41 protein-coding genes and 3 CRISPR repeat arrays (1 of these 44 only partly in view) are annotated in these 57,671 nt (G+C 42.7%); of the genes, 17 read left to right on the forward strand and 24 right to left on the reverse strand.

Annotation, left to right across the window (positions count from 1 at the left end; translation table 11 throughout):
* On the forward strand, positions 1 to 746 hold the 3' portion of the coding sequence (locus BGP78_RS07485) for a DUF4097 family beta strand repeat protein (protein WP_119860814.1). The gene continues 238 nt to the left of window position 1, outside the view; 746 of the gene's 984 nt are visible here — the last part of the coding sequence; its start codon lies off the left edge, out of view; its stop codon occupies positions 744 to 746.
* Between the two features lie 351 nt (positions 747 to 1,097).
* Positions 1,098 to 2,687: an ATP-binding cassette domain-containing protein gene (locus BGP78_RS07490; RefSeq protein WP_119860815.1), complete on the forward strand. Its 1,590-nt coding sequence runs from the start codon at positions 1,098 to 1,100 to the stop codon at positions 2,685 to 2,687.
* A gap of 34 nt (positions 2,688 to 2,721) precedes the next feature.
* Here BGP78_RS07490 and BGP78_RS07495 read toward each other — a convergent pair whose 3' ends face one another.
* Positions 2,722 to 3,618: a LysR family transcriptional regulator gene (locus BGP78_RS07495; RefSeq protein ID WP_119860816.1), complete on the reverse strand. Its 897-nt coding sequence runs from the start codon at positions 3,616 to 3,618 to the stop codon at positions 2,722 to 2,724.
* 97 nt (positions 3,619 to 3,715) lie between these two features.
* On the opposite strand from BGP78_RS07495, the gene BGP78_RS07500 reads away from it, so the two are divergent.
* Positions 3,716 to 5,140 carry an MBL fold metallo-hydrolase gene (locus BGP78_RS07500; protein ID WP_182912243.1) on the forward strand — a complete coding sequence of 475 codons (1,425 nt, stop codon included), beginning with the start codon at positions 3,716 to 3,718 and terminating at the stop codon, positions 5,138 to 5,140.
* A gap of 319 nt (positions 5,141 to 5,459) precedes the next feature.
* A complete protein-coding gene (locus BGP78_RS07505) occupies positions 5,460 to 7,238 on the forward strand; it encodes a sensor domain-containing diguanylate cyclase (RefSeq protein WP_119860818.1) in 1,779 nt (592 codons plus the stop codon).
* Positions 7,239 to 7,390: 152 nt separating this feature from the next.
* On the opposite strand, the gene BGP78_RS07510 is transcribed toward BGP78_RS07505, so the two are convergent.
* Positions 7,391 to 8,932: a carotenoid oxygenase family protein gene (locus BGP78_RS07510; protein ID WP_119860819.1), complete on the reverse strand. Its 1,542-nt coding sequence runs from the start codon at positions 8,930 to 8,932 to the stop codon at positions 7,391 to 7,393.
* Between the two features lie 32 nt (positions 8,933 to 8,964).
* Positions 8,965 to 9,387, reverse strand: a complete 423-nt coding sequence (locus BGP78_RS07515) for a DUF2141 domain-containing protein (RefSeq protein WP_119860820.1) — start codon at positions 9,385 to 9,387, stop codon at positions 8,965 to 8,967.
* 245 nt (positions 9,388 to 9,632) lie between these two features.
* Between BGP78_RS07515 and BGP78_RS07520 the strand changes: the two genes are divergently transcribed.
* From BGP78_RS07520 to BGP78_RS07525, 3 genes are all read left to right on the forward strand, one after another.
* The gene (locus BGP78_RS07520; RefSeq protein WP_119860821.1) at positions 9,633 to 13,472 is read left to right on the forward strand and encodes an ATP-binding protein; all 3,840 of its coding nucleotides are present in this window, start codon (positions 9,633 to 9,635) and stop codon (positions 13,470 to 13,472) included.
* A gap of 157 nt (positions 13,473 to 13,629) precedes the next feature.
* Positions 13,630 to 13,860, forward strand: coding sequence for a hypothetical protein (locus BGP78_RS22540; RefSeq protein ID WP_147386068.1), 231 nt, complete (start codon positions 13,630 to 13,632; stop codon positions 13,858 to 13,860).
* Positions 13,861 to 14,153: 293 nt separating this feature from the next.
* A complete protein-coding gene (locus BGP78_RS07525) occupies positions 14,154 to 14,711 on the forward strand; it encodes a DUF4879 domain-containing protein (RefSeq protein WP_182912244.1) in 558 nt (185 codons plus the stop codon).
* A 71-nt stretch (positions 14,712 to 14,782) separates the two neighbouring features.
* Here the strand turns inward: BGP78_RS07525 and BGP78_RS07530 are convergent, their stop codons facing one another.
* From BGP78_RS07530 to BGP78_RS07575, 10 genes are all read right to left on the reverse strand, one after another.
* Complete coding sequence (locus BGP78_RS07530) at positions 14,783 to 15,250, reverse strand: hypothetical protein (RefSeq protein WP_119860823.1); 468 nt, start codon at positions 15,248 to 15,250, stop codon at positions 14,783 to 14,785.
* A gap of 1,101 nt (positions 15,251 to 16,351) precedes the next feature.
* Positions 16,352 to 17,342: direct repeats of the CRISPR family, unit length 28 nt; unit sequence TTTCTAAGCTGCCTGTGCGGCAGTGAAC.
* Positions 17,343 to 17,729: 387 nt separating this feature from the next.
* A CRISPR array of direct repeats spans positions 17,730 to 18,897; the repeat unit is 28 nt; unit sequence TTTCTAAGCTGCCTGTGCGGCAGTGAAC.
* Between the two features lie 146 nt (positions 18,898 to 19,043).
* Positions 19,044 to 19,724 carry a type I-F CRISPR-associated endoribonuclease Cas6/Csy4 gene (gene cas6f / locus BGP78_RS07535; RefSeq protein WP_119860824.1) on the reverse strand — a complete coding sequence of 227 codons (681 nt, stop codon included), beginning with the start codon at positions 19,722 to 19,724 and terminating at the stop codon, positions 19,044 to 19,046.
* A 9-nt stretch (positions 19,725 to 19,733) separates the two neighbouring features.
* Complete coding sequence (gene csy3, locus BGP78_RS07540) at positions 19,734 to 20,759, reverse strand: type I-F CRISPR-associated protein Csy3 (RefSeq protein ID WP_119860825.1); 1,026 nt, start codon at positions 20,757 to 20,759, stop codon at positions 19,734 to 19,736.
* A 24-nt stretch (positions 20,760 to 20,783) separates the two neighbouring features.
* Positions 20,784 to 21,734 carry a type I-F CRISPR-associated protein Csy2 gene (gene csy2, locus BGP78_RS07545; RefSeq protein WP_119860826.1) on the reverse strand — a complete coding sequence of 317 codons (951 nt, stop codon included), beginning with the start codon at positions 21,732 to 21,734 and terminating at the stop codon, positions 20,784 to 20,786.
* Positions 21,731 to 23,023: a type I-F CRISPR-associated protein Csy1 gene (gene csy1, locus BGP78_RS07550; RefSeq protein WP_119860827.1), complete on the reverse strand. Its 1,293-nt coding sequence runs from the start codon at positions 23,021 to 23,023 to the stop codon at positions 21,731 to 21,733. The genes csy2 and csy1 overlap by 4 nt, the downstream gene beginning before the upstream one ends.
* Positions 23,016 to 23,240, reverse strand: coding sequence for a hypothetical protein (locus tag BGP78_RS07555; RefSeq protein WP_119860828.1), 225 nt, complete (start codon positions 23,238 to 23,240; stop codon positions 23,016 to 23,018). Before BGP78_RS07555 ends, csy1 begins: the two co-directional genes overlap by 8 nt.
* A 245-nt stretch (positions 23,241 to 23,485) precedes the next feature.
* Complete coding sequence (gene cas3f / locus BGP78_RS07560) at positions 23,486 to 26,893, reverse strand: type I-F CRISPR-associated helicase Cas3f (protein WP_119860829.1); 3,408 nt, start codon at positions 26,891 to 26,893, stop codon at positions 23,486 to 23,488.
* Positions 26,890 to 27,891, reverse strand: a complete 1,002-nt coding sequence (gene cas1f, locus BGP78_RS07565) for a type I-F CRISPR-associated endonuclease Cas1f (protein WP_119860830.1) — start codon at positions 27,889 to 27,891, stop codon at positions 26,890 to 26,892. The genes cas3f and cas1f overlap by 4 nt, the downstream gene beginning before the upstream one ends.
* A gap of 96 nt (positions 27,892 to 27,987) precedes the next feature.
* Positions 27,988 to 28,818: a YafY family protein gene (locus BGP78_RS07570; RefSeq protein ID WP_119860831.1), complete on the reverse strand. Its 831-nt coding sequence runs from the start codon at positions 28,816 to 28,818 to the stop codon at positions 27,988 to 27,990.
* 1,601 nt (positions 28,819 to 30,419) lie between these two features.
* A CRISPR array of direct repeats spans positions 30,420 to 30,747; the repeat unit is 28 nt; unit sequence TTTCTAAGCTGCCTGTGCGGCAGTGGAC.
* 206 nt (positions 30,748 to 30,953) lie between these two features.
* On the reverse strand, positions 30,954 to 31,499 hold the full coding sequence (locus BGP78_RS07575; protein WP_119860888.1) for a TetR/AcrR family transcriptional regulator: 546 nt from the start codon (positions 31,497 to 31,499) through the stop codon (positions 30,954 to 30,956).
* 89 nt (positions 31,500 to 31,588) lie between these two features.
* Between BGP78_RS07575 and BGP78_RS07580 the strand changes: the two genes are divergently transcribed.
* Entirely contained in the window at positions 31,589 to 32,227 is a 639-nt protein-coding gene (locus tag BGP78_RS07580; RefSeq protein ID WP_182912245.1) for a glutathione S-transferase family protein, read from the forward strand.
* Positions 32,228 to 32,272: 45 nt separating this feature from the next.
* On the opposite strand, the gene BGP78_RS07585 is transcribed toward BGP78_RS07580, so the two are convergent.
* From BGP78_RS07585 to BGP78_RS07610, 6 genes are all read right to left on the reverse strand, one after another.
* On the reverse strand, positions 32,273 to 33,151 hold the full coding sequence (locus BGP78_RS07585) for a GyrI-like domain-containing protein (protein WP_119860833.1): 879 nt from the start codon (positions 33,149 to 33,151) through the stop codon (positions 32,273 to 32,275).
* 243 nt (positions 33,152 to 33,394) lie between these two features.
* Positions 33,395 to 33,754 (reverse strand): hypothetical protein, encoded by a 360-nt coding sequence (locus tag BGP78_RS07590; RefSeq protein WP_119860834.1) that lies wholly within the window; start codon positions 33,752 to 33,754, stop codon positions 33,395 to 33,397.
* 57 nt (positions 33,755 to 33,811) lie between these two features.
* The gene (locus tag BGP78_RS07595) at positions 33,812 to 35,815 is read right to left on the reverse strand and encodes a methyl-accepting chemotaxis protein (RefSeq protein ID WP_119860835.1); all 2,004 of its coding nucleotides are present in this window, start codon (positions 35,813 to 35,815) and stop codon (positions 33,812 to 33,814) included.
* Positions 35,816 to 36,083: 268 nt separating this feature from the next.
* A complete protein-coding gene (locus BGP78_RS07600) occupies positions 36,084 to 36,683 on the reverse strand; it encodes a glutathione S-transferase family protein (protein WP_119860836.1) in 600 nt (199 codons plus the stop codon).
* 157 nt (positions 36,684 to 36,840) lie between these two features.
* Entirely contained in the window at positions 36,841 to 37,740 is a 900-nt protein-coding gene (locus BGP78_RS07605; RefSeq protein WP_119860837.1) for a hypothetical protein, read from the reverse strand.
* A gap of 172 nt (positions 37,741 to 37,912) precedes the next feature.
* On the reverse strand, positions 37,913 to 38,785 hold the full coding sequence (locus tag BGP78_RS07610; protein ID WP_119860838.1) for a LysR family transcriptional regulator: 873 nt from the start codon (positions 38,783 to 38,785) through the stop codon (positions 37,913 to 37,915).
* 101 nt (positions 38,786 to 38,886) lie between these two features.
* Here BGP78_RS07610 and BGP78_RS07615 point away from each other — a divergent pair, with 101 nt between their 5' ends.
* Positions 38,887 to 39,261 carry a nuclear transport factor 2 family protein gene (locus BGP78_RS07615; RefSeq protein ID WP_119860839.1) on the forward strand — a complete coding sequence of 125 codons (375 nt, stop codon included), beginning with the start codon at positions 38,887 to 38,889 and terminating at the stop codon, positions 39,259 to 39,261.
* Positions 39,262 to 40,401: 1,140 nt separating this feature from the next.
* Here BGP78_RS07615 and BGP78_RS07620 read toward each other — a convergent pair.
* Positions 40,402 to 41,517 carry an FAD-dependent monooxygenase gene (locus tag BGP78_RS07620; RefSeq protein WP_182912246.1) on the reverse strand — a complete coding sequence of 372 codons (1,116 nt, stop codon included), beginning with the start codon at positions 41,515 to 41,517 and terminating at the stop codon, positions 40,402 to 40,404.
* Positions 41,518 to 41,564: 47 nt separating this feature from the next.
* A complete protein-coding gene (locus BGP78_RS07625; protein ID WP_119860841.1) occupies positions 41,565 to 44,030 on the reverse strand; it encodes a LodA/GoxA family CTQ-dependent oxidase in 2,466 nt (821 codons plus the stop codon).
* 331 nt (positions 44,031 to 44,361) lie between these two features.
* Here BGP78_RS07625 and BGP78_RS07630 point away from each other — a divergent pair, with 331 nt between their 5' ends.
* The 8 genes from BGP78_RS07630 (at position 44,362) to BGP78_RS07665 (ending at position 55,191) form a co-directional block, all read left to right on the forward strand.
* Positions 44,362 to 45,612 (forward strand): efflux RND transporter periplasmic adaptor subunit, encoded by a 1,251-nt coding sequence (locus tag BGP78_RS07630; protein ID WP_119860842.1) that lies wholly within the window; start codon positions 44,362 to 44,364, stop codon positions 45,610 to 45,612.
* An 8-nt stretch (positions 45,613 to 45,620) separates the two neighbouring features.
* On the forward strand, positions 45,621 to 46,337 hold the full coding sequence (locus BGP78_RS07635) for an ABC transporter ATP-binding protein (RefSeq protein WP_119860843.1): 717 nt from the start codon (positions 45,621 to 45,623) through the stop codon (positions 46,335 to 46,337).
* 10 nt (positions 46,338 to 46,347) lie between these two features.
* The gene (locus BGP78_RS07640; RefSeq protein ID WP_119860844.1) at positions 46,348 to 48,780 is read left to right on the forward strand and encodes an ABC transporter permease; all 2,433 of its coding nucleotides are present in this window, start codon (positions 46,348 to 46,350) and stop codon (positions 48,778 to 48,780) included.
* A 150-nt stretch (positions 48,781 to 48,930) separates the two neighbouring features.
* Positions 48,931 to 50,307, forward strand: a complete 1,377-nt coding sequence (locus tag BGP78_RS07645) for a sigma-54 dependent transcriptional regulator (RefSeq protein ID WP_119860845.1) — start codon at positions 48,931 to 48,933, stop codon at positions 50,305 to 50,307.
* Positions 50,308 to 50,319: 12 nt separating this feature from the next.
* On the forward strand, positions 50,320 to 51,651 hold the full coding sequence (locus BGP78_RS07650) for a PAS domain-containing sensor histidine kinase (protein WP_119860846.1): 1,332 nt from the start codon (positions 50,320 to 50,322) through the stop codon (positions 51,649 to 51,651).
* 172 nt (positions 51,652 to 51,823) lie between these two features.
* Positions 51,824 to 53,611, forward strand: coding sequence for a glycoside hydrolase family 3 protein (locus tag BGP78_RS07655; protein WP_119860889.1), 1,788 nt, complete (start codon positions 51,824 to 51,826; stop codon positions 53,609 to 53,611).
* Between the two features lie 20 nt (positions 53,612 to 53,631).
* Positions 53,632 to 54,429 carry a D-glutamate cyclase family protein gene (locus tag BGP78_RS07660; RefSeq protein ID WP_119860847.1) on the forward strand — a complete coding sequence of 266 codons (798 nt, stop codon included), beginning with the start codon at positions 53,632 to 53,634 and terminating at the stop codon, positions 54,427 to 54,429.
* 9 nt (positions 54,430 to 54,438) lie between these two features.
* Complete coding sequence (locus tag BGP78_RS07665) at positions 54,439 to 55,191, forward strand: 5-oxoprolinase subunit PxpA (protein ID WP_119860848.1); 753 nt, start codon at positions 54,439 to 54,441, stop codon at positions 55,189 to 55,191.
* Between the two features lie 157 nt (positions 55,192 to 55,348).
* On the opposite strand, the gene BGP78_RS07670 is transcribed toward BGP78_RS07665, so the two are convergent.
* The 3 genes from BGP78_RS07670 to BGP78_RS07680 all read right to left on the reverse strand — a co-directional run bounded on the left by BGP78_RS07670 (position 55,349) and on the right by BGP78_RS07680 (position 57,646).
* Entirely contained in the window at positions 55,349 to 56,074 is a 726-nt protein-coding gene (locus tag BGP78_RS07670; RefSeq protein WP_119860849.1) for a YebC/PmpR family DNA-binding transcriptional regulator, read from the reverse strand.
* Positions 56,075 to 56,166: 92 nt separating this feature from the next.
* Complete coding sequence (locus tag BGP78_RS07675; protein WP_404936038.1) at positions 56,167 to 56,799, reverse strand: HAD family hydrolase; 633 nt, start codon at positions 56,797 to 56,799, stop codon at positions 56,167 to 56,169.
* Between the two features lie 211 nt (positions 56,800 to 57,010).
* Entirely contained in the window at positions 57,011 to 57,646 is a 636-nt protein-coding gene (locus tag BGP78_RS07680; protein ID WP_259386233.1) for a DUF6702 family protein, read from the reverse strand.
* Positions 57,647 to 57,671 lie beyond the last annotated feature (25 nt).

Genomic DNA, 57,671 nt, shown 5'->3' on the forward strand with positions numbered 1-57,671 from the left:
ATACTTTGACCTTAGACAGCTCAGGTGACACCGCTAAATTAGTTGCAAAAACAGCTTCACGCAGCGGTAATGTATGGGTGGTGGGTGGCCAAAGCCCCCGTATTAATCTGGCAATCACAGTGCCTGAAAGTTTAATTTTAGATATTGAAGATGAGTCTGGCGATATCAACATACAGCGTATGAAAAACCAAATTAAGATTGAGGATGGTTCGGGTGATATTACCGTTAATGGTGCTCAACACATTAGCATTAGCGACGGCTCTGGCGACATTGACATCAATGAAGGTGGAAACATCAATATAGATGATGGTTCTGGAGACATTGAAATTTATGGTGTACAGACGGTTAATATCAGCGACGGTTCAGGCGGCTTATTCATCAAAAATGCGCAAGGAGATATCAATATTGTCGATGACTCTGGCGACTTAACCGTGCGCGATACCCGTGGTGAAGTAACCATCGAAGATGGGTCTGGTAGCCTTGAAATTAAAAATGCACTTGGCAACATTAAAATTGATGACGATAGCGGTGATTTATACATTGCGCACACCAGTAAAAATGTTGATATTGAAGATCACAGTGGCAGTATTTCCATTGAGCAAGTGTCAGGTAAAGTAACCATAGACGATGGTGCTGGTGATATTTATATCAATGGCGCTGGCAGCCTGCATATTGCGGACGCAGGCCCAGGTGATGTCAGTATCGACAATATCAAAGGCAGTGTGTCTGGCGACTTAAGCCGTTAATCAAAAACACGCAATTAAGTTACAGATCCAAGCTGTGGGTAAATTATCACTGTGTTTACCCACGCAACCTGCTGATATTTTTGGCTAGCGTATATAGACCATAAGCAAACCATTCTCTCATCACCCCCTTGAAATGACCTTGAAAAACCCTTTACACTATTACCCACTTTTTATTTTGGAGTATGCGCCGTCATGAACAACTAAGTCCTGTTATCCGAATTTTCATTCTTTTTTTGGATCTACAGGGTTAGTGGGCGTAGCTCTATACCTTTCATATTTTTGTGTGGCATGTACGCTGCACTTCGCATTTTGGCTACCTCACTGCGCCTGTTTTATTTCAGGAGGCAATAGATGCCAGTATTTCAAATTCACACTATCAGCTTTAATTTAGCTCAAGGTGAGCAGCTTTTTCATAACCTATCTTGGAGTTTAAACGCTCATCGTTCGGCGCTTATCGGGCGTAATGGCGTCGGTAAGTCAGTGCTTGTCAACCTCATTCGAGGCAAACTTTCACCCACGCAAGGCAGTATCACCTGCCATAAAAATATAGGGTACTTTGATCAACAACATGATGAAGTTGCCCCAAACTCAACACTCTGCATCGCAGCTTATTTGGGATTATCAACGCCCTTGTTAGCCCTAGAAGCCATTGCCAATGGCAGCTGCGATCCCGATGATTTTGCTACCGTAGGAGACAACTGGCTTTTAGCGCAGCACTTAAGTACGCAGCTTTCAGCACTCAACATCCCCTCTGACTACTGGCAACACTGCAATACACTCAGCGGCGGTCAACTTGCCCGTTTAAAGCTCTGGCAGCTGTTCAATGCAAATTACTCAGCGCTTATTTTAGATGAACCCTCAAACCATTTAGACTTACAAGCTAAACAATGGCTTAATGAACAAATAGATGCCTTTGATGGACCAATATTGATTGTTAGCCATGATCCACAACTACTAAAACACATCCCCTATATTTACGAGCTTACACCCCATGGCCTCACCACGTTTTCCGGTAATTATGACGACTTTATAGCCGCTAACAAACGTGCCACACAGGTGTTAGCACAACAAATTAGTCACGTAAAAAAACAACAACGGAAACTTCAATTAGAAACTCAAAAAAACCATGAAAAAGCACAACAACGTGCTGCAAAAGGTAAGGCTCTACGTAAGCGAGGTAGCCAAGCCAAAGTCTTATTAGATGCCAAAAAAGACCAAGCTACCGCCAACAGTAAACGCCAAAAAACCAGTGTTCAACAACAGCAGGTTAAGTTGTCAGACACAGCCAATACCTTACTGGCTAAACAGATCCAACCCGAGCATACGCATTTTTCGCTACAAACACAGGCTACTCATAATAGAAAAGCCATCGTACGCGCTCTGCAACTTACCTTACCTTATGGTACAAATGCCGCCATAGATCTCGTTGTATGTGAAGGAGAGAAATGGCATATCAGCGGAGGAAATGGCACGGGTAAAACAACGCTTTTCAATATATTACAACGTAAAACAGCGGCCATATCAGGTACATTACAGCTTAATTCAGCGGTTTTTTGCCTCGACCAACATTATCAACTACTTGCACTTAACCGCAGCGTATTAGACAACTTAACCGACTTTTGCCCGACACTCTCTACCTGCGAGGCTCGCACACTGCTGGCTGGCATTGGCTTTAAGGCAGAGCACGTGTACATAACGGCCGACAAAATAAGTGGTGGCCAAAAAATGAAATTGGCCATGCTCATTGTGAGCCACCAGCCAAATCGGCCCATACTATTACTCGACGAACCCGATAACCACCTAGACACCGCCAGCAAACAACATTTAGCGGCAGCGCTCTATGATTACAAAGGCGCTATATTATTAATCAGTCACGACCCCATGTTCATTGAGCAAGTTGGAGTTGATTGTACACTCAACCTATCATTGCACTGTCTATAATTTCTCACCCAATTAGCACGGTGTTAGCGTATTTTTAGTCACTGGCACTGTGCTTAATAAAATGAATGAATGCATTCAATGCAGGGTTTGTTAACCTAGCTTGTGCATACACCAAAGAAACTTCTAAAGGTGGTGTAATAAACTCAGTTAAAATAGGCACCAACTGGCCACTGTCTAAAAAAGATTTCATCATAAAACGTGGTAGCCTCGCCACACCGTGGCCCTGCGCTGCAAAATATGCCACTGTTTCACCGTTGTTAAGCTCGAGATCCCCCGTGACCGTCACAGTATGAACTTCTCCCCCCTCACAGTAACGCCAGCGCCAAGGTTGACGATTAGAGACTTCTATAATGCACGGTAATTTAGTCAGATCTTTAGGGTGCACAGGCGTACCATGCTGTTTTAAAAACTGCGGGCTTGCCACCATCAGTACCTCTTGCTGCGCAAAACGCTGTGCTACCAAGGTCGAGTCAGCCAATGCCCCAATACGAATCGCAACATCAACGCCTTCATCAATAACATTGACTTGATCATTTAGCTGTTGCCAACACACTTTTACATGCGGGTAAGCGGCCATAAACCGTGCTATTTTCTCATCAATCATCAGTCCACGTGCATTTTCTGGTGAGGTTATCTTTAAACGACCAACAACCTGCTCTTTTCGACTTTGTACGCTGTCTTTAAGGACTGAAAGTTGACTCAGAATAGTCTTAAATTCAATCACAAACCGCTCACCTTCAGCCGTCAGGTGCATAGTACGAGTGCTACGTAATAATAATTTACAGCCATAGTAAGCTTCTAAGTCCGACACCTGTTTGCTTACCGCCGAGGTGGCTAAATTAAGCTTGCCCGATGCACCGCTAAAGCTGTGTGCTTCAACCACGGTTAAAAAAATCCGCATCGCTTTTATTAAATCTATTGTTCTTTGCAACAGAAAGGTCCTTTCTCGATTTACTGCTACTTAAATTATGCGCTCCACGCTACCCTTTGTACATCTAAATGAAACAGTCAAACCCCAAGGATACGATTTGAAAACCCTGAATGCTTATTTTTACATGAGCCTGTGTGCTACCGCTTTTACTGTTCATGCATCTGACGCCCATACCGTCATTAGTAAACTCAAACACCATTATGCATTTGCACAAAATCTCGATAAGCTCGCTATAAGCTATACCAGTCAAAGTGAAACGCGCTTTCAAAGTAACGACTTTCGTACCCCTTTTACCATCCATAGCCGCTATGACATGCAATTAGACACCACAAAACAGCAGTTCTTCTTTCATGATCAACACGTTTTTCCTGGTAACTACATCTTCGATGAAAAAATCGTCCACCAACAAGGAAAAACGATTTTGTACGACGTGAATGGCTTCACCAAAGGAAAGCAATTGCGCTTTATCGACTACTCTTTGCAAGACTTAAAAGAAGATATGAGCATAGAAATCGACTTTTTGGCCGCCTATGCCTTTTTGCATGATGACACCGAGAAAACAGCACAGTTTAACCATGCTAATAACTGGGTCGAGTTAACTCAGCGTGATGATGAAGAAGAACAAATTACCTATCGTTTTACACTGAACCCCATTAATTTGTCTTCTATCAGTTATAAAAACTCTGCTAGTTCAACCGTATTTAGCACCCCCCAACACAGCCATAACTTTACCTTTGCAAGCGCGGTACAGCATTTTAATAACACCACTTTACAAGAAACCGTTCACGTTACTCGGGTCGCGCCTATTACACACATACACCCTGAACTATTAGAAGTGCCACAAGGTTATGGACCATTCATAGACGATCAAGAAAAAAACTTACAATGGGCTCAAATTGCCCCAAAAATATATTTAATCAATTACGTTGCTGGTAATCGCCACGTCCTTGTGCAAGAAAACCCAGAAGGCTTGACGGTATTTGGGGCGCCCAGTTCGCGTGACGTCTCTGAACAAGTGATCGCGCTAATACAAAAAAAGCTTCCTCAAAAACCTATTTCGCAAGTATATATAACACACGGACATAGTGATCATATGGGCGGATTAGCAGCCTATGGTGAGCGCGGTATAACCCTTGTCGTTGACTCGCACAGTATTGCTGCGATTAAAGCGTATCCAAAGTTCAGTCAATATGCGGCGAATTGGCGTTTTAAAACACTAACACATGGACAAACACTGGATGGGGTAAAATATTATTTACCAAAAAACTCCCATGCTCATGGCCAAAGCTTTGCCTATTTTATCGATAGCCAAATTATTTATCAGGGAGACTTTTTAGAGATCCCCTTCGATAATACGCTACCAACCCATATGGCAGATGTTGAAAAAGAGTTTATTGAGTTCTTAAAATCAGAAAAAATTGTGTATAACCGAATTGTTGCTCACCACCGCAACAATAATATCAGCCCAGAGGTTGTTGATGCCTATTATCAGGCGCATCATGGCAAGGTCTCGAAAAAATAAGTCAATCACGCGCAAGGTACGTTAAGTAAAAGTGCGTTTAAAGTCAGCAGGCATGTAAAGCCCCTTTACATGCCCAAGACCCTTGCTCCATAGGCATATTACAATGCTTAATGCATAAAGTGACTAAACACCGTTTAACATGTTCATCCGACAACAGGTCAATCATTTACGCGCCCCCTCTACAGGGCCATGCTAACGGCATACTGACATTAAGCGCTACCTGACGAGATTCTCAGCGTATCAAAAACATAAAAATCTACGCACTATTTTAACTAGGGTGCTAATGTAATTATAAACAGAATCACTGTATGAGGCTTAAGTGCTAGAAAATTTAAACATCACTAAAAAGCTCCCTTTTGTCATGATCAGCTTTGCGCTTTTATCTGCACTGGTGACAGGGATTATCGCCTATACAAATACCTCTGACGAACTAAAAACAGCCGCGCAAGATAAACTATTTTCATTACTAGAGTCGCGCAAAGCCACCTTGCATCACTACTTTTATGACATAAGCAACGACGTGCTTTTCCATGCACAAAGCCCCGCAATCAGAAATGCACTTTCCGCCTTTTCTATAGCATGGACTGAGTTGGGAAATTCACCAACAGAGCAATTGCAAAGCGCCTATGTTGAGCAAAACCCATATGCCGATGGGCAAAAAAGTGCTTTTTTACAGGCCAAAAACGATACTCATTATGATCAGGTCCACGCACAATATCACCCCACCTTTCTTAACCTGACGACCCTAAATCACTATCACGACTTGTTTCTTTTCGATACTAAAGGGAACTTAGTGTATACCGTTGCAAAAGAATCTGACTTTGCCACTAACATTTTGACGGGAGCATGGGCCCACACGCATTTAGCCAGTACATTTATGGCTATCATGAACACCACCCAACCGAGTAAAGTCATCTTTGAAGACTTTCAATTATACCCGCCCAGTAACAACGAGCCTGCAGGGTTTATTGGTACTCAAATAACAGACGCAGATGATGTGGTTATTGGTGTGCTCATTTTACAAATGCCCATCTCACCGCTAAATACCGTGATGCAAGTGACCGCCGGGATGGGTAAATCTGGCGAAACGTATATTGTTGGTCCAGATAAACTAATGCGCAGTGATTCTCGCTTTTTTACCGGTGAAAGTATCTTAAAAACCCGCGTTGATACCCCCTCAGTTGACATGGCGCTGGCAGGTCACTCCGGTGTTCATATTATTACAGATTACAGAGGCATCTCTGTTTACTCTGCATACGCGCCATTTAACTTTGCACAGCTAAGATGGATGATTGCAGCAGAAGTCGACGAGCATGAGATCATGCAGCCAATTTATAACATGAATTACTTTTTATTTATTAGCACAAGTATTGTGATCAGTGTGATCCTTTTATTTGGGTATTTGTTATCTGCCAACATCGCTCGTCCCATAGTCAATATGACCCACATTATGAATCAGTTGGCCGATAATAACCTTGCGGTAAATATTGGTGTATCTGAACGCCAAGATGAAGTGGGCTATATGGCAAAAGCGCTCAATATTTTTAAAAAAAATGCCATCGAGCGAGACAAATTTCAAAAGCAATTAATGTACCTAGCCAACCACGACCCATTAACCGGTTTACCGTCTCGGCAATATGGAACCCGGCATTTATCTGAAATGGTTAAGCAATGCGCTCTAAAACACAATAAACTGGCCCTACTTTTTATTGACCTAGATGGCTTTAAAACCGTTAATGACAGCTTAGGTCATACAGAAGGAGACGCTCTACTAATAAAAACGGCGCAAAAACTACAAGAAAGCATCAGAGCGAGTGATTTAGTGGCTCGCCTAGGAGGCGATGAATTTGTCGTTGTGCTTACACCTATCACGCACGACAGTGACTATTTAGAGATAGCAAATCGCATCTTGCAAAAAGTAGACTTCAGCTACAGTACAGACAACAAAAGCGCCCATGTAACCGCGAGCATCGGCATAGCCGTCTACCCTGACGATGCCAATTCTGCTCAAGACTTAATTCGGGTTGCTGATTTAGCAATGTACCAAGCTAAAAATGCAGGTAAAAATAAAGCGAAAAGACCCGAAAAAAACCAATAAAGTAACACTGGATACATGCCGACCGCATAACCAAGGGCACTTAAACGGCGTGTATTACACCAGCTTTACAAGCACACTCCGTGATTCATAATCCGCCGATAACAACCCGCACACTCATAAAGCTGAATGATGATATCACTCACCCAAGTGCATTAAATAAATGTCCCATGTAAGCCCAAAGGTAAATGATATGGTAAATTTGCGTACGCAATTGGCCCTTCAGGAATACGTTCTGCGTCAAAGACAGCCACACCAGTAGACCCTTTTACAAAGTCAATATAGCTATTTATTAAATACCCCTGACCTTCACGCGTGGCATTGTCTTTGGCAATAAACAATGGCTCTTCAACCATCACATCAAGGCCAAAATCAAACCGCTCAAATATATCTTTATCCTGATTGTACCGTCCTACCGCATTAAACTGCGAGCGCGCCCCTTGTGACCCCGTTGTGACTCCCGTTTGCCACTCACTTTTTTGCTGTGCATAACGTGCATCAAACATTGGAAATTCCATATCACGTGACGTGCGCACTAATTTCGCACGCTGCGTCGTTAAATCAATGATGATTTGACTGGCATTGGCTTTTTTATTGCTTTGCTTCTCTGCGATTAAATCGGCCATGCCAGTATGATAGACATACGCATCGTCATACCAACAGGTGTTTAATACCAAGTTATTACCTTGCTGCCAGCTGTTGCCAAAATGAAAGATAAACCCTGCCTCAAAAGGAATACGGTGCGACGCCGTCAATGTATTTTTATCAATCACCAGTAACTCACCGCCTAGATGTGGCTGCCATTTAAAAGACTCAACATACACATCCGATAACCGGTCCAAAACCAAAGGTGACAAATAAAACACCAAATATTTATCAGTAATAGCAAAATCATGAATATAGCTACTTTGCGATAGCTCAATCAATTTAAACTCGCGTAGCGCACCATTCGCATGTAAGTGATACAGCACCATTGTGGGCTTGCCAGAATAAGAAATGTTACCAAAGTTCCAAATACTGCCGTCTTTATCATGATGGGGATGCGCAGAAAAAGGCACGCCGTCAAGGGCATCATTAAACTTAACTTGCCCGAGCGTATCGAGTGACGAACGATCAACCCGATATGGCGATGCCGCTTCCCACATAGCCCATAATTCGCCCTGAATGGGCAGTAACGCCGTATTTGCTTGGCTTACACTTTGCGCGCTGGTTGGTAATGCCACGTTTTCAAAGCGTGTACCAGTCCCTGAATATAAAAACTGATTGGCGGCATGCTCTTCCATAAATTTTTGCGTACGGACAAATTTGCCCTTGTGTGTCATGCCCTGCTGCGATAGCCCAAAGTGATTAACCATCCCATCACCATCAAAAAAGTGCTGATATCGCTCATTGCCCCGAGCGCGCAGCGCCGGCCCATTTCGATATAAGTCATGCCCTATTAGCTGCTTTGGAAGCTTGCCGTGCCAGGCTTGAAAATGCGCAGGAATATCATTTTTGACCCCCTCATAACATCTCAAACGACTATGTTCACTGAGTTTGTCATTGAACTTTTTTGCATAGGGACTTAATGACCGCTGCCCTTTATTAGATAAAACCGAAGATGCCACACTTGATGGGCTAAAACCCATTGCTGTTGCTGCAACAGTTGAGGCAAGCGTTGATGATAAAGCAGCATTTAAAAATTGACGACGATCCATGAGGTTTCTCCTATCGGGCAGTAATCACTAAATTAACGTAGTTCAATATTGGTACTGATATGCGTGTCGCTCACGTTAACCGCTAACTGAGCAAATTTAGGCGGGCCCATCAAACGCGGGTTATTGCTAAATCCGTAAGGTTCGTTCGGGATCCCCATTAAGTTTCGCCCTAACTTTCCATCACCATTGAGATCTTGATACACCATCACCGCGTAATCTCCATGCGCTAAATCCATCACTGTAAAAGTGAGCTGATCAGCATCTGCTTTTTGTTCAAGTACTTCAAATGCTTGATATTGCTTCATACCTTTGGCTGAATCATAGATAGCAACCTTAATTGTGCCCTGATTTTCTTTGACATTATTTAAATTAATATTAAGCTGCGCAGCCTGTGCTGAAAGTGCCATACTAGATAAAGTGATCATTGCGGTCGTTAAACGAGTAAAAGTATTCATAATAAATCCTATTAGTTATTAGTTGTTTGCTGCTGATAGGATGGACTTTACCGAATTGCGTAACGGGGCACCTGTTGCATATGTCATAAACGTACCGTGACAAATGTCACTATGATAAAAGCAGCAATAAGTAGGTGAGCCTTCATAATTCCCCCTCATTTGCTTTATACAATTTGTAATGATGCAACAATTGGCATTTGACACTGATAGCTTATACTTTGATCATCCCTAACAGGGTACCAACTATGAAGAGAAAACCAGTGCATATTCGCTCTTTTGCATGGATGAAAAGCCGCTATGTAAATATTGTTCTAACAGCGATGCTCAGGTTCACTCTGGCCGTCGGCGTACTTGGCTATGCCTCTGCCAGCCCCTTGGTACATTACCCCTTTAGCCAACCTGTATTTCAAAATATCGACGACGAAGAACAAATCATAAATGGCGTAGTCACCTCGGGGTTAGTGAGTCAAAATGGCGTGCTGTGGCTCACTACACAAAGCGGCTTAGTTGAATACGACGGCTACCATTTTAGCCGCTACAAACATAAAAAAGACGACCTTAACAGCCTGCCGGGCATGTATATTTTTAGCATTGCCGAACAACACAGTGGCTTAATTTGGCTTGCAACGCGCAGTAACGGACTCGCCAGTTTAAATCCCAAAAATGGTAAAATAACCCGTATCAACACCACCACCTTACCCGCAAAACTCTCCAGCGATTCATTGCGCAGTGTATTTGTTGATTCGCAACAAGCGGTGTGGGTTGGCCACGATAAAGGCGTTAATAAGCTCGATCCCACAGGGAAAACCAGCCAACAGTATCCGTTACCACACAACCTAAAAGGCGTTACTTACAGTATTTTTGAGCCAAGCCCTAACGTGATCTGGATTTCAGGTACTTACGGTATTGTTGAGATTAAAAACAACATCGCCCAGCCCATAGAGGCCGTCGCCCACCTAAATGTCAGAGACATTATTGCAGATAAGCAAGGTAACTATTGGATAAGCACACATCGCGGCATGTGGATCTGGGATGGAAAAACACGCGTTATCGCTCCAAAAAATATTCCACCAGCAGCCCAAAAATCTTATTTTAGAAATGCCGTACTGGCTGATGACGGCACTATTTGGGCGTCAAATTACGGCAAAGGTATTTGGTTATTTGACGCAGATTCACAGACCTTTTTACGCCAATTTGTACACGACCCTTCCAATATTTCCAGCCTAACTTTTAACGATTTAGGTAAAATAATAAAAGGACCAGATAACTCATTATGGGTGGGTAGCTGGGGAGGAGGCCTACAACGGTTAGATTTAAATAGCACCGGCCACTTTGCGCATATTCGTCACTCGCTAATGACTGATATAGGGCTGAGCAATGGCAATATTCGTGCGGTGGCCACACTCGATAACGGCCATTGGGTATTTGGCAGTAAAAATGGCGGCATAGATGTATTTGACCCAAGCAAAGGAAAAATTGCCCATATTTCTCATACCAGCACAGGTGAAGAACTCACCAGTGTTATTTCGCTCACGCAAGACAGCAACGGCAGAGTATGGGCGGGTACCCATGCACAAGGCCTCATGCAGCTTGATATCCCCAACAACGTAGCGGTTGCCCAAAACATTGAAGGGCTACAATCGGTGTCGCTGTTTCGCTTACTTGCTATGCGCGATGGTCGTATTGCGGTAGGGGCCAACCGAGGTGCCTGTGTGATTGATGCAGACCTCACCCGCTGTGATTTTATTAACAAACCCGACAACCAACCCCTACTCGACAGCATCACCAATTTATACGAAGACAAATTTGGTAACTTGTGGGTTGCCTGCCACCTAGGCTTATTTAGGCTAAAACCCTCAGCCACGTTGTTTGAGCAATTCAGCGCACACAATAGCAATATTAGTAATAACTATGTACTGGGTATGATCACCAATAAAAAAGACGGGTTATACGTGATCACCTCCACAGGATTTGATGAAATACTCGACGCCAATGCCGATACCCCGCAATTTTTAGACCGTCAGCACACCATGAATTTAGGGGCTGCCAAACCCGGCGGTAACGCGTTAGTAGACAAAAGCGGCCGTCTGTGGAGTGGCGCAACCATATTAGAGTTTGATAAGCGCAAACTGCATCAATATGGTGCTGATGAAGGCGCAGATATCGGAACTGCCTGGCTAGGGTCTTTCGCACAAAGCCATAACAACACCATGTTATTTGGTGGTACCCGAGGCGTGCTGGTTGTTGAGCCTAATGGCTACGAAGCGCCCGTTCATAACAGTAAAATTGTGATCCGTAAATGGTTGCAAGGAGGCAAAACGGTGACTGTACCCACCAATACCGTGCCTATACTTGAGTCGAACGGCCGTGCTTTTAGTGCGCAAATTGCCGCCATTGATTTGGTATATGCAAAACACATTACCTACGAATATAGGCTCGATGGATTAGACACCGAGTGGCAAACACTGGATGAGAACAGCCGTTGGATAAGCTTTACCAATTTAACCCCTGGTCGTTACCAGTTAGAAGTGCGCGCCAAGTACAATGTTGTCAGTGGTAACATTGCACCATTAACACTGCCTATTCGCGTGATGCCTGCATTTTGGCAAACACAATGGTTCAAGCTGCTCGTCGCATTGAGTATTATTTTATTGATAAGCGCATTATTTAAATGGCGCATTGATATTGTTAAGGCCCGAGCCAAATATCTAGAAACGTTAGTCGGGCAACGTACCCAAGAATTAGCCGCAATCAATAAGATTGGTCGCCAATTTACCAGTCACCTAACGCTGGATGAAGTATTTCACGATATATATGAGCATATGGCAGGCATTGCCTGTGCCGACACCTTTGGCATAGGCTTAATAGACTCAGACCGCGAGCACCTAATATTTGAATTTGCTACAGAGCAAGGGGTACGTTTTGATACCTACAAACGCTCATTGGATAATCGTGGGCAGCTTGCCGTGCATTGCGCCATAAAAAACCAAAGTATTTTAATTAGCAACTATGATCAGCAATTCGACTTGTATCACCCAAATCCAGATTCTGCCAAACATACCTTAAGTAACGGCCAAACAGGCGCGCAAGCAGTGTCGATGATTTATGTACCCATGAGCATACAAAAACAAGTAATTGGGGTAATAGGAATGCAAAGTTTCAGAGAAAACAGTTATTCTAAAAATGACATTACCATACTTGAAACACTCGCTTCATACGCAGCCATTGCCTTGGCAAATGCCAAATCTCATCAGAACTTAATAGAAGTACACGACCAGTTAAAGGTCAGTGTTGACCAACTCAAAGCCACCCAAGAAAAACTCGTGATGCAAGAAAAAATGGCCAGCCTTGGACACCTTGTGGCGGGTGTGGCACATCAGGTAAATACCCCATTGGGTATTTCTATGACAGCACTTTCAACGCTAGATGAGAGCTTTAAAGCCCTCGAAGATGACTTTAACAACAATCAATTAAAGCGCCAGACGTTAGAAGGGTTTATCGACCGCTATCAGCAAGCCCATGCGTTAATGACCCCTAATTTGCATAAAACCGCAGAGTTGATCCAACAATTTAAACAAGTTGCCGCCAGCAGCAACGACACACAGGTTTCACATATCAACCTACCTGAACTGTGTAACCAAGTCATTGCGGTCGCAGCAACGCAGGCTAAGTCACAAAATGTGACACTGTGTTTAGACACACAAACACCGCAAGTAATATACGCAAATACCAATTCGTTAAACCAAGTGCTGTTGATTTTGATCAATAACGCGCTACAACACGCCTTTAAAAGTCAATCAAATAAAGAAATACGCTTAAGTTACTACATTAGTGACCAACGCCTTATTATTCGCTGCCAAGACAATGGCCAAGGCATTTCGCCCGAGCGCATCGACAAAATATTTGATCCCTTTTTCACTACATCCATAGAGAATGGGGCAATTGGCCTTGGCCTAAGTATTGCCTACAACATTGTGCACCAACACTTTAACGGCACTATAAAATGTTTTAGTGAGCTTAATCGAGGTACCTTAGTCGAAGTCACGTTACCCACAGACACTCTATTACAAAAGCCAGCATCATAAGCTGGCTACATCATTTGATAGAAAATAATTCATACAAAATACTGTGACGGCTGTGCACTTATATGCTATTTAATTAAGCGTTAAATGGCGTGTTCACCGTGCTTATAAAAAGCGCTGTAAATGCTCAATAAAACAGATCATGCAAAGGGTTTGCACAATGAAAAGAATGACACAAAGACGAAGACACATTTGGTTTTTTATGTATTCTCAACAGCACCGTTGCACTCCCGACTCAGTAACCGACACCGAAAATAGCCCCCCCGCACAAAGCGTAAAAAACACGGGGAAAAAGCACCATACGGAGCCAACTAAATCCGCAGCTGTCGTCACTAAAATAAAAAAGCGTAACGTGCAATCCACAGCGCCTTATTGCGGTGAAACGGCATAACGATCAAAAATGACAGCGTTTACTCATCAGAAGTAACCAGAGCAAGCATGTGGTCAACATCAAAAATTAACGCTGACTTACGGCCGGGAACATACGTACCGGCCAATTCAGCGCTTATACTTTAGGATTATACCCTCCGAGACTGAAATAAATAAAAGAATGAGTTTTCATAAACTTAAAAAATACCCGCCTACGACCCTAGACAATAAGCGTTTAAAAATCACACAAACCATTTGGCAGCTACAAATTCAACATGTATGTTACATTTTAATTACAACACAAAGGACGTAAACATGAGTAAGGTTAAAAAACTTGGGATCGCCGCAATTTTTGCAGGTATGTCTGTCACAGCACACAGTTCAGAACTATTAGATAGCACATTAAAAAATTGGGAATTCCAACAATACAAAGAACAATTAGCTCAAGAGATCATCGACACGCACCAAAGCTACCAAACTTTTATCGCAGAGTCAGGCCAAGTAGGTACTTTGGCACCGGCTGCACCACTCAGTTCATTTGAGATCCGAGGCGCGATTTCAACAAATTACCCACAATGGGAGTTTGTAACAGAAACCGCGTTCTCTACCACTCAAAATCATGGTGGCAATGAACTCTATATACTCACCCGAGAAGTTGGCTATGCTAACCCCTCATCTCGTCTCGCAAAAATTAATGGCTCACCGCTGTCTATTGTAAACACACAACCCGTTACCTCAGGTAATTTAGTGGTTGGCTACTTGGTAATATGGAAGTATGCACTTACAAACTTCACATCAGGCAATGCAACAGCCAGTGCTCGGTCAATAAACTTTCCAAATAATTTAGAAGATGACCGTCTATTCATTCGCTAATACGTAGAAATGGGCCGGCCAAGTAAAAAAAATCAGCTTGCAAAGCTATAAACACCTCAGGTCGCTGCATGCTAAGCGCTTGCATGAAAGCGACCACCACCACCATATTGATAGCTCTCTAAAGTATTTATCAGTGTTTTTGAAAATTGTATTTGCGTGCTCGACGCGCCATTTTGCATCTGGGTTTGCAAACGCTCTTTTTGCAGTGCGATCACATCAACCTTGGTATTCTCTGCCGATTGTAGCTGCGCCAAAGACACCTCACCACTTGCCTGATTTAAGCCATTTTTTGTTGCACCATAATTCAGAGACAACGCCGCATGCTGACCTAAAGACAACGTTCCGTCTTCATACAAAGCGTGTGACGCAGAAGACAACTCTTTCAGTGTCATATTAGAAAAGTCATACTCTTGCTGGCCCACTTTTTCCGCTGCTGTCGCCTCAAGCGGCGCACTCTTTCCGCTTTTTTGCGCATCAGATGCCACTGGTGATTTAACTTGATATTGAGCATAATCATAAGCTTGGTTAGCGATTTTCATTTTACACATCCATTGTTAATAACCTGTGTTAAATGTAAGCAAAACGCATACCAGAATAATAATTCAATAAAACCATGGATTCTGAGCTGCGTCAGAAAGACCTGTTGTGTGCCCTAAGCCCGTTGGCGGGGCTTTATGCCGCGCATAATAAGAGCTAACGTTCACGACAGTACGCTAACATAACCACCCTTCGTCTCCCTGAACTGGTTTCAGGGTCAAAAAAATACGCCACACCCTCGTCTCCCTGAACTGGTTTCAGGGTCCAAAAAATACGCCACACTCTCGTCTCCCTAAACTTGATTCAGGGTCCACAAAACATCAACTACAGCCTAAATAATCCCTCCTTGAAGCTAGGTTACATCGGTCGTTGCATGAATTAAACTATACGATGTAGGCAAGCTCCTTAAAACCATGGATTCTGACCTACGTCAGAAAGACGAGTTGTGTGGTACCTCACTCATTGGCAAAGCTTCATGCCGGGCACATACACAAAGCAACCACCTTTTGTCTCCCTGAACTTGTTTCAGGGTCCATAAAACAGCAACTACAGCGTAAATAATACATCCATGAAGCTGGGTTACATCGGTCGTTGCCTGCATGGATGCAGGTACTTAGCCCGTTGGCGGGGCTCTATGCCGCGCGCCACAACGCAACCCCCCTTTGTCTCCCTGAACTCGTTTCAGGGTCCATAAAAATACGCCACACCCTTCGCCTCCCTGAACTGGTTTCAGGGTCCATAAAAATACGCCACACTCTCGTCTCCCTAAACTTGATTCAGGGTCCACAAAACATCAACTACAGCGTAAATAATCCGTCCATGAAGCTGGGTTACATCGGTCACTGCATGAATTAAACTATACGATGTAGGCAAGCACCTTAAAACCATGGATTCTGACCTGCGTCAGAAAGACGAACTGTGTAGGACCTCACTCGTTGGAAAAGCTTCATGCCGCGCACATATACAACGCAACCCCCCTTCGTCTCCCTGAACTTGTTTCAGGGTCCAAAAAAAAGCCTCTAAAGTGTAAATAATCCATCCTTGGAGCTGGGTTTCATCGGTCATCCATGACCTCACTTCTTCGCGCTGTGCAATTTGGAATTTTTCTAAGCTGCCTGCGTGGCAGTGAAGTTGCTGTGGTGAAAAGCAAAAGCCGTCTAAATGTTTCTAAGCTGCCTGTGCGGCAGTGAACAATCATCGTCCGTTTCGTAAATATCAGGAACATTTCTAAGCTGCCTGTGCGGCAGTGGACGTCACATAGAACATGAAATCGACTATGAAACATTTCTAAGCTGCCTGTGCGGCAGTGGACATTCATCGCGGTTGGTCCTTTAGTTAAATCAATTTCTAAGCTGCCTGTGCGGCAGTGGACACGAGCAAAAAGCGGCGCTTATTTCATTAGGTTTTCTAAGCTGCCTGTGCGGCAGTGGACGCTTTAGTATTCTTTTTACCATTCGTGTCTGTTTTCTAAGCTGCCTGTGCGGCAGTGGACCGGGGACACAGTGAACAGCGCCCTTAACTTTGTTTCTAAGCTGCCTGTGCGGCAGTGGACCAGATTGGCATGAATTTAAAGTGTGTCGTGATTTTCTAAGCTGCCTGTGCGGCAGTGGACGGCACCGCCTCCGCCCCATTGACTAACTTGTTTTTCTAAGCTGCCTGTGCGGCAGTGGACTTTGATTGCTGAAAAAGTATCGGCGCTCGATTTTTCTAAGCTGCCTGTGCGGCAGTGGACTTGAGATGCACTATTCAGACAGTCTTTTGATGTTTTCTAAGCTGCCTGTGCGGCAGTGGACTAGTTACGGGTTACGGCGATAAACCAGCACTATTTCTAAGCTGCCTGTGCGGCAGTGGACGCTATTGGGGAAAATCGATCCAGCGCATCACTTTTCTAAGCTGCCTGTGCGGCAGTGGACGGGTATAACTCCCATCTAAACCTATGCCTAGCTTTCTAAGCTGCCTGTGCGGCAGTGGACCGATATCACTTTTAATTGAAGCTCGAAGCCGATTTCTAAGCTGCCTGTGCGGCAGTGGACACCACCGAATTTATTGCCTGATAGCTCTGTCGTTTCTAAGCTGCCTGTGCGGCAGTGGACAATAGACTATCATCATAAAAATAAGTTACAACAAGTCGTTACGGCTAAAATACCATTTTAACCATATAAAAAACGACCAATTGTAACTTACTGTTTTATAGTTACTTTTTAAAGAGCGAAAAATAAAAGGTTTTTATAGGGTATTTACCCCTTTAACTCATTGCACCTTACCCAAACACATCAAACTACCTTTACGACAGTGCTTAACATAACCACCTTTTGTCTCCCTGAACTTGTTTCAGGGTCCATAAAACAACTACCAAAGCCTATGCGGCAGTGAATAAATAAAACTAACCTCAGCGTTTTAAATCCATCCTTGGAGCTGGGTTACATCGGTCATCTATGACCTCACTTCTTCGTGCTGCGAAACTACGTTTCGGTCACTCATCACCTAAGCTGCCTATGCGGCAGTGAACGCGATAACAACGGTTATGTGACAAATGGCAGTTTTCTAAGCTGCCTGTGTGGCAGTGAACAAGCTGATAGAAAAAGCAAAAGAGCTTGCGCCTTTCTAAGCTGCCTGTGTGGCAGTGAACAAAAAGCAAAGCAGCGTGAGTTGTACTGGTTTTTTCTAAGCTGCCTGTGTGGCAGTGAACCAGGGCTAAACGCAGAACTTGCAGCGCAATACTTTCTAAGCTGCCTGTGCGGCAGTGAACTTGGTTGGGCTGGGTAATGTGCTGTCGGGTATTTTCTAAGCTGCCTGTGCGGCAGTGAACGATGATGTCGCGGTTGAGCAGACATTCAGAGATTTCTAAGCTGCCTGTGCGGCAGTGAACAGCAAGCGAGCAGAGTTTTAAATGAACAACTGTTTCTAAGCTGCCTGTGCGGCAATGAACTCGGTGGCGATACAAACAATGATATACAGCTTTTTCTAAGCTGCCTGTGCGGCAGTGAACATGAAACAAAACTCGCTAACGCAATCAGTCAATTTCTAAGCTGCCTGTGCGGCAGTGAACTCGTTGGTGTAGCGAGTCACTGCAGCGCTATTTTTCTAAGCTGCCTGTGCGGCAGTGAACTCGTAACGCTTCAAGCTCACCGGCTGATTGTGTTTCTAAGCTGCCTGTGCGGCAGTGAACGTTGTACTCGTAAACACTATCGCCCAGCGCTGTTTCTAAGCTGCCTGTGCGGCAGTGAACGGTGTACTCGCTGACATCATGCGTGCGCTAGTTTTCTAAGCTGCCTGTGCGGCAGTGAACGCAGGACAAGCATGGGCTAAGCAAAAATTGCATTTCTAAGCTGCCTGTGCGGCAGTGAACAAGGCGCTGGCGTCTTGGGTGGTCAAACTGGTTTTCTAAGCTGCCTGTGCGGCAGTGAACAGGATGCGTATCTGGGTGGTTTAGTTGGTCAGTTTCTAAGCTGCCTGTGCGGCAGTGAACTTCTTTGTTAAGTTTTCAGTCACCCATTTAATTTTCTAAGCTGCCTGTGCGGCAGTGAACGCCCATGATTGGTTGCTTTCAATGCCTGGTGCTTTCTAAGCTGCCTGTGCGGCAGTGAACATACAATACACTGTATATGTCTTTTTCAAGCTTTTCTAAGCTGCCTGTGCGGCAGTGAACAATAGACTATCATCATAAAAATAAGTTACAACAAGTCGTTACGGCTAAAATGCCCTTTTAACCATATAAAAAACGACTAATTGTAACTCACTGTTTTATAGTTACTTTTTAAAGAGCGAAAAATAAAGGGGTTTTAAAGGATATTATTACCCTTCAAACCAAGGCACTGCCGATTGATCCTCTTCAGAACGTCGGCTTAAGCCATGACATGTAAATAAGCCTATTTGATTAAGTGGTTGTGTGACAATTTCGCATTCAATAAACAACAAAAACTTTTTTCGATCTTCTGCACTGAGTAATTTATCAGATGAAAGACTGCGTAAGTTGATATAAGGTAAAGTTGAACGCTCTTCAAGCTTTGTTATAGATTCCATTAAACGCTCTTTAACTTTTACCAAATCAAAACCATTCTTCGCGGCAATTTTTGCTGCTCGCGAATCTATTTCTTTTATTAATTTTGCCGGTGACTTAAAGTTCTTACGCTTAAAGTAGGCATACTCTTTTACATCATTAGGTACTTCTTTTATAGCCTTGATATGTACATAATCATCTAAACGATTTAACCACTGGGCTATCTTTAGGCCATCTAATTTCTCATATGTTTGTGCGAACATTCTCAGCTTATTTCCTAATGGAAATACTTTACTACCTTTATCTGATGAGCCTAAATGGCGGTATTTTGGAAATGACAAAGCAATCTCAGAATCTTTATCACTGATTTTATGTTCAACCAGCATGATATGTATTTGTTGATAAACCTTGTGCCACAAAAAACCAAGGTTAGTTTCAGCATCTGGCAATAAAGTAATATCGAGGTAATATTTCATCTTTCCTCCTTACTTATCACTTTCACCAAATACACCACCACGCACTAAAATAGCCATAACATAATGCTCTTGCTCAATTGATTGCAACTTTTCACCTCGTGCCCATGCATCAAAGAAAGTATAAAAGTCTTGTTTAGCTGCTGGTGTTCTATAGGCTCTTCCTAAATTCGTTACGGCACCATAAGGTTCCATCGCAATGGGACCCGCGCTGCTATCTGGATCAGAAAAATCAGGGTACCAAGTATCAATGGTACGCAACGCATTGCCCAGTTTTTGGGAGTGCATTGCTGCAATGCCTTTTACATCATATAACTCCTTGCTTTTTTCACCCTTCCCCTTATCAAGGATTAACTCTTCACTTGGGTACACCTCTTGCGCTCTTCCTATTTGCGCAAAGCAATCAATATCAAGCAGTAAAAAATCGTCTTCACTACCTAGCGCCTCTGCTATATGACTTGCTAGTTCAGCTACTTTTTCATCATTGTGGTCAAAATGTTTGGTGCTAAATTGTTTTGCATCAAATGTCCATTTTTTTTCTACATACTTATTTCTTGCAGATACAACAACTTCAATATTTTCAGCACCCACTCGGTTACGCCATAAGAATCGAGCATTTGCAATATTGGTCGCATATCGATGTGCTAATTCAGTAAATTTATGCTGTTCAATATACCCTAATGCGGCATTGCGATAACTTTGTTTAAACTGTACATTGTTGCACGCAGCAGGTTCAGTAATACCACCCAAAACTTTTATAGTAAATTTTAAATTAAGTGTATCTTGCTCAGGCAACAAAGCACACGCGTCCACCTTCTGCAAGTTAGGTTTTTCAACTTCGGCATTCAACTTCGCGGGGTCGCCTTTAATAGCTGCTTTTAAACGGTTAGAAATTGTACCTCTGACAGACTTTGGAGTTAAATTCAATGCCTGTACTTCATTACGCTTATTCCACGCAGTGCCATACATATACCCGTCACTAGTAACCAATTTTTTTTCAAACGCTAATACTGATGCTATATTTTCTTTTTTAGCCATGGTGATAATCCTTTCTGTAAATGATTAAAATTCTGATTCAATTGTTGCTTCGCTTAGATCTGGGCCCTCAGCTTCAATAAAGTGCTTTTGCAGACATAAGTAGTAATCCTCTTGGGTATGGTAGCGCCATAGCATTTGCTCAACAAAATGTATCCGATGCGGCATTTTAAATTCGCCTAAAGTGACTAAGCTTTCAGCAAAACGGTGCGGCGTGTCAGGATCCCTCTGGTTTTTAGCCTCTGCTTGCGCACTAATACCATAAAACCCTGTAGCTATAGGTACAATCCAGCCTGCAGACTTTTCATCAGCTAATTTTCGGTGTTTTTTCCACGTAACGTTACCATTTCCGTCGACTTCACAGCTATGATGAATCGTTAGGTACTCAGTTAAAGCGGTTAACGCATCCTGCCCACCTTCCATCGCAGCCATCATTAATTCCCTGCGTTCAATTAACACAAAACCTGGCATTAAACTGCGTTGTACGCGTTGTAGTTCCTCATCATTACCTTCGGTAGCATTTAAACAAAATGGCGGCTGAAAGTCCTTTATATCCCCCCCCGCAATTTTCATTTTTGCGTGAAGCAAGTGTGTCATCTCGGTTATTAGCTGCTCTCGTTCGTCAACACTTATATTCTCAAACTCAATCAGTAGGCTAACATCCAAGTGACAACGCGCTTCTTCAATAAATGCTGAACGTGCTCCAGTCTTATCTAAGGGGTTTGCAGTGCCTATAATCGAGTGGACAAAATCGTTATCGCCTTTATAAGTTTGCAAATCAATGTCATGACTAACAACACCAACCGCGTTAAACTTAACAGGAATATTTTTTACATTTAACTTTCGCTGCAGCGCATGTACAGCACCCAACCACGCAGTCATTGCAGGAAAGCCAATTGTAAAAGGGCTCGATAATGCGTTCGCATTATGTATATGCACATGAGGGATGATCAGTAATTTTTTAACTTCTCCAATCAACGTAAAATCTCCTTATTTTTTAACACTATTTCTTGTATTTTGAGGTATTCACCATCACCGAATTTAATCGCTTTTTTACCCAACGTACGTTCATAGCCATAAAATAAAAAACTGACAATTGAGTTGCATATTGCTTCCAACCAATTATCGGTTGTTAATCGTTCCGTTGCTTTGTCATGGCAAAGCCAAATTCTTTGCGCTGCTGGCAACGCCGAAGTAAGCTTATTAAACTGTTCAATAGAAACACTTCTTATCGTGAACATTTGCTCAATAACATGATCAATTACCTCTTGGTACAATTCATCACGTTCTGAGCGGGTGTGCATATTGTTATGATATTCATTTGGTAAAAGGTACAGCTTATGAAGCGCTTGAAACTGCTTTGTGCACTGTGAATAACGCACCGTTTGAGAGAAAAAATCACTCGTCGGAAAATGGAGGTCTCTGCTTTTCAATTTTGGTGGCATACTCATCAATAAATGTGCTCTCCCCCCATACTGGTTATTTAACACACTGATATTTTGGGGCTTAGTTCCTCCATAACCAATAGTTGTCAAGTCGATGATTTCTTGATGTGATTGATGAACTTGATTCGCTTTACGTTGCTCTCTCGCCTGCTTAACCTCATCACCAAAGCGCATGTTATCCAAGCGCTTTCGTAATTCAAAAACAATACCTGAAGCCGTCAATAGTGAAAGTTGATGGTAAGGTTGAGTATGCTTGCTTTCATCTGTTATTGGAAAGTAAACTTGCTTTATTTTTGAACTAGTTACAACCTCTTCGCTCGGTGCTATCATTGCTAGAAAACCTTCTTTTAATACTTCATAATCTGAAGGTTCATTCATCGCCGTACTTCTAAACAGATTTTTTGCTAAATTACTATCTTGCTCTAAGTGTTGAAGTAACGTTTGCCCATTTCCAGTAACAATCGTTAAAAACTTATATACATCAAGAGCTGCTGCATTTCCTAACGCATCAGCCTGCACAGCCACATTGCCTGAGCGTAAAAAACCATCGTTACAGCGTTCACTTTTAGCAATAACTGAGCTGACGTAGCCATTTTTATTCTTCCTTGCACTTGGGTGACTAAATGTACAAGGGTGGGTAGAAATCGATATTTGCCCCGCCCTTTTTGCTGCATTGGGTAACCATACCCGTAGACTAAAAATAGTCTCACACTCCATATGCTTATCTTTTATTTCATCATCAGAGAATGACGCCTTTATATTCTTTTTAAGCCAAGCTGCTTTTCTTTCTTGAAAGAAAGTATCTATTGCTTCATCAATCATCGTTCCTTCCTATTTGCTTAAATACAAACAACTGCTTTAACGAAAGTAAGTACTTTTTTATACGCTCACCAACGCCCAGTAAGCGCTCCACCTCTTGCAGTTTTGATATACCTACGTCACCATTTTTCTTGTCACTTAATGTAACTTCCTTAGTTTTAATGGTACTCTTTGTTATCGTTTCAGTTTCTGTCTCGGTAATCACATAACGTTTATCCATACAATGAATTACTCTCAGCGGCTCGATTTTTAACCATCCTAACTAATACAAAACAAAAAATCAACACCATGCAGTACAGCACATATTATTTTCAAGTGATATGGTAAAATTGTATTGATTGTAATTTAGCTATATCATGCTATCACTGCCACAAAGGCAGCTTAGAAAATGCAGTACAGTACAATATGTTCACTGCCGCACAGGCAGCTTATCAAGCCAAAGCATATTTGCTTTGGCTTTCTCAATTAAACCTTCACTAAACCTAGTTGATCGTTATAAGCGTATTGGTACTTTTCATTAAACTGAAAACTCAACTCTCCATATTTTAATGAGATCAATCGCTGACTCAACGGCGAGTATGAGTCACTTATTCGCTCAGCAAACTCAGTGCAAGTTTGATCAAAATCCCTCACGAGCCACACCCTTGATGTTGCTAACTCGCTGAGTTTCACTCGCTTAATATTGAGTATACTTTCTCTATTAACGGTATACCCTTTATCATCTTTTTCACAAAATCGACTTTCCGATTGGTATTCATCAAAGACTAAGAATATTTTTAACGTAGGTTCACTTTGTCTAAATGGAGCAAGCTGCTGAGGTAGTGCAGTTAAAAACCACTCTTTATTTAACCACCCTTGCAAAGAAGCAGGATTCGTTTGTGCTCCCTTATCTTTATTAGAGGTATAATATGCCAAAGTATGCAGTGTAGATGCATGCTCTAAATCAACCAAATTATTAGCCACTGTCATTCTATATACATACCCTGCATTGATATGACTAGGCTGTTTAATTCTTGGTATGGCATCTAAGCGCTCAGCAGCCTGTGATACATCAATTAACTGCTCAAGATCATGACTAGTTAGATTACAATAGCTTTCAAAGCCTGGTCTGTGAAACACTCGTGAGCGTTCTTTATGGCTATTTTTAATCGCCTTCCAGTTATATTGTAATAACGCAATATTAGGTTGGGTTACCTCAGTACTTCTATGTCGTCTCACCCGTCCTGATAGTTGAATAATAGAGCGATAAGATGATGGCTCTATGACGGCCCAATCAAAATCATGATCTCTACCAACTTCTTCAACAGGCGTTGTAACCAATATAAACATGATATGTTCAACTGTTGAATTATCTTGCTTGATATTATTCAAATGATTGCGGATAACGGGGTCTGCCAGTGCTTGTGGCGGAGATTCTTTTCTTTTTAGCACCTTATCTAAATGCTCCTCTTGTATCGACCGCATCAGTAAAACCTGCTGACTATGATACGCCATAACCCGAACTTGGATATTGCTTGGCCAATTATGTTCCAGCAAGTATCTAGTCAATTCAGTACATGGCTGAATATTAGCGATACGCACTACACCAAAAGAGACATTCAGCTGTGAAACTGGATCAGTAAAATGATGATTGCTATGTTTGTTAAGCGCACTTTGTGCAATGATATTAAAGTAAGCCGCTTGTTTATGCTCAATGACACTTTTTTGTTGCTGATTCTGATCTCGATATCGCTCTATAATATCGTGACAATAACTAATATCAGCTTTACGTAAAGAAGGCTGTTGAGCTAATTTTTTTACCCTATTTTCTATAAATTGAGTGTGTTCTTTGCGGTATTGGCTTATCGCATCTGGCAATTCCTGTGTTTTATTACTGGTTACCTGTGTTGTAAATTCATCTATCCATGCACAACCAATCACCGCATTCGCACTACGTGTTTTACAATAAACCTGCCAGCCATCTCTATAGGCTTTAAAATAACCTTCCGCTAATGATGGTGGGATCGTTGCAGACGATATCATCACCTTGCGGCCCAACATTCCAGCCAAGTGAATTAAGCGGCCAATCGCTATTAAATCAACACCTGTAAAGTCATCAATTTCGTCTATTACTAAATCTGACGACATTAATCTCAATGATGGTAAAATGTACCGCCCACCCCGTTTTGTTTCCGTTGCCGCTATAATGTGGTCAATTGTGCAAGCCAAAACAGGTGCATATAGAAACTGCTTATCACGAGCACAAGTTAAAACAGTCGCCAGCCCTTTTTCTGGAATATCACATTCAAAGTCAACTTCCTCTGTTAGCAAGCTATCTTGTGAGCTTGATCCCGAACTTTCAAAGACTTGCCCTTCATCAACTATCGACTTGCTGTTATGCAATTCCATAACAGCTTTAGACCCAATTAATACAGCAAGTTCAGTACTATCAAGCCCAACTCTTTGACGATATTCATCGCCTGTTTGCAAAGTTAATGTGCGTAAGCCTAGTGCCAAAATAAAGCGTAAACTCTGCCCATCACGAGAAAGCGCACGCATAACTTTGGCATTTGCAAACGTTTTACCACACCCAGTACTTGCCATATTCACAGTAAAAAAGCCATACTGTTTTTGACTTTCAGCAACCTCTTGGGCACGCCATAGTGTAATTTTATCAACCGCTTTATCTTGCCATTGAAACGGCTTAGGGCTTCTCTTATATAAGCTTTTTATGTCTTGTGCTAACGGAGGCTCTATCTCGAACGCTGGCAATAAATGAGCTGTATGTAATGCACTGCACATGACTCCGACAAGATGCTCATCGAGCTTCTGTTTTAATTGATTAGTTGTACTGTCTGTATTTGCAAACAGCCCCGTTGTATTTTTCCACTTTTTATCAGCCTGCTGTGATGAATAATAATGGTCACCTAGCATCACGCACAATCGAGTATGATGCAGGATCAGACGGTAACTCCCCGTCTCAATGCATTTAATTCCGTGCTCATGATTTAAAAGTAATCTAGCTGACCACTTTTTAACTTGAATTAACCAGAGCTTGGAGTTACTAATTAATCCATTGGGGAAATCGAAACACTGTAACAAACGCTTTTGATAGTCTTCTTCATCAAAGCGATTTTGATAGCCCCAGTGTTGAGTTATCCTATCAAGAGCCTGATCTAAGGACTCAGCTGTTTCAGATAAATAATCTTTACAATTATCTTTAGTAGGTAATGGCAGACGGTGATGGGAAACAACTAACCACGCGACCAGTTTTGCAATAGGCGGTAACCCTTCTAACGGTTTTTTTACAGGTTCACATACACTATTTTTTAATATAGTTTCATCAATAGCTCCCTTGCTGAGCGCTTCTAGCCAATGTGTGTCCTTTTTACTACCACACGAAAAAACTAATGCCCTCAATAGCAATAAAGATATCCACTCATGACGAATAGGATCACCCTTAAATTTATGTTTACTGTCGGGCTTTAGTTTCTCTTGGAAAAGAGTTGTTGATTTCCCCCAGTCATGCAATAAAGACGTTACCGCAGCTAGCGCCTTTATCAAGGGTAAATAATGCCAATCATTTTCTAGCTCGCTTCTCAGTAAATTGTTACGCGTTGAATTAACCGGCACTAACCCCTCAGCATTAAACTTACTTTTATTCCCCACCACCCACAGCAACTGACTTCTCGAACGTGAACGCAGCCAATGACAGCTCACCGCAGTGCTGCGACTGGCTGTTTTGCGCAGCATTTTTTTAACCGTTAAAAGGCCGTCCTCTGTGATCAAAGTTTGCCATGTGTTGTCACCGATTCGGTTAGCGAATGCGTCGAGCACGCGTCGGGTCTTTTTTAACGCGTTTTTTTCACACTGTGATACAAACGTCACCATCATAATTGGTTGGCCTCAATGTGCTCTTTGGTGTATGTTTGTAGTGCAACTTGCTTTACTGTATCAAACATAAAATCTAACGATTTATGATCGGTAAATGCTTGCAATACTTGCTGACGAAATTCTTGCTCTGTGGCATTTTCTTTGGCACATACAAAAGCCCAGGGGAGAACTACCGCATCTTTAATTAAGTCAGCGACGTCGAATACCAAAGCTCCCCGTCTAGTTTTCCCGTGCATAACCGCAAAGCCATGTGGTATACCGAGCACCCATAAACAACTTGCAGCAAGGCCATAAGCCAAATAGTTACCATGGTTTAAAAAGTCATTGGCTTTACTAGTGCTGTTTGTATCGGGCTGATGTTGACGGGTAAACCCCTGCGCATTGGTATTATTTGCCGCGTATTTATAAAGCACTTTGGTTAACTGGGCTTCTGTAAGTAATAAGTCAGATTGCTTTTTGGCGGCATCGGTTCTGGTATGAAACGTGTCGAGGGCGGTTTGTATTTGTGCGCTGTTAAAGTCGAACCCCTCACCTTTTAAATCTCGATCTTTTTGCCATACGGTGTGTAAATACGCAATGCGTGCTTGTTGAAACTGCTTTGCAGCCGCCAAACGCTTATTGTCATCAAACCAAAACTGCATCCAACCATGTAAGTATTCAGTGGGCCGATATTCACTGTGTGGCGTAAACCACTCAACTTCACAGGCCATATGTAACGGTGTACCACCACCGCCACTAAACCCGACTAATACACCTGCTTGAGCAAGCATGCGCATTGCAGCTTGGGTAATGGAGGTGCCGTTGCCAAGCAGTACAACAGTAGTGTTAGCAATGGGAATATTAAAATACTGATTTTCATTCCCTTTACTTGAAAGCGATTCCGTTAAATACAGCACTCGGCCATCTTTTTGCATTACTCGGCAATATTCGAGGTAGTACATGTTGGCTCGTTTAGAGTGCAAAATTGTTTTTAAGTCTGATGGGCTAAAGTCGTTCATTGCCTTCCCTCTTCCTTAGGTGTTGCAATAATTTACTGATAAAAAGTAACGTCTACAATGCTGCTAATATGACCAGTTAATTTTTTTATAGGTTGCTTAATTCCACAGTAACTTTTGCTTTCTCAGAGTTCGATAGCAATCTGGCTCCATAATAATTTGCTGTGCTTCTGGGTTTGGGTGTTGCACGTCTAGGCGTAAAATACTCATTAAGTAATTAACAAGTGCCGCGTTGGTTTTAAGGTGTTTTTTATGGCTTTGCATATCAAAGTCATGTGCAATAACGTGCTGTGCATATTCGCTTAACCTTGGATCAGGCATAATCGTTAACGTCACTTCTTGCTGCCAAGCGATATCGTCTTTTTTATATTGCTTCGCTTTGCTTTTGAATTCAGGCTCAGCAGACACTATTCGCGACAAAGAAAAGTCTCTAAATCCCTGCGCTTTTTCACAATACGCCCGTAAATGGTAACGTAACCCTGAGTTGATCAATGTATGTGGGCGGATTATCCGGTCAGTTTCTCCTCCCTCTTTTATTGACTGGTAGCAAATATCGAGCACGCTTTGCCGACGGCAGGCATTAAGAATTGGCCTTAAAATAACGGGGTTAAGTTTGCGATGAGGTAAAGCCAGAGCGCTGATCGGTGAAGCACTGAGTTGGTGTACATACTGCTCCCCTATCAAATGCGCATATTCAGAAAAATCTTGAGAAATATAGCGCGGTGTAAAGGGGGTTGCCAATACATACGCTTTTTCTGACTCATCATACTTTGCGGCAATATCATGTCGTTCAATATAGTCGGTTAAATACCGCCGAGCACTGGGCCTTGAAAGTTTAAATTTATCTTGAAATACACCAGTTTGAATTTCTGCTTGCCAAAACAACACGGCTTCAATATACCTAAAATACTGCTCTTCCTTAGCTTGCATAAATCACTTTTAGTGAATTTTAAGTTAATTTAATGTATCAAAATATATTCATAAGATCATTGATCCACGACAAAATACCGTATTTTCGTGACCAAACCATGGATTCTGACCTTCGTCAGAAAGACAAGTTGTGTGGGGTCTCGTTCGTTGGCAGGGCTTTATACCGCGCATAATAAGAGCCAACGTTGACGGCAGTACACTAACATAACCACCTTTCGTCTCCCTGAACTTGATTCAGGGTCCATAAAACAACTACCAAAGCCTGTGCGGCAGTTAACAAAAAGCGCGTTGGTGAACTGGAAGCATCAAGTTTCTAAGCTGCCTGTGCGGCAGTGAATAGACAAAACTAACTTCAGCGTTTTAAATCCGTCCTTGGAGCTGGGGTAAATCGGTCGTTGCCAGCTTGGATGCAGGTACTTAGGTTTGTCTGGAACAAAAAACCTGCCATAACCTCACTTCTTCGCGCTGCACCCCCTGCAAAACACGTCGTTTCGGTCACTCATCACCTAAGCTTCGTTGGCGGCAGTGAACTAGTTGCTGCTAAGATGTTTGATAACTTAAATTTTCTAAGCTGCCTATACGGCAGTGAACTTCGGCCAAGCTGTCATAAAAGCTGCCTATTCGGCAGTGAACAAAGGGAGCAAAGGGTGGCGTTGCTATTTAAATTTCTAAGCTGCCTATACGGCAGTGAACCACGGGTGCTGTTATCGGCGCGTTCGTTGTGTTTTCTAAGCTGCCTATACGGCAGTGAACACAAAACATTAATGACGTACCGCAATAATTACTTTCTAAGCTGCCTATACGGCAGTGAACCGCTATTGCGTGGTTGTCATGGCCGTTAGAATTTTCTAAGCTGCCTATACGGCAGTGAACAATAGACTATCATCATAAAAATAAGTTACAACAAGTCGTTACGGCTAAAATATCATTCTAACCATATAAAAAACGTTCAACTTTAACTTATTGTTTTATAGTCATTTTTATAGAAAGAAAAATAAAAGGTTTTTAAAGGGTATTTACCCCTTTAACTCATTGCACCTTACCCAAACACATAAAACTACCTTTGCGACAGTGCATAACATAACCACCATTCGTCTCCCTGAACTTGCTTCAGGGTCCATAATATTGACACTTAAGCGTGAACAATCCGTCCTTGGAGCTGGGTTACATCGGTCATCCATGACCTCACCTCTTCGCGCTGCGAAACTGCGTTTCGGTCACTCATCGCCTAAGCTGCCTGTGCGGCAGTGGACATTAATTCCAAATTCAGAGCTAGCAAATGTTTTTTCTAAGCTGCCTGTGCGGCAGTGAACATCTAAGAAATTGTTCGTTTTCTCGTTGCGCTATTTCTAAGCTGCCTGTGCGGCAGTGAACAAGCAGAAACAACCACACGCCACAAGATAGCGATTTCTAAGCTGCCTGTGCGGCAGTGAACAAAAGTATGCACCCGCAGCGCTTGATATGTTTTTTCTAAGCTGCCTGTGCGGCAGTGAATAGACAAAACTAACCTCAGCGTTTTAAATCCGTCCTTGGAGCTGGGTTACATCGGTCATCCATGACCTCACTTCTTCGCGCTGCGAAACTTCGTTTCGGTCACTCATCACCTAAGCTGCCTGTGCGGCAGTGGACAAAGTCGCACCTTGGATCCGTTTGCGTAAAACTTTCTAAGCTGCCTGTGCGGCAGTGGACCAAGCTCTTTGTAGTCTCTCTCTGTTTTATCATTTCTAAGCTGCCTGTGCGGCAGTGGACAGTCAACGCTCATTACATCACCCAACATGCCATTTCTAAGCTGCCTGTGCGGCAGTGGACTATGCCCCCGCAAAACCATCTGCGCTAGAGTCTTTCTAAGCTGCCTGTGCGGCAGTGGACTAGCTGATAGCGTTAAAAAATCTAATTGCAAATTTCTAAGCTGCCTGTGCGGCAGTGGACAATGCGATTTTTACACCAAGGTAATGTATATCAATGTGTTACGTTTAAATCGGTGTTTTTACCTTATAAAATGCGCCATTATTTAACACTTTGATTTAGCAGTATTTTTTAAAGAGCGAAAATTAAAGGGTGTTTTTTAGCCTAACCAGACCCATCATGACATAAGGTGCGCTGAAGTGCTATATCGGAATTTACGTACAATAATATCAATCTTGTTCACACCGAGTTGCAGCCTCACATGCGGCGAGTAACTCCGCTTTTAAGCTTTCGTCCGTTAAGGTTTGCGCCAGTGCGACTGCGCCTATCATGGTGGCTGCTTGCGCTAATGCGGCGCTGCGCTCGTTTACATGGCTGTTTATATACTCTACAAACCCTGCAAACACTTTTTCATACGTTTCTCGAATGGCTGGATCTCGGTGGCGAATATCTGAAATGAGTAAGGCAATTGGGCACAATTGTGTGTCGTCAGCGCCTTTATGCTGATTCAAATAGTTATGTTTTAATACGTTAAACGAGTTGCTGCATCCTGCTTCAAGTTGTTCTTTCGCTATAAAACCCGCGACGGGGATTGCCTCGTGGTACAGCTCTGATTTAGATTTAAAGTGGCTGTAAAATGCCCCTCGGGTCATATTCGCTTGCTGCATTACGTCGTCAATACCTACCCCATCAAACCCTCTTGCTACAAATAACTGAGCTGCTGCTTCTAAAATACGTTGTCGAGATTGGTGTTTATGATTTGCATCCCAAGGCATTATTTTCTCTTAAATTAAAATATGTTCTTGAACATATTGTCATGCTTTTTATGATGAGATCAACCATTAAACATACAAAAGGACATACCATGAACACCATCACACTTATCGGCCCTGACTTTTCAACCTTTGTAAAAAGCATTGAACTCGTGTGCAACTATAAAGGTATAAGCTATCAACTAAGCCTTGAACATGAAGGGAAACCATTAGCAATAAAAGATGATAGCTTGCTGCAATTGCACCCTTATAAAAAGGTGCCAATTTTAATTGACGGTGACTTTATTTTGCCCGAGTCGAATGCCATAGCACGTTACTTAGAGCATTGTGGTGGAGCCACAGTATTTGATGTTGACCCACAAAAACATGCTCACGTAGATGCGTGGGCCAGTATGCTGTCTATTTATGCTTTTCGTGCGCTGATCACTGACTATATCATCGAAATTAAAAACCCGAGCGGCCCTAACGCAGAGCTTAATTTTGAAAAGCTTAAAAATGCGCAGCCGGCTGTTTTGAACACTTTGCAAACAATCAATACTCAACTCGCTGAGCGTGACTTTTTAATCACCGAGCAGTTTTCTTTAGCCGATGCCATCATTTTACCCATGCTTAGTTATCATATGCAGTTGCCTGGTGATCTCAACTTACTCGCTGAATTTCCAAATTTGGTAAAATACTATCAACGCATTAGCGCTTTGCCATTTTGTAAAGGGGTTTTACACACAGCCTAACCCTTGAATTGACTGGCATAGACTCAGCCGTATTTTTACCGCTTATCAGCAAAGTGGTAAAAATACGTCTGTGCGTAAATCGCATTCATCTACTTCGTGGATCAGGTTTAAGTATTGAAAAAAGCAGGGGTGAGCAGCTGGTTGTTCGTCGCTATCCACCAGCCAATGCTGATAAAACAGATAAATAGTTTGCTCAAGCGTATTATGGCTGCCACGATGTGTTACCTTGGCACACCGCATAGCGGGGATCTCTGCATTACTCACACCAAAGTCATTACTCGGAATGGACTTTGCAACCGACCCTGCTATTTTAAACCTAAACTCACTGGTTGGCATCGTACTCGGATCTCCATTAGGAAGACCAAATGTAAGGCTTGAACGGATCGGCGACAACCCGCTTGATTTACGCCAATTTACAAATTCCCCTGCGGTTTCATACACCCGTTCAGGCGCACCTCGGTGTTCAAGCACTGCAACCTGAGTTCTAGGAAATGTCACAATGTCTACCTCAAGTGTTTTTTCTATTTGGCTATGTACTTTCTCTTCAAATACACGATGCCATTGAGGCCATTGTGGTTGCTTTCTAAATTCGGATGGGGTCTGGCTAAATGTGCGCTTAAATGCACGAGAAAATGCTTCTGCACTGTCAAAGCCCGCCTTAAGGGCAATATCTATAATTTTAATATCGGTTTCAAAGGCCAGTTCAAACGACGCACGCTTCAATCTGCCGAGTAATATATATTTGCTCACAGTAACATTGGTACTAGCCACAAACAGCCGATGAAAATGGTATTTCGATAAAGCGGCAACCTCACTTAAGTGTGTCACAGTCATCTGTTTATCAAGGTTATGATCTATATAGTCACATACTCGTCTAATACTGCGGTGAAGCGGTAAAACATGGCTCACGGTTAAATTGCTCATTCAAAAAAGACTGGCTACAGGCAGTATCGCAAACTGTGAGTTAAAAAGCTTGATTGAAAGTGCGGTCTCTCATTTATTACTCTAAATTCATAATAAAAAGGTAAACACGCTCATATCAGGAAGGTTGCTCTCTCGGGCTATTGAAAGCTTTTATAAAAATGGCTATTGAGAGCGACTCCAATAGCCATTGTGTTTACTTAATTGATCGAACTTGATGTTACTTATTGCCTAAATGATGCAACATTAGCCGCCACATTTATTAAATTCTTCACTCGCTTTTTCATACACTGTACAAAAGTCCTCGCTGCCGTTTGATGCGGTAATTTTACCGCCATCAAAAATAGCGTTAATCACTTTATTTTTAGTGATGGTTAAACGCTTATTTTTGCAAGATTTAACAGCCATTGCACCGCATTCAGCTGCACTTCCTGCCTCTTTAAATTTAGAGCAGCTCTGCTTACCTTTACACTTTTTATAACTAATTTTGTCCTTTCCTGGGCATGACGTTCTGGTGTACTGGATCTCACAAGTACCCGCAATAGCAACTTCCATGAAAAAGTAGGCAAAAAATGCCACAAATAAACTAGCAATTTTCAATTTCATATAATGCTCCTCTCAAGCAAATTAGACGATGTAGTAAAGTAACTAAATACTTAGTCACTAGGTTTTAAACTTAGTTAATAACTCCCGCTGGGTTTCGGCCATTTGCGCAAGTTGTTGACTCGCCTGTTGGTTTTCCTTGGCTTGATTGGTGGTCATATCGGTAATATCACGAATACTATATACACTATCTAGTTGCGTTTGTGCGGCCACTGTTTGCTGTTCAGACGCAGCGGCTATTTGTTGGCTCATATCTCGAATAGTCTGAATGCTTTCAACAATCGAGTGCAGCATATTCTTAACGCTGTTAATACCATCAACGCACTCTCGTGATGCTTGCTGTGAGCTGGTCATGCTTTCAACCGCTTGCTGAGCACCACTGATCAGGTTTTCGATGGCAGATTGAATTTCTTGCGTAGACTCTTGCGTACGGCTCGCCAATGAACGCACCTCATCTGCCACAACAGCAAAGCCTCGCCCTTGCTCACCCGCCCGCGCAGCTTCAATCGCAGCATTTAGTGCCAACAAATTAGTCTGTTCGGCAATGCCTTTAATTTCAGCAAGTACAGAGCTAATACTCACAGTATCGTTATTCAGTTGTTGAATAACATTTGCAGACCCTTCTATGCTTTTACCCAGTTCAGAAATGCTGTCTACATTTTTAAGTAACACTAATTCACCTTGTTGCGCCTCAGTGCTGGCTTTTTCAACTTCTTCTAATGTGCTATGAATGCTCGAAGCAACCGATGCGACGGTTTCGGTCATTTCACTAATCGAGGTGCTCATAGACTGCATTTGTGAACTTTGTTCATTGGCGCTGTTAAAGCTTTGGTCAGAAATTACACTGGTTTGTTCTGCCGTACTCGCTAGCAGTTGAGAGTTATCGGCTATTTCATTCAAGGTTTGGCGTAAGCTATTCACTAATTGCTGCATGCTATCTGCCATATCGCCTAGCTCATCTTCTTGTTCTTTTACAAACTGCACCGTCATATCGCCTGTAGCGGCACTTTGAATTTGCTCAACCGCTTTAGCTAAAGGTACTTTAATTGACCGTGTTACAACATAAGCCACCACCAACGACAACACCGTTATAAGCCCTGCCAATACTGAAATGATCAATTGATTTTTTGAAACGGATGCTTCTGCGGCGTCTTGTACACTGCCTGTGTAGGTAATGATCTGCTCGTTAAGTTCATTGATGAGTTTACGTGTTTCAACGGCATGATGTTCAGCGGCATCAAATTCTTTCTTAACCTTACTTCTTTGCTTAAGCACATTCACTTTCGAGTTAATGGCACTGCCATTGCCTACTAAAGCCGACTTAAAACTCGCTAGGTTATTACTCATAGAGACTAACTCATCACTGCCTTGTAATTCACTGGCCCCTTTAATTTTGTTGAACAACTCATCTAACTCTGCCACTGCGTCGTTTAATTCTGATTGCACACTCAATACTTCAAAAACAATGTTTGATCCTAGTGCTGAGTTTGCGCTATCGACGCTACTTTCAATTAACGAAACGAACGTCGCAAGGTCTTCAATCACCGATTCTTGCTCAGCCATGCCCTCTAAGTCATATGCAAAACTTAAACTTTCATCCCCCATATCGCCAAATTCACGTGCCAGCTCCTTGGTCTTTTCGATTTGTCCTAAAATGAGTAAATAATCGGTCACACTCGGCACAGCCTTGTCGTACAACGCAGCGTTTGTTTTTTCCATATCAGAGAAGAGCTGCGCAAGCTCTGGTAAGCTTTGCAGCTGAGAATCTAACTTTCGTAAACTACTTTGGTTATCGGCGTATCGTTTATCAAAATCCAATTTATAATTGTTTGCTTTGCTAACACTGTCAGTGCCTAACAATAAAACCAAATCAAGCTCCGTTGCGAGTACACTCTCAGATAGCTCAGCACCGGCAATTAAGGTCGGTACACTTTGGGTCGACACTTGCTGTATTCCTTTACCAATATTCATGATACCCATTATCGCAACAATAAAAAGCACCACAGATAAGCACAAAACGACCGCGAAGCCACCAAATATTCTCCACGTCACAGTTAAATTCATAAGATATATCGTAAAGGTTGGTAATGCTTAATTTATAGCAAAGATGCAACACTTTGCGAATAATGTTTATAAAAACATACCATTTGATTAGTCAACAAAAGGAACAGACAGAAAAAGCCACACAATTAATTAACAATATAAGGAGGGGTTATGGTAAAGAAGGCAAGTAACACGACCTAATCGTTACACGATGGTCACGCTCGGTCGAGTTACTTTTAAAATCGGTGTTTGTATAGAAAATATCGCCTTTAATACACACTCTATGGCATTAAGTTACCGCCATAAAACCGGGGAGGTCTTCAACCTGAGTTTGCCATGTCAGAATTTTTGGAAAGTCTTTAGCAACATCAGTGGCACTCTCAGCCAGCTTGATGTAACTGTACAACGCAATATCCGCGATGCTCGGTTTGTTGCTCGCCATCCATTTTTGCTTCGCTAAGTTTTGCTCCAAAAAGTGATATAGCTGTATGGTTGTTTCAAGTGCCAAGTCAAAATTACCTGGCTTGTTCAGCACTTTAATTGCTCTCGCTGTTGCAGGTCCGTTCACTAAAGGCCCTGCCGCAATCGACAACAACCGTTGAACCTGTGCTTGCTTCATTGTGCTAGAAGGGTACCAAGAATCTGATTTATCAAATGTTTTAGCCAAGTAGATTAATATTGCATTCGAGTCACAAATAATACGACTGTTATGTTTTAACACAGGCACTTGACCAAGCGGGTTAATATTCAAAAATGAGGCTGATTTTTGTTGTTGTTTTTTTAAATCAATAATAATAAATTCATATTCTAATTGTAGAATAGATAAAAATAACGACACTTTGTGAGTGTGACCTGACAGAGGATGTCCGTATAACTTAATTTCTTCCATAATCAAGACCTAAAAATAATAGTTGTATACCAAACAACCATTAAACCTCAATTAAGCTTAAATAAAAACCACGAAAAGTATATATAATGTAAGGAATAGGTTTTAAGTATGTGTACTTTATTAACTAATTAATAAAAAACGTTATTTAATATCCTAATTATAATGTTGGCCTTACACAGTTATGTAACGGCGCCCATGTATATCGCTTTGCGTTTAATGTGTCTCTGGTGCGAATACTCATGGTGGGGTTACGTAGCTTTAAAAGTTTACGTTTAGTGAAATGCCCTTTTTGAATTGCATCTTTCGTGATGGGATGTGCATTAAGCAAAGCATCAAAGCTACCATCAAGCATAGCGGCGTGTAGCCCATGTGTTAGGCGCTTTCTTAATCGGTGATTACTTTTTTTCACAAAGAAATACATAGCTGATGGGTAACATAAGCCAAATTGATCATCAATACGCAAGCTCGGATAATCGGTAACTTCAGACCATGGTTCATGTAATGCCCGAGGAAACAAGTCAAAACGCTTTTGTGCTGCCATATTTAGTAAATTTTGTGCCCCCGCTGTTTCAGTTTTTAAATTGTTATAAGTATAAATTTGCGAGTCTGGCCAGTCATGGCCGCTACCAAAGCGATAATTCAGTAAAGCTGAAGCATGCGTTTGCGCATTTAGAGTCACCTGAAAATCTTTATGAATAATAAATACGCGTGCGCCCATCATCCCTTTTAATAATGGAATATAAACAGTACCGAGCTTATGCTCTCGTGTAATTGACGTCATACTCCAATGTACATCAATTAAGTCAGCGTTTGCTAACAACTCCAATGTACGTGCTTGCGGCGCATCTTCAAACGTTTTTTCAAGCAATGTATATGCGCCATATTCGGGCACGCTTTTTTCTAGTGCCAAACGCAATAAATCTATGTAATAGCGCTGCTTTGGATCACTAAACGTATGAGACACGTTATACCTCACACTATCAGTGGCATAACTGCACGTGCTCACGAGGGAAAACGTTAAAAGTGCCAGTAATATTAGCGTTAAACCTATACGCATAATTATTCAACAATCCTTTATAAATACCTTTTCATTGTAACAAAGTATCTATATGCGAAACACGATTATATTTATAACCGTACTTGTTCTTTGATTCAAGCCGCTTAGTTTATTGCGGATAATGTGTGCTCAATAACAAATGTACGATGCTTTCATGACGTTCATATGTTTGTTATTTCACAGCACGAATCATAAGCGTATCAAATTGTGCCTGAATAGCTGCTTGCGCCAATTGCACACTCACAGGCACCGCCCCTTGATATGGGTGAACTGTAAAAACCGTGGTCGGGGCAAGCGATTGGTCTGTAAATACACGGGCTAACTCAGGGTACTGCGCCACAAGGACATTTGGGACCAACCCAATGCCAAACCCCGCAGAAATTAAAGACACCGTTTGAGAAATAGTATCTGTGGTATGAGTTGCTTCAAAACTTAACTGTTGCGATTCGGATCCGTGACGTATTAGCGTATGTTTAATATGGGTCCCTTGCCAGTGGTTAGCAATATACGCGACGGAATCTATATCCACAGTACTCCCCGTGGCTTTGCATAATACATCTGTCAATGAACCAAGCCGGCGTTGTTTATAATGGCTGTCTTTGCTGCCACCGACTCGAATAGCTAAATCAATATCATGATGCATCAGGTCGAGTTGGTCATCTTGGCATATCAAACAAAGCTGTACATTAGGGCAATGTAAAAAAGCATCTTTTAAAGCAGGAACAACCAATGTATCCATTAATGCGTGTGGCGCTGTTACCGTGAACTTACCCGCAGGTTCTGCTTGCTGCGCCATCACTTCATCCCACGCTTGCTCAGAAATTTGATGCATTTTCACGCAATGGGCATAAAAGCGTTCGCCCGATGGCGTTAACGACTGGCGACGCGTCGTTCGTTTTAAAAGTGTGGTTGCCAATTCGCTTTCAAGCAGCTTTAAATGCTGACTTAATACTGATTTTGACAGTGCCATTTTCTCAGCCGCTTTGGTGATTGAGCCCGCTTCTACGATGCGCATAAATATGGCCATATGCCGCAATTTGTTCATATTGTTCTACCTAGCTAAACAGTCTTTTCTATTAACTTTGTTTTTCTTACCAAAGCATAACGCTAAACTTTGCAGCAAGTAAACAATCGAGATAGAAGAGCATGGCACCACAAACTGTATTTGAAGCATGTAAAGCTGGCATTTTACAATGGCAAACCGCATTCAATAACCAAGATGCGCAGGGATGTGCTGCGCAATACCAAAAAGACTGTACGATGGTTGCCAAACCATTTGGCACATTCAAAGGCACAGAGCAAATACAGGCGCTATGGCAACAAATCATCGACCAAGGGTTTAATAATGTGCAATACAGTGACGTTATTTGGCAACCAGAAGGCGATGACGGCTTTTTACTGACTTCTAGTTGGGAAATGAACAAAGCCTTTGGTGTTGTGCACAAAGAGCACTGGCAAGTGCAAGCTGATGGTAAAGCCGTATTAGTGTATGACGAATTTGAAGTGCAAGGAGAACGCTAAGCAAGTATCGCCAAGCAGAACTCATTAATTGATGCAGGCACTGCGCGTAACATGGACCCTGAAATAAATTCAGGGAGACAAAGTGGGGGTTACAGCCAATGGCCTTCACACGCTTTGAAATCACGCCATTCTTAGATCAAACGTTGGCGAAGACGTAAATAAACCCATAAACCTCCGTCGTCTTCCTGACGTAGGTCAGGATCCATTTACTTGAATAAATAGGCCCCACCGTCTTCCTGATGCAAGTCAGGATCCACTTACTTGAATAAACAAGCCCCACCGTCTTCCTGACGCAGGTCAGGATCCATGGGGTTTAGAGCATCATTGCTAAACAGGGGCGTGTTACTCCACGAGGGCACTGCGCTCAACATGGACCCTGAAATGAATTCAGGGAGACAAAGTGGGGGTTACCGCCAATGGCCTTCACACGCTTTGAAATCACGCCATTCTTAGATCAAACGTTGGCGAAGACGTAAATAAACCTCCGTCGTCTTCCTGACGCAGGTCAGGATCCATTGGTTTTAAAAGTACCATTAATAAACAGGTGCGTATTACTCCACTAGGGCACTACGCTCAACATGGACCCTGAAATGAACTCAGGGAGACAAAGTGGTGGTTACCGCCAATGGCCTTCACACGCTTTGAAATCACGCCATTCTTAGATCAAACGTTGGCGAAGACGTAAATAAACCTCCGTCGTCTTCCTGACGCAGGTCAGGATCCATAGGTTTTAAAAGTACCATTAATAAACAGGTGCGTATTATTTCACTAGGGCACTGCGCTCAACATGGACCCTGAAATGAATTCAGGGAGACAAAACATGAGGAAACAAAATAGAGGCCGTCGCTAACGAGAAGTCACACCCCACCGTCTTCCTGACGCAGGTCAGGATCCATAGGTTTTAAAAGTACCATTAATAAACAGGGGCGTGTTATTCCACTAGAGCAATGCTCTCAACATGGACCCTGAAATGAATTCAGGGAGACAAAGTGGTGGTCATCACCAATAGCCTTCACAGACTCTTAAGTCTAGGGAAGTCACCATCGTCTTCCTGAAGCAGGTCAGGATCCATTTACTTGAATAAACAAGCCCCACCGTCTTCCTGACGCAGGTCAGGACCCACGTATTTAAATCAAAAATCTAGCAAACGAAAGCGCCTTCATTGGAGACATGTATCGCCTGTTTACTTTGCCAAAATGGGGAGCGACTCCAACGTTGCTCCCCATTGTAACGTTCAACTAATTCATTTAAATAAGTATTATAAATCGAGGTCATTTGCTCAGAGTAATCATCCAGCCCTTGGCTTTTCCCTGAAAAGTATTGCGCGATTGCCTCGCCTGCTTTATCTGCCATATACATGGCCGTTGTCATTCCATGTGATGACAATGGGTCAAATGACATCGCAGCGTCGCCAAGCATTAGCCAATTGCGGCCTGTTAGCTGGCTACAAATATGACTGCTCGCATTGACTTTACGCACTGGAACGTGAATATTATTTTTAATAAACTGTTTAAAGTAAATAGATTTTTCACTGACTTCGTGCCAATTCTCAAATGAGTTATAACGCTCAAAATCTGGTGAAGTTTGATTGCTAAAAATAGCCAGCATGGTGCTTTTTTCACTTACCTGCGAAACCAGTGACCAGCAGTGCTGCTGTGCCTCCACAAGCACAGGGTGCTGAAATTGGGCTATTTTTACACTTGGTACATTCACCACAAAGGCCATTAATTTATCGAAGTAATGACGAGGAATGTTCAGTGCCCGGGGTAAATAACCTTGTCGCCCGCTGGCATCTGCAATAAAACACGCTGACACTTGAACAGCCTCACCCATGTGATTTTTACTGCTAATCTGCCAGTGCGTGTGCTGTTGTTCAAGTCCCGAGACTTTACCAAACATCACCACGGTTTCTGGTAAATCCTCCACTAGCTGAGATATTAAATACGATTTATCAACTTTCCAACCCGGCTTTTGCTGCAATGCACGCTCAACATCGGGCTGTTGTAGCGCAGCAGATCCCCATGATGAATAAGTGCCAGAACATGGGAAGTGCGCGCTATGGTGTAAATACGGATGCAAGCCTAACCGTGCCAGCAAAGGATTGATTGACGCAGGTAAGCTTTCTGCAAAGCTGGTTTTGATTGGTTTATCATCGTGAAACACCGCAACTTGTAAGCCAATACGCGCCAACATTTTTGCCAACAATACACCACTAATTCCCATGCCAATCACAGCACAATCAAATGTTTTTATCATACAGTCTCTCATCAAGCATGGCGCTCTTTCGAGCGCCAACCTGCATTCTAGTTTTTATCCGCTTTGCTATACGCCACATAAACCACTTCTGGAATACCCGTACTGGCATCTTGTTCTACCGGTCTGGCCATGACCATGCCCATATTTTTCCATTGCGTGACCATTTGAACTAACCCGTTGGTATAGCCCCCTTCCGCGTGATAACCCACAAAGCCTAAATCAGCAGTGTGCAGCCAATCTAATCGCTGTGCATATTGCTCTAGCCTTAATTGATTAAACGACGCTTCACTCATACCTTGTGCAACAGTGTGGTCAAAGCCATTGGGCGTTGCTGTATCGGCATTTTTGCTGTCTTTAAATTTGTTATAACGCGCCAAAGGCACAATATGTACGGGTAAGTTTGCCGCCCACCATGCCGGTATTGGAAAGTCCTCTGGCGTATAAACCGCTTGGCAACTTGCTGCGTCTGACTGCCAAGGAATACCCATCCACTTGGTTAAATCCCCCGGGGTATTTTCCCAGAACCAGCTTGCATCAGTGCCTTCTACCGTCGACTTTTCCACATCTGAGACTTGAATGACATGGCCAAAATCTTGATACATGTTCGATGCATCAGACGCTTGTTTTAATCTAAATTCACTTAACCCAAGTAAACTGATTGACTCACTTACCCCTGACTTTCTCGCGTTCGTTTTATAAATATGGTCATGGCGCATCGGCCACGTTAGTTCAACGCCTGGGTGGAACCCACCGCCATACAGCGCATCCAATGCGGCACGTGCTGATAATAAGGCAGGGTGATCTGACTCGGCAAAGGTGTTGATGTAAAACTGAGCCAGTGAATCGATGGTTTGAGCATGAGCTTGCTCTTCTACAGTCACCGTAAAGTCGCCTTGTGCCCAGTTAAGCAAGTGCTGATACATAAACGGTGGAATTGCAAACCACTGCATTGGACTGCCCGGGTAATCTACCCCGTCATTCGGGTAAAACGGCAATTGTAATTCATGGGTTGCTTTGCGACCTTTAATATCTGTGGTGTCTTTACTGGGAATTATTCGACTGGTGTTTATCCATTCACTGTCGGTTTGACCTGGGTCTTGCTTATCTACCGCTTCATCAAACATGGGGTTTCTAAATTGCTTAAAAATCTCTTCGCGTAATTCATTTGCTGCAGTACTGCTATCGAGTAGTTGTGCAAATTCATTTTGATTACTTAGCTCCCCCAAACGTGTATTAACTTGGTTGTCTGAGAAGTCGGCCTGATTAACCCACTGCATCCGATATAAACGATATAAAATAGGAAACACATCACTAAATTGTGTGGTGATTTGGTTTAACTGTGCTTCTTTAATTTGCGCACCGCACACCATATCGTACAAAGTGACGAGCGGCTCTATTTGTGGGGCAAAATCAGGCGGGGCTGTTGCAATCCAAGCACTGTTATCTGCTTGATCAATATTAACTACATCACCATTGCTCAACGTCAAGATAGCGCTGACTTGACCATCACAAATATCATCATACCAATTAGAATTATCAGCAAAGTCGGTATTAAGCGAAGAAGGCGTCATTGCTTTTGAAATACCATCGCCAGCAAAAAACGACAACACACCCGTGTTTGAGCAACTGATCGAGCCTTGCAACACAGTATGACGCTCTGTCATATCAAATAAATTCGTTAAACGATGTGCAGGATCTGCTTCATTCGCAGGAAATTTACCACTAAGCTTAACGCTGTTTTTATTATTGCTAGATACGCTGCCACTGCTGCGAATAACCAATTGCTGTCGTAATTTATTACCCAATACATTTGGGTTGCGTCGTTTCGCGGTTTGCGCAGGAGCTAGCTTTTCTAGGCTGACATTTTTAGCTAAGTTACCGGTTCCTTCAGACACCAAAGATAAATCTAAGGCATTGTTATAGTCGTACCAAAATGCTTTTTTATTCGCGACATTCACCTGCCATGTTAACGCGTCGCCCTCAGCTAAAGTCACTTGTTCAATGGGGTTGCCTTGTGCATCACATTTGTACACATAAAAGCGCTGCGCTTGCTTTTTAACCGCGCCTAAGTATTTCTCTGCAAGTACGGCAATGACAATGTCTTTCGCCAAGTCTGATAATGAAAAATCAACCACTTGCACCGGCAGTGCAACATCATCGAGCTGACGTTCTAGCTCAATTTTAGTCAACATTTTACTCAGCTCACACTCGCTCAAAAGCGTCGTTAACTGGCTTTGATGATCATCTGATAGTTTAACAGCTGGCGACGCTGACAAGTGCGCGCTGACACTCTCCTCTAATTCAATAAGACTATCATGCAACTGGGTTGCAAACACTCTATCGACTAGCGCTTTTATGTCGCCTAACGTCACTAAATATTCAACACTGGTATCGTAAAGGTGCTGCCAAGGTATTTCAGGAGTAAAAATAGCCGTTTCAGGCTGAGCAGGGCCATTACCTACCCGCGCAACGCCTAGTGGTGGGTAAATTTTATACGTGTACTGTTCAGACATGGTGTTTCCTTATCTATTAATAGATGACTTGATGCCAATGTATACCCCAAAAATTAATGCCAAGTAGGGCAACTAGGTAACGAGTGTAGTCAAATACGAATAAATATCGATTACACGAGATTACAAAACGCGGCATGCTCAGTCCCCATTTAGCAACCAATTATACTGACGGCAGACAAGTCTCATTAATAAGAATAATCTCAATGACAGTCCCAAAATTGAGACTGATTGGAAATAAAAACATTAAACAACATTATTTTCAACAACTTAAAGATTGGCATGTATGCTGCAATCTGAGTGGCATAACTCGCAAAACTAAGATAAATATCACATGGATATAAAAGTAAACACACAACGAGCAAGCAAACTGCCCTACTATGTTATTGCGCTCATTGTGTTACTCGGCGTTGCTGTGGCAATCAAACAGGTATGGCAGTATGGGCGCTCAGAAGTGACGCTTTCAGCCTCTGAACTCGTCATGAGTAAAGTGCAAAAGGGCAACTTTACTGTATCAGTGCGCGGGAATGGCATTTTGGCACCAGATAAAGTGGAGTGGCTATCCGCAGGCGGCGATGCAAAAGTAGCCCAGCAATACCTAAAAGCGGGCAATCATGTGAAACAGGGTGAGTTAATTGTTTTGCTTAGCAACCCTCGTCTCAAGCAAAGCCTTACAGAAGCTCAGTGGGACCTCTCAGCCATTGAAGCACAACTGATGGCCGAAAAGGTCAGCGATAGCTCTCGTATCAAACAGCTCAAGTCAACAATATTGCGTGACAAGCTCGCCTTACAAGGTGCTCAAAATGAGTACCAAGCACATCAGGAGTTGATCGCAACGGGTGCTGTCTCTAAGCTCGACTTTCAACGCGCTAAGATCACGTTAGATCAAGCTGAACAAGGTTATTTAGCATCTAAAGAATTACTCTCAGAAACAGAAAAAACCCATCAAGCCAATCAACAAGCTCGCTTTGCAAGGCTCAATCAAATTAAGAACCAAGTCGCACAAATACAATCACAAGTCGATGACTTACAGATAAAAGCCAGCATGGATAGCATTATTTTAACAGTGCCTATTGAGGTTGGCCAACACGTTACCACTGGCAGTAACCTTGTTAAATTAGCGGATCACAAAGCGTTAATTGGTGAAATACAGGTTCCAGAAATTCAAATCCAACAAGTTAAAATTGGCCAAACTGTGCGCATTAATACGCAAAACAGTCAGTTCATGGGCAGTGTGTCTCGCATTAACCCCGCTGTGACACAAGGTAATGTGCAAGTAGATATCGCGTTTAGCGAACCTCTCCCCACAGACGCCAGACCTGACTTGAGTGTTGAAGCAGATATTCAAGTCGCCAAACTAGAAAACACCCTGTTTGTCTCTCGACCGCTATTTTCACAAAGCCAAACGGCCACCAGCTTTTATAAATTGGATCCTGACGGTGGACTTGCCCGCAGAGTCAAGGTAGAAGTAGGGCAGGGTTCTACAAGTCATATACAAATAATCAATGGATTGGAAGAGGGCGACACCATCATTACCTCTGATCCAAGCCGCTTCGATAGCTACCCAACATTTAGCATTAATTAGGAACCCTTATGTCTGATTTAATAATAAAACTCGACAACATGAGTAAAGTATTTTTCGCTGATGATTTAGAAACTCACGCGTTAAACAAAATTTCATTAGAAGTCGCAAAACAAGAATATATAGCGATATCAGGTCCCTCAGGATCAGGAAAATCAACTTTGTTATCGGTGCTCGGTTTGCTTGATACCGCTACAGATGGCCACTATCACTTAGCAGATCACTTGGTAAGTAATATCAATAAAACCGAGCGAGCTCGGATCCGAAATAGAGAAATCGGATTTATTTTTCAATCATTTAATTTAATTAGTGATTTAACCGTTGAAGAAAACGTAGAGTTACCTTTGACGTATCGTACTGACTTAAACAAATCACAACGTAAAGACAAGGTCACTAATGCCCTAAAAAAAGTCAATATGCTGCACCGAGTGAGCCATTACCCCTCTCAGCTGTCGGGTGGCCAACAGCAGCGTGTGGCCATTGCAAGAGCCATTGCTGGCGACCCAAAGCTGATCCTAGCAGATGAACCTACCGGTAACCTTGACTCCAAAAATGCCCATGATGTTTTACAGCTACTTGATGAGCTTCATCGCGATGGGGCTACCATTTGTATGGTCACACACGACCCTCGTTCAGCCCAACGTGCTCAGCGTAACATTGAAGTACTTGATGGGCGCATCGTACTAGATCAGCCAACGACGTTAAATAATGCCGCAGTCAGCGCCTGAGGGATATAACATGCATATTTACAGTGATATAAAATACACGCTACGGGGCTTAGCTAAAAAGCCCGGTTTTAGTGCACTGGCCATACTCGTGATGGCAAGTGGCATTGGTCTCAGTGTTTATTTATTTTCTTTCATGAATGTCATGCTATTTAAACCCATGCCGTTTGAAGGCGGGGAGCGGTTTATACAAGTATTCACTTCACAAAACGGCAGTCGGATCCAAGGGACGTTGAACCTTCATGATTATCACGAAATTAAGCAGAACTTAACGGGGGTTAGTACATTAAGCGCTTATAGAAACCAAACAGTCACCGTATCTCAGCAAGATGGAACTCGCAGGGTAGAGGCCACCGACAGCCGAGCAAATATTTTCTCTTTCACGCAGACCCAGCCGATTCTTGGCCGTACCTTTAGCGAAGCTGAAGACAAAGTTGGAGCACCTCGCGTGGTGGTGATAGGCTATGAACTTTGGCAAAATATGTTTGCCGGCCAAGCGACTATTTTAAATCAGTCTCTGCGCATTGATAATGAACCACATCAAATCATCGGTGTTATGCCTAAAGGCTATTTCTTTCCGTACAACGCTAATTTATGGCGGCCACTACGCGACAATGTAGAGCAAGTATCACGCGAAGCAAACGCCCAAGTAAGGGGGTTACTACTAAGAGATGAAGACACATCTATAACAGAACTTGATCAACAATTAAAACTTATCATGCAGCGACTAGAAGCGCGTTACCCCACTGCTAACAATGGCATCGGGGCTTATGCGCTCACGCCAAATATGATCAGTGCTGATGGTGGTATGGCAGTTGCTTACACCATGCATATTGCGGCAGTTTTAATCTTAATATTGGCCTCGGTGAATGTAGGTAACTTACTCTTGTCACGCGCGGTAGAACGCAGCCATGAAACCGCAATTCGTGTCGCACTGGGCGCGCCAAAAGGGCGGTTAATTAGCCAGCTGCTTTGGGAGAGTATTATCATTTGCTCTGTCGGTGGTTTTATCGGTCTATGCATGATTGGCTGGGGCCTTGAAGTAACACAAGTTATTACCAACCAATTTTATACTGATCGCCCGCCATTTTGGTGGCAGTTTGGCATCGATGCTTACACTTTAAAGTTGTTTTTCGCTTTTTTACTTGCCACCATTTTGATCACCGGATTACTCCCTGCCTTAAAAAGTGTTAATGGCGACTTTAATGCCGTACTACGCGATGGCACACGTGGTGCGCTAGGTAAAAATGCCGGTAGACTCAACAAACTGCTGGTCATAGGCGAAATATTTTTATCTATCACTATTTTACTCGTCGCTGCCGTGATCATCATTGCAAGTAAAAAGGCAACAGAAGCCAATTATGGTGCCAATATAGACAATGTCATGGTCAGTAGGGTGCAGTTGCCTGATAACCAATATGATACGGCTGAGCGTAAAGTGGCGTTCGTTAACACCCTTAAAGCCAGTTTAGCCAGTGCGCCCCAATTTAAACAATTGATCATCGCATCAGCCTTGCCCGGTATGATAAGCCATAGACCGAGTATCGCCGTTGAAGGCAAAGAATATATCCAACAGGGTAAAGCGAGTTATCCGCGGGTAAACCATATTGCGGTCAGTGCGGGATCTCTTAAACACTTAGAAATAGGGTTAATAGCAGGCAGATATTTTAATCATGCTGACGACCAGCCGAACATACACACCGTGATTGTCACGCAATCATTTGTAACGCAATTGATGAATACTGAGCAACCTATTGGCAAGCGTGTTCGGGTGATCAATGACAGCACCAACACCTTACAATGGGCAACGATTGTTGGAGTGGTTGAACACACCATACAGACACGACCTAACCGCATTGAAGCAAGTATGCCATCGATATTTCAACCCTATAGCCAAACACCAAGAGACTCAATGGTCATAGCAACGCGTATCAATGGCAAAATAACACCAACTGCCAATACTTTGCGCCAAGCCGTACACACCATCGACCCACAGCTTGCCATCTATCATGTTGAACTATACAACGCAGCCCTGGCTCGACATATGGCACCACTTGCGTTCGTCAGCAACATACTGGGTTTATTTGGCTTGGCATCGTTTGTCCTTGCTGGATGCGGAATTTATGGCGTAATGAGTAATACCATTGCCCAGCGTTTGCAAGAAATGGGGGTAAAGCGTGCTCTAGGAGCCAATGAGCATCATATTATGCGTGAGTTTATGTACTCAAGTACCAAGCAGCTCTTGTGGGGACTCATACCCGGTCTTGGTATTGGCATTGCGTTAGGATTTGCAATGTCTACGACATTGAATGTTAGTCAGTTGGAGTTATTAAGCATAGCCGGCATACTCACTGTGGGGCTTGCAGGAGTCGTGCTTATCGCCACGTACATACCGACAAAACGCGCGCTGGACATGGAGCCCTCTCATGCACTTCACTATCAGTAATCACAAGTACACAGTATAGAACCAACCAATTGGCCGCTTTTTTGACGTACTAAGTGGCCATTTTTCACAATAGGTTTGATTTATTCGTGTGGTGGATATCAATTTCGCATACAATGATATTATTATGATTTTATTAAAGTTAGGTCAGTTATGAGCGCATCAATTTTAATAGCAGATGACGATGAGGGCATACTTCATGCGCTCAGCCTGATGCTACTTGAAGCAGGTCATGTTGCAACGACGGTGCTTACCCCAGCAGACACACTCATACAACTTAGGCAATGTGAATTTGATCTCGTCATAATCGACCTTAACTTTTCACTTGATACCACTTCAGGGGCTGAAGGTTTATCGTTACTGAAAAGCATTAAACAACTTTATGAACACTTACCTGTACTGGTAATGACTGGCTGGGGTAGCGTTGAGATTGCAGTACAAGCGATGCAAAATGGCGCCAATGATTTTATTAAAAAGCCATGGGAAAATGAACGACTATTAAGCATCATAACGAATCAACTCACCCTAGCAAATACCACATTAAACGCGCGTAAACTTCGCGAATGCAATGCGCTATTAAATCAACAAATAGATGATAATGATTTGATGGTGTCTGATTCACCCGCCATACAACATGTACTCAATACACTCAACCGAGTCGCTCTCAGTGACATAGATGTATTAATCACAGGAGAAAATGGCACTGGTAAAAGTATGTTTGCGCGATATTTACATGCGCAATCAAGCAGAAAAACACTGCCGATGATAAGTGTTAATATGGGCGCAGTTGCCGACAATCTGTTTGAAAGTGAAATGTTCGGCCATGTTAAAGGGGCATTCACCGATGCCAAAAACCATCGGATAGGGCGCTTTGAACTGGCTGAAAAAAGCAGCTTATTTTTAGACGAAGTCGCTAATACGCCGCTTTCTCAGCAAGGAAAACTACTGCGTGTATTAGAAGAAAGGCAATTTGAAAAAGTCGGGGCTAGCAAAACCCAACATGCCGATATAAGGCTCATATGCGCTACCAATGCTGATTTGAAACAGGCTGTATCTGATGGGGCCTTTAGGCAAGATTTACTCTATCGCATCAATACCATAGAGGTTTGTATACCCCCTTTACGCGAACGCCAACTCGATATTATTCCACTGGCTAGGAAGTTTTTACACAAAGCCATCGAAAAATATAAAGGGCCTGCGGTTGAACTAGATAACAAGGCCAAACAAGCACTGTTAGAGTATGGTTGGCCAGGTAATGTGCGGGAGCTGAGTCATGTTATGGAGCGAGCACATATTTTAGGTCAGCAGCCGACGGTAACAGTAGCTGATTTGAACTTACCCACACACAGTCTAACTATAACGCCTATACAAAATAGTGACGACACGTTGCGTCCACTGGAAGAATTAGAACATGAAATTTTAAAAACCCGACTCGCTTATTTTGATGGTGATGCGGTTGCCGCGGCCACATCATTGGGGTTAAGCAGAAGCACGTTTTACAGACGGCTCTCTAAAGCAAACAACGATTAAAGGGAGCGCAGCATGCCAAAACAACGCAGCATAGAAAGTAATATTGCACGCCTGTCACTGATTTCAAACCTGATACTCATGGGCTTACTTATTATATCGCTGCTAGTGTCTGATATATCACAGTGGCTCATATTACTTATCGGTGTATTAAGCAGTTTGCTGGTGCTCTGGACAACACAACAAATAAAACAACGCTTAACCTATCAATCGAAAAGCCAAGCAAACTTACTGGAAGCACTCATTTGTGGTGATTATAGCTTGCGTGCTCGGCGCTTTCCCAACGATCATGGTGTATCACCTCTTACTAATACAATCAATCAACTTGCTGAGCGCCTCAGCAAACAACGTTGGCAATCTGTAGAAAGTCAGCTGTTGGTACAAACCATATTAGAACACATTGATATTGCTATTTTGGCACTGGATAAGCACCATTGTATTACCCTCTATAACCCAGCTGCTGAACACCTATTTGGCCAGAGTATTTCTCATGCACAAGCATCGCTTCCAAAGTCACTGCATATTGCAAAATCACTTAAGTGTGGAGCGCGTGAAGTAATTGAACTTAAAGTCCATGATCAACTTACCAAATTTAGCTTACAGGTCGAGCAGTACAAAGACAGTGGCCAGACTAACAAGCTATTACTTATTAGTAATGTACACACGATACTTCGCACCGAACAACAGCATGCATGGCAACACCTTATCCGTGTAATAAGCCATGAGATCAATAATTCTTTATCTCCCATCAGCTCAATCAGTCAAACGTTATGCAAAGTCATTGGCAAACAGCCACCATACCCACAACAAAACCAGCTTATTAGTAGCCTACAATTAATAGAAAAACGGGCATCTGGGCTAGGTACTTTTATTGAAGGGTATCAACAAATTGCTAAACTACCAGACCCTACTTTAGCGCCTTGTGTTTTGTCATCATTACTGAAAAAGTGTACTACTTTGTTTCCAGATATACGCAGTGATATCTCACCAAGCTGCAATATCACCCTAAACATTGATGTGATTCAGTTTGAACAAGTGCTGATCAATGTATTTAAAAATGCCTGTGAAGCCACACCAACAGAGACACAAACACACATAGATATTCACTGTTATCAGACCCCGAAGAAAATACATATCACCCTTACTGACAATGGGTTGGGAGTCAATAATGCTGAAAACCTATTCGTGCCTTTTTACAGTACAAAAGCACAAGGGTCGGGGATTGGGTTAGTATTGTGCCGACAAATCATTGAAGCCCATCAAGGCCGGCTATCTTTGGAAAATAACCCCTCAAGAACAGGCTGCATTTTAACCATTGAACTACCTTTACAAAGCAGTATGTCGTAACACGGATCATTCATCACCTATTAATCACAGTAAGGGTTCAATAACCATGTAATCAATTTTGCTATATACAGTGGCTTATCAATGCTAAATTAGCGCCTAATCATCTGATGTCTTTGATAAGTTTAGTATGGCACTCACAAAAATTTTAAACCCTTTAGGTATCGTATTCGCTATGGCATTTAACCACCTTGCAGTCGCAAACACATCCGTCACCCAGCAGCTAGGCCAAAAGCTTATGCTCGACTTTCGCTACTACTGTGACTCTGGTAACAGTAAAGCCTGTCGCAACCCAATGACCCAATTGCCTCAAGAACTGGCGAACGCGATCACCAAATATCATATTGGCGGCGTTATTTTATTTGCCGAAAATGTACAAGATACCGCTCAAATTGTCACATTAAACACTGCTTTACAAAATGCCGCTACGCAACCTTTGTTTATCGCCATTGATCAAGAAGGAGGGCGGGTTGCTAGAATAAATAGAGAAGTTGCCACGTCATTTACTGGCAACATGAGTATTGGTGCAACTTATCCAAAACAGGGTACCTATTATGCGACACAAGTCGCTAAGGTAATTGGTAAAGAACTTAATAGTTTGGGAATTAACGTCAACTTTGCACCCACGGTTGATGTAAATATGAATGCCGCCAACCCCGTTATTAACGTGCGCTCTTTTTCGGAAAACCCGGATGAAGTCGCAAAACTGGGGGCTGCGCAAGTGGTCGCATTTGAAAATGAACAGGTTATTTCTGCGCTAAAACACTTTCCAGGGCATGGCGACACCCATGTTGATAGCCATACAGGTTTACCTCGGGTTGATCATGATAAAAAAACGATTTGGCAAAATGATTTAGCGCCATTTAAATATATTATTGATAAGCATGCCCCTGGCATGATCATGACGGCACACATTCAATACCCCGCGCTTGATGACTCTGTGCTTGAAAACAAACAAGGAGAAAAAATGCTCAAACCGGCAACGATGTCTCGGGCGATCATGCATGATTTGCTTCGTACAGAGCTGAACTACCAAGGTGTGGTGGTCACAGACGCGCTTGATATGGCGGGCATAAGCGATTTTTTTGACCCTGAAACAGCTGTGGTTGAAACATTTAAAGCTGGCGTTGATATTGCGCTGATGCCGATTGCGATCAGAACACCTGATGATATAAAAAAGCTTGATAAGCTGTTCACTAGACTCGTAAATGCAGTGAACGCAAATACATTAGATAAAAATGAGTTAGCAGAGTCAGCACAGCGCATTGCAGCGTTAAAGCAGCGCTTTCTAAGCCAGCCTTCAACGTTATCTGTCAATATTGCTCATGCAACGCTTGGTAACCCGAGTCATCGTAAGCTAGAAGCTGATTTAGCACTCGCTGCCATCACGCAAGTAAAAAATAACCAATTACTCCCCATCAAACCAGCTAATAAGCCTCTGCCACTCAAGCATATTCACCTTATTATGCCCGACACACGTAAATGTGTTGCCTTAGAACAAGCACTGCAAAACTTAAGCGATAATGCCTTTGCAATTACGTGTAGCAGTTTGCAGGGATTTGATAGTTCAGTGAGTAAAAATATCATTAAGCAAGCCGATGTAGTAATTGCCGCGCATGCGAGCCCGCAGCAAAGTGCCGTAGAGATTGGCGGAATGGATGACATCGCAGAGGTGTCAGCACACAGCTTATCTCGCCACGAGCAACCAAAAGCACTTCGCGCACAGCTTGAGTATGCCAAACAATTACAAAAGCCTGTACTGTTCATTAGCTTACGTGCTCCCTATGAAATTACAGACTATGCACCACTCAGTGACGCAATTTTGGCAAGCTATGCCTATAATATTGATATCGACAATAAAAATCAGGTAGCTGGCCCTGCATTTACTGCGCTTGCTCGGGTCATATTAGGCCTTGACGTTGCACACGGTAAATTACCTGTCACGGTGCCACTGCCTAAATAACACTTTTGGGGGCCTTAATTATGGATCCATCGGCATCATTAACCGCACCACATGCGATACGAAAAATGATCCGAGAAGGTGACTATTCTGGCCCCACTATTGGCTTTGTGCCTGGTTTTACACAGTGCAATATTATTATTTTACCAAAAGAATACGCCTATGATTTTTTGCAGTTCTGTCATTTAAACTCAGATGCATGTTCGCTGATGGCCTACAGCCCAGCACCCGGTGCTTATACCCTAGATACCCTAGGTAAAGACATCGACATTCGTACTGACATCCCCCGTTATCGCGTGTTCAAACAAGGTCAATTGATAGAGGATGTACATGATATTTCGCCTATCTGGCAATCTGATTTGGTCACATTTGCCTTAGCCAGTTACCTGAGCTACGACTATGCACTCGATTGTGCAGGATTAAAACACACTTCAATCAACCCTCTACATGGCTTGCCCTTATATATTTCAACGTTACCTTGTCAGTCGGCAGGCATTTTTTCAGGGTTTAATGTCGTCAGTATGCGCGCATTTAGGCCTGATGAAATTGTAAAAGCAGTACAAGTAGGGGCTATTAATCGCTCACCTCATGGTATTCCCGTACACTTTGGTACGCCTTCCGATATTGGAATTTTTGATTTAGCTAAACCCGCATTTGGTGAACCCATAGAAGTCACCGACAAAAAAGTACCGGTATTTTGGACATCTAACATGTCCGCCCAACTCGCTATTACCAAAATCGCCCCAAAATTGTGTATTATTAACAGCCCTGAACACTTGTTGGTAACCGATCAGCAAGATGTGAGCTTAGCAATAAAATAAGGTAAGAGCATGCTGTTAAATTGTGACTTAGGTGAAAGCTTTGGTGCGTGGACGATGGGGCTTGACCATAAAGCGATGGCCGAAATTGATTGTGCCAATATTGCCTGTGGTTTTCACGGAGGAGACCCAGATGTCATCGCAGCAACGCTGCAATTAGCAAAAAAACATAATGTCATGATTGGCGCGCATCCTAGTTACCCCGATAAACAAGGCTTTGGACGACGTTCAATGCAAATGCAGCCATTAGAGCTTATCAACTGCTTACACTACCAAATTGCAGCCCTTGAGGGCATGGCAAAAGTACAACAGTTAACACTCAATTATGTAAAGCCCCATGGCGCGCTTTACAACGATATGATGCGTGATAACGCGATTTTAAATGTGGTTTTAGAGGCTGTGTCTACTTACCCAAGCGATCTAAAATTAATGATGCTCGCAACCGCTAAACAAAATGAACATCGAAAACTCGCAGAGAAATATGGTGTTGCTTTGTTATTTGAAGCATTTGCAGACCGATTGTATACCGATGAGGGACTGTTAAGCCCTCGCAGTGAAGCCAATGCAGTTCATGATACTCCTGCTCTACTGGCACAAGTAACGCAACTTATTAATCAGCACAGTGTACAAACTAGCTCAGGCAATGAGCTGTCTTTAATGGCAGATACTTTATGTGTGCACGGTGATAATGAGGCCAGTATCTCGCTAGTCAAAGAGATCAGAGGTTTATTAAATAAAGCCGCTTCTTCAAGTTCAATGGCGTAAAGCCCCTTTACACTCAATTGCTACAATAACAGTAAGAGCGCGCTAAATAGCCAGAAAAAGACCTAACGCACGTTGTTGTACATTCTATTAAATAATCCTCAAGCCATAAAAAAACCGGGCTAATTCAGCTCGGTTTTTCGTATCTAACTAACTGCAATTATGCATTTACAATCGCATTGTGATAAACGTTTTGTACGTCGTCACAATCTTCAAGCATACCCATGAACTTTTCGAAATTTGCGATATCATCTTCATTCGTTATTTCAACTTGAGTCTGCGGAACAAAAGTGATCTCGTCTACTTCAAAGTTGATGTCAGGGAATGCGTCTGTAAGGGCTGTTTTCGCTTTGAAATATTCTGTATGAGGTGCAAACACTGAAACTTTTCCGTCTTCAACTTCCACGTCAGTTACATCAACATCTGCCATCATAAGCGCTTCTAAAACCGCTTCATCGTCGTCACCAGCAAAACCAAGTATAGAAAAATGGTCAAACATATGCGCGACACAACCTGGGCTGCCGATCTTTGAATCTGTTTTTGTAAACGGTAAACGCACGTCTTTTATCGTACGATTAGGGTTGTCAGTTAAACAATCCACAATGACCATACAGTTGCCAGGGCCATAGCCTTCGTAACGTGCTGGTGAATAGTCTTCACCCGCACCACCAGCTGCTTTTTCTAACGCTTTATCAATAACATGTGCTGGAACTTGATCTTTTTTCGCTTTTTCTATTAAACGACGTAAAGACTGGTTTGTGTCTGGATCAGAGCCACCATTTTTCGCGACAACGTAAATTTCTTTACCGTATTTTGAGTTTACTTTGGTTTTTGCCGCCGCCGTTTTTGCCATGGCGTTCTTGCGGACTTCAAATGCTCTGCCCATCTTAATTCTCGTTTTATAAATTAAATTGCCAAGATTTTAACAAGACTGAGTCAAATGAGCTAGAGCGGATGTAACTTTGTCCGACGATAAAATTAACGATGGGCTAAAATGAGCTCTGGTAACTCATTAAAATGCCGTAAAATGTATTGTGCTTCGGTGGCATAGGTTGGTACATCATCTGGGGCATAAAAACAGGCTCGCATACTCGCATTATGCGCTGCTTGAATGTCGTATAGGTAGTCGCCCACATAAATACAGTGCTCTGCATTAAAGCCCCATTGCTTCGCAATATCTAGCAAAGCGGTTGGATCTGGCTTTGCAGGAGCATCATCTCGCGTGATCAAATGTGAAATTGATATCGCGCATTGTTTCAATTTAAGCTCTGCCGCTTTTCCATAATTTCGCGTCACAATGGCCATGGGAATACCCAGTTTATCAAGCTGCTCTAAGCTTTCTTGAACACCGGGCAGTACCTGTGAATGCTGCGCGTCCATTAGCTCATGCTGATGTACGATATGCATGGCTTCTTCGCGCATGTAGGGTGACGGCAAGTTCTCTATGTATGTTAATAGGTCTTGGTCATGCGGACATCCAATTTGCGCTTTAATAATTGAAAAATCGAGTGACGAGCTAACCAGCGTGCCGTCTAGGTCGAAAATAACGCCCTTTATTTGTGGTTGGATCACTGCTTTAATATCTCGTTGCATTGCCGTTACATGTCCCATGGTTTCCCTGCCCAAAAAGCGTGTGTGGATATAACCTTAGTTTACGATATCCTAGCTTGCAAAGATCACCTAACAATGAAATTTTCTCACCACATATTCGTTCGATTTGACTAGGGGCAGTTGATCTTTTAGGCCTGTTTTTTGGGCCGTAACCTGGCATTTTTACTCGAATTTATAACAATGGCAGGGCAGAATTCAATTAGCCGCCGAGTTAGGGCTCAAGGTTAACCGACAACCAATCGTCATTACCATCAAAATGTAATGAACGCGTCGTATTGTGCACTTTAAAATTCACCATATTAACTTGCGCACACCATACATCTCGTAGCACTGTATTTTGCATACTTAACCGGGCGATATCATCAGGTAAGGTTGACTGCTGATAAACAAAGAAAAACGGCTTATGAATACGCGCCCCAGCATTGCGTAACGTTAATAACTGACCATTAGGCTGCTTTAACCGAATATGCGCGTGGACATACTCTGCAAACTTATTTTGCGCAGTCCGATCGGAGAATATATCGGCCTCGTCGCCAAATAAATGTGCCACGGCGTGTTCCACATCATGTAAATAGTAACGATGTGTCAATTCTAACTCGCTACTGGTCTCATTCAAAACGACTGTGCTGAGTGCCGCTTTTAATTGGTGAGCATGACCACTGAGTGGCAACCACAGTAAAAAAGCCCCAATGAGCACTGTGCAACGGCCTCGCTTTATTGCAGGTTTTATATTTACTGAATTGTGCTGCCGCGGGGTTATCAAAATAGCTTCCTTAAATATGCCTGTTAAAACATCAAAATAGACGTATAAATAGCCGTTCATGCCCAGCATTGAAGACATGCTCATTGATGACCAATTTAGCTAATCTAGC

Origin of the sequence: Pseudoalteromonas sp. MSK9-3 (assembly GCF_003590335.1) — a bacterium.
Taxonomy (GTDB): domain Bacteria; phylum Pseudomonadota; class Gammaproteobacteria; order Enterobacterales; family Alteromonadaceae; genus Pseudoalteromonas.

What these genes read in the sequence shown, in the direction of transcription:
- BGP78_RS07670 (WP_119860849.1), bottom strand. Translation starts at nt 56,074, where the DNA reads ATGGGCAGAGCATTTGAAGTCCGCAAGAACGCCATGGCAAAAACGGCG.
- BGP78_RS07575 (WP_119860888.1), bottom strand. Translation starts at nt 31,499, where the DNA reads ATGCCTTGGGATGCAAATCATAAACACCAATCTCGACAACGTATTTTA.
- BGP78_RS07555 (WP_119860828.1), bottom strand. Translation starts at nt 23,240, where the DNA reads ATGGATAAACGTTATGTGATTACCGAGACAGAAACTGAAACGATAACA.
- cas3f (WP_119860829.1), bottom strand. Translation starts at nt 26,893, where the DNA reads ATGATGGTGACGTTTGTATCACAGTGTGAAAAAAACGCGTTAAAAAAG.
- BGP78_RS07625 (WP_119860841.1), bottom strand. Translation starts at nt 44,030, where the DNA reads ATGTCTGAACAGTACACGTATAAAATTTACCCACCACTAGGCGTTGCG.
- BGP78_RS22540 (WP_147386068.1), top strand. Translation starts at nt 13,630, where the DNA reads ATGAAAAGAATGACACAAAGACGAAGACACATTTGGTTTTTTATGTAT.
- csy1 (WP_119860827.1), bottom strand. Translation starts at nt 23,023, where the DNA reads ATGATTGATGAAGCAATAGATACTTTCTTTCAAGAAAGAAAAGCAGCT.
- BGP78_RS07585 (WP_119860833.1), bottom strand. Translation starts at nt 33,151, where the DNA reads ATGAGCAATTTAACCGTGAGCCATGTTTTACCGCTTCACCGCAGTATT.
- BGP78_RS07595 (WP_119860835.1), bottom strand. Translation starts at nt 35,815, where the DNA reads ATGAATTTAACTGTGACGTGGAGAATATTTGGTGGCTTCGCGGTCGTT.
- BGP78_RS07665 (WP_119860848.1), top strand. Translation starts at nt 54,439, where the DNA reads ATGCTGTTAAATTGTGACTTAGGTGAAAGCTTTGGTGCGTGGACGATG.
- BGP78_RS07590 (WP_119860834.1), bottom strand. Translation starts at nt 33,754, where the DNA reads ATGAAATTGAAAATTGCTAGTTTATTTGTGGCATTTTTTGCCTACTTT.
- BGP78_RS07520 (WP_119860821.1), top strand. Translation starts at nt 9,633, where the DNA reads ATGAAGAGAAAACCAGTGCATATTCGCTCTTTTGCATGGATGAAAAGC.
- BGP78_RS07515 (WP_119860820.1), bottom strand. Translation starts at nt 9,387, where the DNA reads ATGAATACTTTTACTCGTTTAACGACCGCAATGATCACTTTATCTAGT.
- BGP78_RS07580 (WP_182912245.1), top strand. Translation starts at nt 31,589, where the DNA reads ATGAACACCATCACACTTATCGGCCCTGACTTTTCAACCTTTGTAAAA.
- BGP78_RS07510 (WP_119860819.1), bottom strand. Translation starts at nt 8,932, where the DNA reads ATGGATCGTCGTCAATTTTTAAATGCTGCTTTATCATCAACGCTTGCC.
- BGP78_RS07570 (WP_119860831.1), bottom strand. Translation starts at nt 28,818, where the DNA reads ATGCAAGCTAAGGAAGAGCAGTATTTTAGGTATATTGAAGCCGTGTTG.
- BGP78_RS07605 (WP_119860837.1), bottom strand. Translation starts at nt 37,740, where the DNA reads ATGCGTATAGGTTTAACGCTAATATTACTGGCACTTTTAACGTTTTCC.
- BGP78_RS07635 (WP_119860843.1), top strand. Translation starts at nt 45,621, where the DNA reads ATGTCTGATTTAATAATAAAACTCGACAACATGAGTAAAGTATTTTTC.
- BGP78_RS07620 (WP_182912246.1), bottom strand. Translation starts at nt 41,517, where the DNA reads ATGATAAAAACATTTGATTGTGCTGTGATTGGCATGGGAATTAGTGGT.
- BGP78_RS07645 (WP_119860845.1), top strand. Translation starts at nt 48,931, where the DNA reads ATGAGCGCATCAATTTTAATAGCAGATGACGATGAGGGCATACTTCAT.
- BGP78_RS07610 (WP_119860838.1), bottom strand. Translation starts at nt 38,785, where the DNA reads ATGAACAAATTGCGGCATATGGCCATATTTATGCGCATCGTAGAAGCG.
- BGP78_RS07630 (WP_119860842.1), top strand. Translation starts at nt 44,362, where the DNA reads ATGGATATAAAAGTAAACACACAACGAGCAAGCAAACTGCCCTACTAT.
- BGP78_RS07490 (WP_119860815.1), top strand. Translation starts at nt 1,098, where the DNA reads ATGCCAGTATTTCAAATTCACACTATCAGCTTTAATTTAGCTCAAGGT.
- BGP78_RS07675 (WP_404936038.1), bottom strand. Translation starts at nt 56,799, where the DNA reads ATGGGACATGTAACGGCAATGCAACGAGATATTAAAGCAGTGATCCAA.
- BGP78_RS07600 (WP_119860836.1), bottom strand. Translation starts at nt 36,683, where the DNA reads ATGGAAGAAATTAAGTTATACGGACATCCTCTGTCAGGTCACACTCAC.
- BGP78_RS07660 (WP_119860847.1), top strand. Translation starts at nt 53,632, where the DNA reads ATGGATCCATCGGCATCATTAACCGCACCACATGCGATACGAAAAATG.
- BGP78_RS07680 (WP_259386233.1), bottom strand. Translation starts at nt 57,646, where the DNA reads ATGAGCATGTCTTCAATGCTGGGCATGAACGGCTATTTATACGTCTAT.
- csy3 (WP_119860825.1), bottom strand. Translation starts at nt 20,759, where the DNA reads ATGGCTAAAAAAGAAAATATAGCATCAGTATTAGCGTTTGAAAAAAAA.
- BGP78_RS07655 (WP_119860889.1), top strand. Translation starts at nt 51,824, where the DNA reads ATGGCATTTAACCACCTTGCAGTCGCAAACACATCCGTCACCCAGCAG.
- BGP78_RS07650 (WP_119860846.1), top strand. Translation starts at nt 50,320, where the DNA reads ATGCCAAAACAACGCAGCATAGAAAGTAATATTGCACGCCTGTCACTG.
- cas6f (WP_119860824.1), bottom strand. Translation starts at nt 19,724, where the DNA reads ATGAAATATTACCTCGATATTACTTTATTGCCAGATGCTGAAACTAAC.
- BGP78_RS07640 (WP_119860844.1), top strand. Translation starts at nt 46,348, where the DNA reads ATGCATATTTACAGTGATATAAAATACACGCTACGGGGCTTAGCTAAA.
- BGP78_RS07525 (WP_182912244.1), top strand. Translation starts at nt 14,154, where the DNA reads ATGAGTAAGGTTAAAAAACTTGGGATCGCCGCAATTTTTGCAGGTATG.
- cas1f (WP_119860830.1), bottom strand. Translation starts at nt 27,891, where the DNA reads ATGAACGACTTTAGCCCATCAGACTTAAAAACAATTTTGCACTCTAAA.
- BGP78_RS07615 (WP_119860839.1), top strand. Translation starts at nt 38,887, where the DNA reads ATGGCACCACAAACTGTATTTGAAGCATGTAAAGCTGGCATTTTACAA.
- BGP78_RS07530 (WP_119860823.1), bottom strand. Translation starts at nt 15,250, where the DNA reads ATGAAAATCGCTAACCAAGCTTATGATTATGCTCAATATCAAGTTAAA.